The organism is Sediminibacillus sp. JSM 1682029 (genome assembly GCF_041366435.1).
GTDB classification, from domain to species: domain Bacteria; phylum Bacillota; class Bacilli; order Bacillales; family Amphibacillaceae; genus Sediminibacillus; species Sediminibacillus terrae.
This window is the reverse complement of the sequence record NZ_JBEWYY010000004.1, coordinates 173,014-230,684: the sequence shown is the minus strand read 5'-3', so window position 1 is coordinate 230,684 and position 57,671 is coordinate 173,014. Positions and strand designations below refer to the sequence as shown.

Annotated in this window: 48 protein-coding genes (2 of these 48 only partly in view); 12 read left to right on the top strand and 36 right to left on the bottom strand. The window is 45.0% G+C overall.

What is annotated here, in order from left to right; translation table 11 throughout:
• The 5 genes from ABVF09_RS09210 to ABVF09_RS09190 all read right to left on the bottom strand — a co-directional run.
• A protein-coding gene (locus ABVF09_RS09210; RefSeq protein WP_371069060.1) for an ABC transporter substrate-binding protein crosses the window boundary here: on the bottom strand, positions 1–350 show its beginning. It extends 1,033 nt beyond the left edge of the window; only the first 350 of its 1,383 coding nucleotides appear in the window; the start codon lies at positions 348–350; the stop codon falls past the left edge of the window.
• Between the two features lie 80 nt (positions 351–430).
• Positions 431–1,348: an N-acetylmuramic acid 6-phosphate etherase gene (murQ, locus tag ABVF09_RS09205; protein WP_026571216.1), complete on the bottom strand. Its 918-nt coding sequence runs from the start codon at positions 1,346–1,348 to the stop codon at positions 431–433.
• Between the two features lie 12 nt (positions 1,349–1,360).
• Complete coding sequence (locus ABVF09_RS09200) at positions 1,361–2,320, bottom strand: N-acetylglucosamine kinase (protein ID WP_371069059.1); 960 nt, start codon at positions 2,318–2,320, stop codon at positions 1,361–1,363.
• Positions 2,321–2,506: 186 nt separating this feature from the next.
• A complete protein-coding gene (locus ABVF09_RS09195) occupies positions 2,507–3,685 on the bottom strand; it encodes a thiolase family protein (RefSeq protein ID WP_371069058.1) in 1,179 nt (392 codons plus the stop codon).
• Positions 3,686–3,875: 190 nt separating this feature from the next.
• Positions 3,876–4,190, bottom strand: coding sequence for a YolC/YozM family protein (locus tag ABVF09_RS09190; protein WP_371069057.1), 315 nt, complete (start codon positions 4,188–4,190; stop codon positions 3,876–3,878).
• Positions 4,191–4,329: 139 nt separating this feature from the next.
• On the opposite strand from ABVF09_RS09190, the gene ABVF09_RS09185 reads away from it, so the two are divergent.
• Positions 4,330–4,842 carry a hypothetical protein gene (locus tag ABVF09_RS09185; RefSeq protein ID WP_371069056.1) on the top strand — a complete coding sequence of 171 codons (513 nt, stop codon included), beginning with the start codon at positions 4,330–4,332 and terminating at the stop codon, positions 4,840–4,842.
• A 228-nt stretch (positions 4,843–5,070) separates the two neighbouring features.
• Here ABVF09_RS09185 and ABVF09_RS09180 read toward each other — a convergent pair whose 3' ends face one another.
• The 15 genes from ABVF09_RS09180 to ABVF09_RS09110 all read right to left on the bottom strand — a co-directional run bounded on the left by ABVF09_RS09180 (position 5,071) and on the right by ABVF09_RS09110 (position 21,888).
• Positions 5,071–5,844, bottom strand: a complete 774-nt coding sequence (locus ABVF09_RS09180) for a hypothetical protein (protein ID WP_371069055.1) — start codon at positions 5,842–5,844, stop codon at positions 5,071–5,073.
• Between the two features lie 184 nt (positions 5,845–6,028).
• Entirely contained in the window at positions 6,029–6,523 is a 495-nt protein-coding gene (locus ABVF09_RS09175) for a hypothetical protein (protein WP_371069054.1), read from the bottom strand.
• Position 6,524: 1 nt separating this feature from the next.
• Entirely contained in the window at positions 6,525–7,154 is a 630-nt protein-coding gene (locus ABVF09_RS09170; RefSeq protein WP_371069053.1) for a hypothetical protein, read from the bottom strand.
• A gap of 45 nt (positions 7,155–7,199) precedes the next feature.
• Positions 7,200–7,643, bottom strand: coding sequence for a DUF5085 family protein (locus ABVF09_RS09165; protein WP_371069052.1), 444 nt, complete (start codon positions 7,641–7,643; stop codon positions 7,200–7,202).
• The gene (locus ABVF09_RS09160) at positions 7,640–8,098 is read right to left on the bottom strand and encodes a hypothetical protein (RefSeq protein ID WP_371069051.1); all 459 of its coding nucleotides are present in this window, start codon (positions 8,096–8,098) and stop codon (positions 7,640–7,642) included. The genes ABVF09_RS09165 and ABVF09_RS09160 overlap by 4 nt, the downstream gene beginning before the upstream one ends.
• A 24-nt stretch (positions 8,099–8,122) precedes the next feature.
• Positions 8,123–8,965 (bottom strand): hypothetical protein, encoded by an 843-nt coding sequence (locus tag ABVF09_RS09155; RefSeq protein WP_371069050.1) that lies wholly within the window; start codon positions 8,963–8,965, stop codon positions 8,123–8,125.
• Positions 8,966–8,990: 25 nt separating this feature from the next.
• On the bottom strand, positions 8,991–10,418 hold the full coding sequence (locus ABVF09_RS09150; RefSeq protein ID WP_371069049.1) for a T7SS effector LXG polymorphic toxin: 1,428 nt from the start codon (positions 10,416–10,418) through the stop codon (positions 8,991–8,993).
• A gap of 15 nt (positions 10,419–10,433) precedes the next feature.
• Positions 10,434–10,733: a TIGR04197 family type VII secretion effector gene (locus tag ABVF09_RS09145; protein ID WP_371069048.1), complete on the bottom strand. Its 300-nt coding sequence runs from the start codon at positions 10,731–10,733 to the stop codon at positions 10,434–10,436.
• A gap of 3 nt (positions 10,734–10,736) precedes the next feature.
• The gene (locus tag ABVF09_RS09140) at positions 10,737–11,156 is read right to left on the bottom strand and encodes a YwqH-like family protein (protein ID WP_371069047.1); all 420 of its coding nucleotides are present in this window, start codon (positions 11,154–11,156) and stop codon (positions 10,737–10,739) included.
• Between the two features lie 13 nt (positions 11,157–11,169).
• Entirely contained in the window at positions 11,170–15,621 is a 4,452-nt protein-coding gene (gene essC, locus ABVF09_RS09135; protein ID WP_371069046.1) for a type VII secretion protein EssC, read from the bottom strand.
• Positions 15,622–15,686: 65 nt separating this feature from the next.
• A complete protein-coding gene (essB, locus tag ABVF09_RS09130; protein WP_371069045.1) occupies positions 15,687–16,961 on the bottom strand; it encodes a type VII secretion protein EssB in 1,275 nt (424 codons plus the stop codon).
• Between the two features lie 29 nt (positions 16,962–16,990).
• Complete coding sequence (locus ABVF09_RS09125; protein WP_371069044.1) at positions 16,991–17,248, bottom strand: EsaB/YukD family protein; 258 nt, start codon at positions 17,246–17,248, stop codon at positions 16,991–16,993.
• 11 nt (positions 17,249–17,259) lie between these two features.
• Positions 17,260–17,766 (bottom strand): type VII secretion protein EssA, encoded by a 507-nt coding sequence (gene essA, locus ABVF09_RS09120; RefSeq protein WP_371069043.1) that lies wholly within the window; start codon positions 17,764–17,766, stop codon positions 17,260–17,262.
• On the bottom strand, positions 17,741–21,346 hold the full coding sequence (gene esaA / locus ABVF09_RS09115; protein ID WP_371069042.1) for a type VII secretion protein EsaA: 3,606 nt from the start codon (positions 21,344–21,346) through the stop codon (positions 17,741–17,743). The genes essA and esaA overlap by 26 nt, the downstream gene beginning before the upstream one ends.
• Positions 21,347–21,591: 245 nt before the next feature.
• Complete coding sequence (locus ABVF09_RS09110; protein ID WP_026571199.1) at positions 21,592–21,888, bottom strand: WXG100 family type VII secretion target; 297 nt, start codon at positions 21,886–21,888, stop codon at positions 21,592–21,594.
• A gap of 478 nt (positions 21,889–22,366) precedes the next feature.
• On the opposite strand from ABVF09_RS09110, the gene ABVF09_RS09105 reads away from it, so the two are divergent.
• The gene (locus ABVF09_RS09105) at positions 22,367–23,554 is read left to right on the top strand and encodes an MFS transporter (protein ID WP_153463032.1); all 1,188 of its coding nucleotides are present in this window, start codon (positions 22,367–22,369) and stop codon (positions 23,552–23,554) included.
• Between the two features lie 120 nt (positions 23,555–23,674).
• Here the strand turns inward: ABVF09_RS09105 and ABVF09_RS09100 are convergent, their stop codons facing one another.
• The 8 genes from ABVF09_RS09100 to ABVF09_RS09065 all read right to left on the bottom strand — a co-directional run bounded on the left by ABVF09_RS09100 (position 23,675) and on the right by ABVF09_RS09065 (position 31,070).
• On the bottom strand, positions 23,675–24,049 hold the full coding sequence (locus tag ABVF09_RS09100) for a hypothetical protein (protein WP_026571197.1): 375 nt from the start codon (positions 24,047–24,049) through the stop codon (positions 23,675–23,677).
• Positions 24,050–24,239: 190 nt separating this feature from the next.
• Positions 24,240–24,809, bottom strand: a complete 570-nt coding sequence (locus ABVF09_RS09095) for an isochorismatase family protein (protein ID WP_371069041.1) — start codon at positions 24,807–24,809, stop codon at positions 24,240–24,242.
• Entirely contained in the window at positions 24,806–25,987 is a 1,182-nt protein-coding gene (locus ABVF09_RS09090) for a hypothetical protein (protein WP_371069040.1), read from the bottom strand. The genes ABVF09_RS09095 and ABVF09_RS09090 overlap by 4 nt, the downstream gene beginning before the upstream one ends.
• Positions 25,988–26,306: 319 nt before the next feature.
• A complete protein-coding gene (locus tag ABVF09_RS09085; protein WP_153463017.1) occupies positions 26,307–27,086 on the bottom strand; it encodes an SDR family NAD(P)-dependent oxidoreductase in 780 nt (259 codons plus the stop codon).
• A gap of 45 nt (positions 27,087–27,131) precedes the next feature.
• Positions 27,132–27,770 carry a YesL family protein gene (locus ABVF09_RS09080; protein WP_153463015.1) on the bottom strand — a complete coding sequence of 213 codons (639 nt, stop codon included), beginning with the start codon at positions 27,768–27,770 and terminating at the stop codon, positions 27,132–27,134.
• Between the two features lie 39 nt (positions 27,771–27,809).
• Positions 27,810–28,118 (bottom strand): cupin domain-containing protein, encoded by a 309-nt coding sequence (locus ABVF09_RS09075; RefSeq protein ID WP_153463012.1) that lies wholly within the window; start codon positions 28,116–28,118, stop codon positions 27,810–27,812.
• 106 nt (positions 28,119–28,224) lie between these two features.
• Positions 28,225–30,030 (bottom strand): cache domain-containing sensor histidine kinase, encoded by a 1,806-nt coding sequence (locus tag ABVF09_RS09070; protein ID WP_371069039.1) that lies wholly within the window; start codon positions 30,028–30,030, stop codon positions 28,225–28,227.
• Positions 30,030–31,070: a response regulator transcription factor gene (locus ABVF09_RS09065; protein WP_026772158.1), complete on the bottom strand. Its 1,041-nt coding sequence runs from the start codon at positions 31,068–31,070 to the stop codon at positions 30,030–30,032. Before ABVF09_RS09065 ends, ABVF09_RS09070 begins: the two co-directional genes overlap by 1 nt.
• A gap of 225 nt (positions 31,071–31,295) precedes the next feature.
• Between ABVF09_RS09065 and ABVF09_RS09060 the strand changes: the two genes are divergently transcribed.
• The 5 genes from ABVF09_RS09060 to ABVF09_RS09040 all read left to right on the top strand — a co-directional run bounded on the left by ABVF09_RS09060 (position 31,296) and on the right by ABVF09_RS09040 (position 39,814).
• Positions 31,296–32,204, top strand: coding sequence for an ABC transporter permease (locus ABVF09_RS09060; protein ID WP_371069038.1), 909 nt, complete (start codon positions 31,296–31,298; stop codon positions 32,202–32,204).
• A gap of 14 nt (positions 32,205–32,218) precedes the next feature.
• Positions 32,219–33,100, top strand: a complete 882-nt coding sequence (locus ABVF09_RS09055) for a carbohydrate ABC transporter permease (protein WP_371069037.1) — start codon at positions 32,219–32,221, stop codon at positions 33,098–33,100.
• Positions 33,101–33,246: 146 nt separating this feature from the next.
• Positions 33,247–34,800 carry an extracellular solute-binding protein gene (locus tag ABVF09_RS09050; protein ID WP_026571189.1) on the top strand — a complete coding sequence of 518 codons (1,554 nt, stop codon included), beginning with the start codon at positions 33,247–33,249 and terminating at the stop codon, positions 34,798–34,800.
• Between the two features lie 115 nt (positions 34,801–34,915).
• Positions 34,916–37,222: a DUF4962 domain-containing protein gene (locus tag ABVF09_RS09045; RefSeq protein ID WP_371069036.1), complete on the top strand. Its 2,307-nt coding sequence runs from the start codon at positions 34,916–34,918 to the stop codon at positions 37,220–37,222.
• A gap of 93 nt (positions 37,223–37,315) precedes the next feature.
• On the top strand, positions 37,316–39,814 hold the full coding sequence (locus ABVF09_RS09040) for a DNRLRE domain-containing protein (protein WP_371069035.1): 2,499 nt from the start codon (positions 37,316–37,318) through the stop codon (positions 39,812–39,814).
• A 77-nt stretch (positions 39,815–39,891) separates the two neighbouring features.
• On the opposite strand, the gene ABVF09_RS09035 is transcribed toward ABVF09_RS09040, so the two are convergent.
• A complete protein-coding gene (locus ABVF09_RS09035) occupies positions 39,892–41,577 on the bottom strand; it encodes a glycoside hydrolase family 13 protein (RefSeq protein ID WP_371069034.1) in 1,686 nt (561 codons plus the stop codon).
• 83 nt (positions 41,578–41,660) lie between these two features.
• On the bottom strand, positions 41,661–42,671 hold the full coding sequence (locus tag ABVF09_RS09030; protein ID WP_026571186.1) for a LacI family DNA-binding transcriptional regulator: 1,011 nt from the start codon (positions 42,669–42,671) through the stop codon (positions 41,661–41,663).
• A 307-nt stretch (positions 42,672–42,978) separates the two neighbouring features.
• Here ABVF09_RS09030 and zwf point away from each other — a divergent pair, with 307 nt between their 5' ends.
• The gene (gene zwf / locus ABVF09_RS09025) at positions 42,979–44,454 is read left to right on the top strand and encodes a glucose-6-phosphate dehydrogenase (RefSeq protein WP_153463001.1); all 1,476 of its coding nucleotides are present in this window, start codon (positions 42,979–42,981) and stop codon (positions 44,452–44,454) included.
• Positions 44,455–44,824: 370 nt separating this feature from the next.
• On the opposite strand, the gene gndA is transcribed toward zwf, so the two are convergent.
• The gene (gene gndA / locus ABVF09_RS09020; protein ID WP_026571184.1) at positions 44,825–46,243 is read right to left on the bottom strand and encodes an NADP-dependent phosphogluconate dehydrogenase; all 1,419 of its coding nucleotides are present in this window, start codon (positions 46,241–46,243) and stop codon (positions 44,825–44,827) included.
• A 406-nt stretch (positions 46,244–46,649) separates the two neighbouring features.
• Here gndA and ABVF09_RS09015 point away from each other — a divergent pair, with 406 nt between their 5' ends.
• Positions 46,650–48,197 carry an alkaline phosphatase gene (locus tag ABVF09_RS09015; RefSeq protein ID WP_026772152.1) on the top strand — a complete coding sequence of 516 codons (1,548 nt, stop codon included), beginning with the start codon at positions 46,650–46,652 and terminating at the stop codon, positions 48,195–48,197.
• Positions 48,198–48,213: 16 nt separating this feature from the next.
• On the top strand, positions 48,214–48,858 hold the full coding sequence (locus ABVF09_RS09010; RefSeq protein WP_371069033.1) for a class D sortase: 645 nt from the start codon (positions 48,214–48,216) through the stop codon (positions 48,856–48,858).
• A 534-nt stretch (positions 48,859–49,392) separates the two neighbouring features.
• On the opposite strand, the gene ABVF09_RS09005 is transcribed toward ABVF09_RS09010, so the two are convergent.
• The 5 genes from ABVF09_RS09005 to ABVF09_RS08985 form a co-directional block, all read right to left on the bottom strand.
• Positions 49,393–50,394, bottom strand: a complete 1,002-nt coding sequence (locus ABVF09_RS09005; protein WP_026772150.1) for a LacI family DNA-binding transcriptional regulator — start codon at positions 50,392–50,394, stop codon at positions 49,393–49,395.
• Positions 50,395–50,479: 85 nt separating this feature from the next.
• Positions 50,480–51,241, bottom strand: coding sequence for an alpha/beta hydrolase (locus ABVF09_RS09000; protein WP_026571180.1), 762 nt, complete (start codon positions 51,239–51,241; stop codon positions 50,480–50,482).
• 23 nt (positions 51,242–51,264) lie between these two features.
• Complete coding sequence (locus tag ABVF09_RS08995) at positions 51,265–52,086, bottom strand: carbohydrate ABC transporter permease (protein ID WP_026571179.1); 822 nt, start codon at positions 52,084–52,086, stop codon at positions 51,265–51,267.
• A gap of 18 nt (positions 52,087–52,104) precedes the next feature.
• The gene (locus ABVF09_RS08990; RefSeq protein ID WP_026571178.1) at positions 52,105–52,983 is read right to left on the bottom strand and encodes a carbohydrate ABC transporter permease; all 879 of its coding nucleotides are present in this window, start codon (positions 52,981–52,983) and stop codon (positions 52,105–52,107) included.
• 86 nt (positions 52,984–53,069) lie between these two features.
• Positions 53,070–54,302: a sugar ABC transporter substrate-binding protein gene (locus ABVF09_RS08985; protein WP_026772148.1), complete on the bottom strand. Its 1,233-nt coding sequence runs from the start codon at positions 54,300–54,302 to the stop codon at positions 53,070–53,072.
• Positions 54,303–54,597: 295 nt separating this feature from the next.
• Here ABVF09_RS08985 and bglX point away from each other — a divergent pair, with 295 nt between their 5' ends.
• Both bglX and ABVF09_RS08975 read left to right on the top strand, forming a co-directional pair.
• Entirely contained in the window at positions 54,598–56,763 is a 2,166-nt protein-coding gene (bglX, locus tag ABVF09_RS08980) for a beta-glucosidase BglX (protein WP_371069032.1), read from the top strand.
• Between the two features lie 18 nt (positions 56,764–56,781).
• Positions 56,782–57,671: the 5' end (the start) of a GH36-type glycosyl hydrolase domain-containing protein gene (locus ABVF09_RS08975; RefSeq protein ID WP_371069031.1), read on the top strand. 2,446 nt of this gene lie beyond the right edge of the window; only the first 890 of its 3,336 coding nucleotides appear in the window; its start codon is at positions 56,782–56,784; its stop codon lies beyond the right edge, outside the window.

The window sequence follows — 57,671 nt, the reverse complement described above, 5'->3', positions numbered from 1 at the left end:
GGTGGATCATCCGATACCCAGCGTGAACGCATCTCTTCGTTGATGTTCGGTCCGGCGTGCTCGGTAATCGTCACATCCGGATACTCTTCCTGGAAGTCCCCGATAACTTCTTTCCACCAGGAATCGCCGTATCCTCCGACAAAGTACTGAATCTCCAGTTCGCCGGAGATTTCTCCACTGCTATCGCCACTGTCATCTCCGCCATCGGAAGTGTCACCCGTATCCTCCGACTGGCCACCTTCTGCTTCATCCCCGCCGCTGGCTCCAGGTGCACAGCCTGCCAGCATCAATCCAAGAATCAGAATGGCAGCCCACAACAATCCAACAGGACCTTTCCTCCACTTTTTCAAACAAAATCCCCCTTTGTGAAAAATTGATTTATGAGAAACACATCCACAGCCTGTGGCCACAGACGTCGTTTCAACCCCTTTTACGCTTGCGTGTAATGCTCGTTGGCGTAATCAATCGCTTCTCTGACATACCCCTTGCTTTCTTTGATAGCCTGTTTGGCTTCCTCGTATGTAACCTCGGACTCCACCATCACAATGGCCGGCTTCACTTGTCTGTTTGCTGCTTCCAGCGCCTCTTCCGCCGCTTGATACGATATATCGGTCAGTTCCATTATGATCCGTTTTGCCCGTTCCATCAGTTTGTAGTTGCTGGCATGGACATCGACCATCAAATTTTCCTGCACCTTGCCAAGCTTGATCATGGCTGTGGTACTAATCATATTGAGGATCATTTTATGGGCGGTTCCTGCTTTCAGCCTCGTAGAACCTGTAAGCACTTCCGGCCCGACGATTACTTCGATACTGCAGTCTGCATGGCTGCTGATGACAGCCTGCTCATTGCAGGAAAGGGCGACCGTGTACGCGCCCACTTCCCTTGCATACTTCAAAGCCCCAATCGGGTATGGCGTTCGACCGCTTGCAGTGATGCCGATTACCACATCGTCAGCGGTAAGGTGCCGTGCCTGCAAGTCTTTCGCACCCTGCTGTTCATTATCCTCAGAGCCTTCCAGCGCTTTGCTGACAGCCTGGCTCCCTCCTGCCATCACGGTTTGAACCATTTCCGGCGGTGTCATGAAGGTCGGCGGACATTCAGAGGCATCGAGAAAACCAAGCCTCCCGCTCGTCCCTGCTCCGCAATAAAAAAGGCGTCCGCCTTTTGAAAATGCTTGATAAATATGCTCGATAGCCACCTCGATATCCGGCAGGACATGTTCGACTGCTTCAGCAACCTTTTTATCTTCCTGATTGATGGTTTGCAGGATTTCGATTGTCGACATTTGATCCAGCTTCATGCTGTTTTTATTTCGCTGTTCAGTTACTAGGCTTGCCAACTCCATTTATTCGTCCCCCTACTGTTTAGATGGGTGTGCCAGCTCTTCGGCGACAAGCGCCGCACCGAAAGCCGGACTTTGATATGCTTCCTGATAGATTCCCAGATTCCGCTGCCTCAGTCCGTTGATAAAGGTTTCCTTTACTAGTTTAGAATACGAAAAAATGGATCCAGCAGCGGTCACTACCGTTTGTTCAGTAAACTCCGGGTTTTTCCGGAACAGGCTTTCAACGTGTGCAAGCAGCTCTTCCGACGCCTGGCGTAGTATGTTTTCAGCCGCCTCGTCATGGTGTTCAGACGCCTCGATGACTTGTCTTGCCAAACTTGCAATTTCCCGTTTTTCTGGTCGCTCGCCATATATGTATGCGATAAGATCTTCTGCTTTTTCCAGCTGAAGTTGTTTTAGAATCAAGCTGGTCAGCATCGTAGCCTTGTCTCTGCCATCATATGCCCGTGTCATATAATTTAGAGCCTTCATCCCGATAAAATAACCGCTGCCTTCATCTCCGAGTATATGGCCCCAGCCTCCACTCTTCGTCAGCCTTCCGGAGCTCGTCAAAGCAAGGGCATTTGACCCTGTGCCCGATATGACGAGAATTCCCTCATCCGTCCCCGGCTGAAGTGCTCCCCGCAGGGCTATATAGGAATCCGAACAGACATTTAATTCGCAATATTCGGAAATCTCAAGTGAATCCAACGTATCGGATATTAATTTCTGCATCCTTTGTTCCTCGGAATTTCTCCCGACACCTGCAAGACCGCAGCAAACAGCCGCAACTTCTTCTCTGTTCACATTTACCGCTTCGAGTCCACCTCTGATAAGCTCACCGATCCTGGCAGCAGCCGTTTCAAATCCCACCACATGTGGGTTCGTACCCGGTCCTTGAAATCTCGCAATCTCTTGTTGCTTGCTCCCTGCTTTTTTTACCAAGCAGGTAGTTTTTGTTCCTCCACCATCTATTCCAATAACAAAAGGCATGGGAATCCTCCATGATTAAGTTGCTTTCATTATATAAGCGCTGAATTTTTTTGTCAATATTTTATTTAAATAGTGTTATGATATTTCAAAACGGGACTTCCGACCGGAAATAAATGCTTTTGAAGCATGCCAAATAAAAGGACACAAGCCCTTTTTCCTAAGCTTTTGTCCAATGAACATAGTCTGTTAGAACCTCTCGACGATCATGGCGGCTGCAGGACCTCCGCCGGCACATAAAGTTGCACAGCCTCTCTCTAGCTGACGGTGTTCCATGACGGTCAATAGTGACACGAGCAATCGCACGCCGGTACAGCCTACTGGGTGCCCAAGTGAAATGCCGGAACCATGCGCATTTACCTTGTCGAGATCCAGTTTAAGCTCACGATTGACTGCCAAAAATTGAGCGGCAAAGGCTTCGTTGATTTCCCAATAATCGATGGCTTCATGATGGAGACCGGCAAACTTCAATGCTTTTTCCACGGCAGGAACGACACCGATTCCCATTACTTCAGGACTTACAGCCGCTGAGGCGGAAGCTGTGATTTTTGCCAAAGGCTGCAAACCAAGCTGCTCTGCTTTTGATTTACTCATCACAATGACGGCCGCCGCACCGTCGTTCAAGCTGGAAGCATTGCCGGCTGTCACGGTTCCGTCAGACTTGAAGGCAGGCGTCAGCTTTGCAAGCTGCTCCAAACTGGTTTCCGGATTCGGATGTTCATCTTCTGCCACTTGCACAGTACCCTGTTTTGTTTTTATTTCCAACGGGATGATTTCATCGGTGAAACGTCCTGCAGATGCAGCCTGGCAGGCTCGCTCGTGGCTTTGCAGTGCAAATGCGTCTTGCTCTTCCCGACTGATATCGTACTCCTGTGCTAAATTTTCCGCTGTAATTCCCATATGATAGCCGTTAAACGCGTCAATCAGCGCATCATGCAGCAACCCGTCGACAATCTTGCCGCCACCTAATTTGTATCCACTTCGCGCTCCTTGGATTAAATGCGGAACATTGGTCATGCTTTCGTACCCGACGACCGCTCCGACTTCCATTTTCCCTAGCATAATGTTTTGCGCCATCATCTCGACCGCCCGTAATGAAGACGGACATTGCTGATTGATTGTCAACGCCACGGTTTCATCGCTACAACCTGCCGCAAGGGCAATTTGCCTGGCCGTATTTCCCTTACAGCCTGCTTGATAGACTTGTCCTCCAATTACTTCTTCGATCAGTCCGGCTTCCATCCCCCCAGCAGAGATTGCCCCCTTCAGTGCAGCCGTTCCCAGTTCCACTGCCGAATAATCCTTCAACATACCGCAAAAGTCACCGATCGGCGTCCGTTTCGCACTGACGATTACCGCTTCCTCCATACCACCACATCCTTTTATTAGTATTAGTGAAATGCCGTTTCAGCTTACTGTTATTCCATTATAAGTAATCGCTTACATTTTTGGCAATAGGATGGAGGAGAGATTTTGTTGAAGTACTTCTTACTAAAAACAAACAAAACACCTGCTTCTTCCAGCAGGCGCAATATTTTTATATCAATTCGATTGTTTTTCAACCTTGAAGGTGGGCTTTCTCCTCGCTTTTATAAACAATGTGAGGAGCATATTTACCAGCCAAATCATTTTCTTCAAGCCTTTTTTCCATCTCTTGTCTGAATTCTTCTTTGTCTTCTTGATCAGCAATTTTGAAATAGATTTGGGAATCTTCTGGAAGTACCATATAAGCAAGAACGTCATATCGATTCCAAGCTGCATCCAATACATCGTCCAATCGTTCTTCCTCGCTTTTTGGTGAATTGTCGACATTTAATGATATCAGCAGGAAGAAAAGAGAAACAGATATTACAGCGAAAAATACTTTTTTCACTTTAACCCTCCTTGTTAAGAATATTAACCCAAAATATAATCTCTGATTCAATACCAAAGAATGAAAATAAATTCATATTATTCACATTTATTCTTTTTTATGTTATAAATTAAATATATTTAGAAAAAGAGGAATTTTTTTGAATTTAAAACTATTACTGTCGTCGCTTATTGTTGGTTTGGGAGTGTACTTAGTTGTTATTCCGAATAGCGTTTCTGCAGATGTTCAAAAAGATAACGTACCCCTCCAAGGACTAAAATTTTATGATGAAAACAATGAACGTATCTATCCTTATTCACTGGAAGAATTAAAAGCTTTTCAGGAGATCCACAATATAGTACAGGATTGGAAAATAGACACCTTCACTTCAGCAAGCTTTATAAATACCGTTTTAATAGCTAATGGACGACCATATTATAATCCGGGCAGTGTTATTTTAAAGACCTATAATAGTGCCAATCCTATGTCAATTGAAGCTTATGAGACAGACAATAGTCTTGCAGGAAGTGTATATGTGCCAAGCGGTTGGGAAGGTTCAACTAATGTTCCTTTTACGCATTTGGATCGAGGACATTCCTATTACTTTCAAATTAGAAATGAGGCTGCAACAACTGCTCATATCGCGGGTGGTGAGGTATGGTATGACAATTAAATAGAAGCGGTTTCAAAAGAGGTTGCTTTGAAGCAATCTCTTTCTTTATATAAAAACTATGCATATACCTAATCTTAAAATAACAACATAGCAGCTAGTGACTGAGGGCTTTGCCTTCTAGATTCAAAAGGTCCCCTTGAAACCGCGAAATCTTTCTCAGATAGTTTTCCAAGCATAATGTTCCTCATCCTTACTTTTGGGAGAGTTTCCAGAGGCGATCTCATACTCTCATGCACCTTTCCTCCCCAACGGTTTGAGATTACCTTTTTCATTAAAATTAAAGCTTTCAAAACGATATTTACAGTAGAGGATGACCAGCTGCTCTGGCAGGACGAAAAGCATGGCATAAAATAACAGGATAAACAGCACCATCATAAAGGCAGTTTCTAGATCATATATACCAATCGATCTAATTAAAAATTGCAGAATGAAAACCACACCCAAACTACCTGTTATTATGATAGGCAGATATGTCTTAATGCCCCTTTCATACTTCGAACGCAGCTTATCTTTACTGGAACCTCTTCTATACGCCCCCTTTTTTAAAAGGATTAAAAAGCGTACACAAGTCAATATAAAAACAATCAAACCAAACAATAGAGTTACGGCCGTAAATTGTAGGAGAGACTGTTCAGTAATTCCTCTTTCTGATCCTATAAAAAATAAGGCACAAATATAAAAAGATACCCCCAATATGTTTTGGGACACTAAAATTGATAAAAGATATTGGAACTTTTCCCCTTTTTTAAAAACAGCAGGTATGGCATATACTACCGATAAAATAATCAATAATACTGTTATCACCAAATGGGTAACAAACACTTGATCTTTATAAGGAAATATTGTCTCGTCTGCAGCAACTACATACGTTAAAACGAACGATAAACTTTGTAAAAAAACAGATAACAACAATATAGCCGCAAAAGAGGTAGGACTCTGTCTCCCAGATTCCAAGGGTCCCCTCAACACTGCAAAATCTTCTTCTTTTAACTCTTTCAGCATACAATCATCCCTAACTTTGTATGATTCGAACCTTCCGTTGGGAACTTAAAGTAGATTAGAAACCCATATGCAAAAATGCTAATATTAACAGATTCATCCATAATAAATACAAAAAGAAAAACGAAATGCACCTGCTATTATATATTTCGCAGGTGCATCTTGGACTCTCTATTGTTTAATACTTTCACCCAACCGTTTTATTAACTTTCATATATCGGCCAATCACCTCATTGAACTCATTACCGCGCTTATTCAATAACGACAAGTTAATTGCTATAGAACGTTTATTTGGCCGATAGACCCTTAAGAAGTAAGATGTCACTTTTAAATGTGCATTTAGTGTGATATTGGAAGCACGCTGTGTATATTTCTCTTTTTTTACTTCTAAGATTTCCTCCCAAGAAACAAATTCTTCCCAGAATAGGAAAGTTTGAATCCTAAGCCCATCATCATTTACTTCTACTATAGGTCTAGGATCAATGGTTCTAATAAGACATATCACAGCAAAAAGAAAGCTTAATCCTACTATTATCCAACTTACTGTTACACCAGTTCCCGTCATATATGAAGTATCATTTAAGACCTTAGAGAATAAGATAAAAATCAGAAATGAGAATAATATCGCCAGGAATCCGTTTTTCCAACGATCGGCATAAAATCGATAAGTCTCGTTCTTCATTTTATCCACCAATTTCCATATTGAAGTTATCCACCTGCATGTCAACGTTATCCATATTTAACGTCTCAAAAATTGCTTCTTGTTCGGGTGTGATATCAAGCATAAACGGCATAGCGTGGTTTGACTCCAGGGTTCCAAATTGCCCTTCAGGCAGACTGACATCTGTACTTTCCCATATGTACTCTTGGCTATCCCCGTTTCCGAATTTAAAATCAAATGAAATATTTTTAATTGGGTCCTTCAACCGGTTGATTGCCAGAAATACGATAGAATTGTTTCCGTCCGGATTCATTAGGATATCGAATGGATACAAACTAAAGTCATCTGGAATGCCCATGTTCGGTTCAGCTTTGATTGCTTCGTTTAACGCACTATAAACCTCATTATCTTCTATTGTAATACCGGCCTCTTCATCTTGTTTTTGTAACTGTAATTTCAATTCTGCCACCTCGTCAGTAGATTGACTTTCCTCCTCTGTAACAGGTTCTTCTGATTCTTTTTGTTCGGTATTTGCTTCTGAAGTTTCACTACCCTTGTTCGTTTCCCCGTCTGCCGCATTTTCAGCATTATTACATCCTGTCATCACCAATACAAACAGGGTCACCATAAACAACATAATTAATTTCTTCATAAACTCACACTCCACTACATTTTTGTAATTTTACTCTGATTGTTTTTATATCCCGATACTCATCTCTACATAATTACGTCCTTTAAAGCTATTCTTAAATTCTACGAAAACTGGAGTTTTTTGAGTAAACCCACGTTGTTGCAGATATTGCACCAACTCCCAATACTTTTCTTGCGAAGCAGCATCAAAGTCTTCCAGAATCCTTGACATTATCATAGGTTTAACTGAAAAATAACTTCGGAAAAACATTTGTTCATCCGTATCGTTTTTAAACTTATCTTCATCAATCGTTAAAAAGATTTCCGCAGTCATAACCTCTTCCGTGGGATTACTTAGAATGGAAAAAAACATATTTCCATTGGTATGCAATCCTTGTCTCTCCAAAATTGAATCAAAGTCTTTCATCGCTATATCAATCTCTTCAGGTACAAAATTGTAATATTTTGATACGACATTTCGGTAAGCGATTTGATGATTTTCCGTAATCATACATTTCCGCTCCAATCTTCCACGGGGACAAACAAATCTATGATGATATCCCCGTATACTTCCAGAAGCACACAATAAAAAGTATCTGTAATACCAATGTTTTTCTCTGCCGCATAGTCTTTAACTTTTTGATGAGCCGCATAAAAGTCAACCTCCTGATCAGCATGACGAAGAGTCAGGGCTTCTTCTATTTGAAAGGTTTCCTGAAAAGAAAAATCGGTACTGTCGTCCTCTAACTTAACAGCTTCATTTATTGGCAAGTAATATGTAAATTTGCCGAATTTCTCTTCGTTTTTTTCTGGACAAAACGAGAAAAATATCGGGCCGTTTTTATATATTCCTTCGGCTAGTATAAGCTCTTCCATCAGAAAAATACCCTCTTGCCAGTTCGATTTTAAATCTCTCATTTCATAAGTTAATAGATTATTATAATAAAGTGTTCGTGTTTCAATCATTCATTATCTCATCCTTTCCACAAGTTAGTTTTTCTCCCAATCTTCCATCTCTTCATAGAGCTCCTTGTAACTGATATCTTCATCCACGTTTTCGTCGACTATATTTCCATCTTGGTCATGGATTGGTTTTAATTGACCGTTTTGTTCATAATTAAAGCTGTCAAAACGATATTTGCAGTAGAGAATAACTAGTTGTTCCGGCAGGACAAATAACATCGTGTAAAATAATCCAATCATGATAGTTGCCATAATGATGGTATCAAAACCAACCATATCAAAATTTCTCATTATATATTGCAAAATAAAAACTAACCCCGTACTGCCAATAATCACAATGGGTAAATAAGACTTTGTTTCCAGCTTACTTCGTTGGATATCCCTTGTACTTCCTTTACGAAATTCACCTTTTTTTAGCAAAAAATAAAAACGAATATAAGTTGAAAAGAAAATTAAAACTCCTACTCCTAACGTTAGAAAAGTTAATCTTACAAGTGAGTTGGTATTTGTTGTAATATCTGCTCCTAATGCCAGAAAAGCCATTATCAAAAATGAAATACCAAAAAGATTTTGAGAAGCTATAATGCTTAAAAAGTATTGGATTTTTTGAGAATTCATATAAACAGCCGGAATCATGTAAATAACTGATAAAAAAGCTATAATACAAGATATCCCAAAATGAAACTGGAATATAATATCTTTATTTGGATATACCGAATATCCCCCTACAAAATGTTCTAAAAATAACATCAGTGCTTGAAGGATTACGGCTAATACTAATACACCACCTAATCCTCCTGGACTTTGTCTTCCTGATTCTAAAGGACCTCTTAACACTAAAAAATCACTTTCCGAAAATTTATTCATCATTTTATCTCACCCTCTTTATAAATGATTAATGAAACCATCCTTTTATAACATCCATAGCTGATTTCGAATCCTTTCCTTTCCCCCATTTTTTGTTTAATAGCCAGTTAGCACCAATTCCAGCTATAGCTCCCACTGCAGTTCCTACTCCAGGAATAGGTATTGCAGCAGTACCTGCCGCAGTAAATGCAGTTTGTATTGCCCCACCTACTGCTGTATCTACTGTAGTATCTACAGTAGCTCGTTTCACAGCTTCATTACCAGTTAAACCATCTTTTTTCGCGTCATTATAATTACTATAATAATTTAAACCTGTACCAAATACACCTAGAGATTTTGATACACCTTTTATTCCTCCATATCCCTTTTTAAAAGGGTCAGTGAAACTATTAGCAGCTCCTTCTAAAGCTGCTTTTCCTGTAGTTTTAAGCACACCTACTGGTTTTACTTTATCATTCCAATATTTCATTTCCGGGTGCATCTTTAAGACATTGTTTCCTGTATTCGACCATCCAGTTTGACCTGCCTGCTTGCTTGCATATTTCAAAGTAGTTTGATTATGAAACGCCCTTTTATAGTCGGCGTCACCCCAATTACTTCGGTCTTTAGGAAGTCGATAATTAAAATCACTTGTTGCCTTCCCATCAGGCTTTACCCCTAATTCATATAAGGCTCTTTTATTAGCATTAATTCTGTATGAATTTTTCCCTCTTCGCATATCGGGATGCTCAGAAGTACTTAGTACCCCTTGCTTTCCAGCTCTATACATTTTGTGACTTGAGTTAAAAGTTCTGCTTTCTTTTGCAGTACTAACTGCTAGAGTTATTGCCGACATATTACTAGTAATAATATTCTCATCATTAAATCTATCTGTGCCTGTCTTTTTACTAGCTTCATTCAACATAGTTTTAATTTCTGAAATGATGGTTTTAACATCGGAGTCTCCACTTCCTGTATTTACAAAACCAGCGAAACTTTTGCTAAGTTTATTTAGCAATTGATTTACTTCGGTCTTTTCACTGGAAACCTTCGAAAGAGTTGGAGTAGTTACACTGGTTATATCCAGAACTCTGTTAATTGTACTGTTTACTTCTCTCGCTGTTTGCTTAATTTCTGCATAACCGTCAATTATATCTTCTTCTTTTTCCTGTAGATACTGACTGTGAAGAATTGTAGAAGAGCTTGTATCCACTTCTGAATGAAAAGCTTGAATATGGCTGTCTATATTATGTTGCAGGCTTGAAAACAATTCCTGAAATGCACTCAATGTTTTTGTGTGAAGCTCTGTAAAAAAATCCTTGGCCGAATTTGCTGTCTTTCCTTTAAATGAATCCATTTGAATTATAAGATTTATATTCGCTTTAATAATATTTAATTTGTCCACCAATTGTTCAGTCTCTGCGTATAAGTCATCAGAAAATGAAATGACTTCAGATATATCTACTTTTTGAACCATAAAATCCTCCTCTCCTTACCGAATTTGCTGTGGGCCCATGTTATTCATTGGTCTTGCTAGTTCTTCGTCTTTCTCTCTCATTTTCTCTCCTGTTTCTTCAAGGGTATTTATATCCGAAATCAGTAACGTCTTATACTCTTCAAGAAGTTCGATTGCTTTAATAGTATTTTCCAAATCGTCAATAAACGGCTTTATGTTCGTTTTATCAAACGATCTATTCGTTTTCATCCCACTTTCCAGTCCCGAAACAGAGCTCTGCAGCTTTTTGATATTGGACCGGAACACATCCATATTAATGCCGACTTCTTCTGCCATTGCTTAATCCTCCTTCGCCCGGCTGATTTGGTAATCAAGAGAATTCAGGGTGGATTGAAGATTGCTTAAACCACTGGTATAGGCCATTCTTGTATTCTCTAGACGTCGGATTTCATCTTCAATCCCTTCTCTAGCGTCGATGGTTTTATCCACATAATCCTTCACACTGTCTTTATAAGCATCATAATGGCTTTCGAATTTAGATTGGTTTTTTCCTTTCCAGCTGTTCTTGTCGATCGATAAGCTGTCGATCTGCTGCTTACTCGTTTCCAGAGAAGAGATGCATCCTTGTAAATTGGAAGACGCCGATCGAAGCCTGGTGATTTTGTCAGCGAGAATGCTTATTTGCTCTCGTGAATTGCTTATTCCTTGAACAACAGTGGCTCTTTGTCTGCGCAACCTGTAAAGCTCTGCACTGCTCAAACTTCATTCCTCCTTATTCGGGAATTTTTATTTTCATATGCTGATGGTCCATCGCGATATAACACTCATAGGGGTTTGGATATTTTTCCTGTCTGATAAACGGCTGCTTGAAAATATCTTGATCGCCCAGCCGCATGCTGACTAACCCTATCGTTGCATTGTTCCTTACATACTTAGGCAACTGTTCAAAACTAATGCCGATATAGCTGTAATCCGAACCGATAATAAAGTTGATGCCGACTTTTTCTCCCTGTTCCAGCAAGACAGTCATCTCTTCTACCGTTATCCCGCTTCGTTCACAAAAATCCTGCAGGTCGACAATTTGGACAATCCAATTTACGTAGTCGCCCTGTTGCTGGGAGCGCATGTTAATTTCACTAATTAAATCGACTTTAACGGAGAGGATTCCTTGTTCTTCCGAAATATAGGCATTCACTTCTTTGCCGATTTCCGCAAGCAGTTTTTCGTTGTTATCGATAATCATGGTTTGATAGGCTTCCCTTAATGAAGCGATATTTTTAGCAATGGCCCAGTTGATTCTATCCATGCCTTCTTTTCTATCGCTTACTGCAAGTAAATGATGATATTTTTCCAGATTAAAAGAAACAGGCTGTACTTCCTCAAATTCCAACCCTAAAGGCAATTGATTCCTTTCGATAAGCTCTTTTGTCTTTTTATTGTTTTTAAATTTCTCGAAATCGATAACTCCTTCAGGCATCATCGGTATCTCCTCCGGCCGGTCGCCTTGCCAGTGTTCATCCATTTCCTTCGCCGTCTGCTGGATGGCGTCGATTACCTCGAGGGTTTCTTCTCCTTCTGCAGGCAGCATGGTCTGGAACAGGGCAGGGTCTTCCAGTTTGATGAGACCTCTTCCGGGAATTTCTTCTATTTCGATGTCGGTTTTGCCGACGATCGATCTAGCCTCTGTCGGTTCAATCAAGTACAGTGGTATCTGCGTTTTGATATTGGAAAGGAGCGGCATTTTCATGGCGCTTTGCCTTCCTGCACTGATGACGAGATGGATGCCGATACTTGCGCCTTCGCGGGCGATTTGTGTGACCAGTTTTTCAAATTCATCGGAAAAATCTGCTTCTCTTACCGAATCGAAGTTATCGATTACGATGACGATGTTTGGGACGTTGTCGCCGCTGGCCTTTTCGTACATTTCCATGTTGGCGACGCCGTATTGGCTCAGTTTTTGTTTTCGTTCCTTCATGGACGCTGTAAGCAGGCGGATCAGTTTTCCTACTTTCTCTTCCTCATCGACAAGGATGGTGTCGGCGACATGCGGAAGCTGTTTCAGCGGAAGCAGGCCGTTTGTGCCGAAGTCCAGCAGGTATACGTGCAACTGCTCCGGGTTATGCTGCCGCACCAGATCCATGACGACGGTTTGCAAAAAGGTTGATTTCCCATAACCAGGACTGGAGAAAACGGCGGCATGGCCATTCTTGCCCAAGTTCAAGGTCAAAGGAGACTGGGACTGCAGCTCCGGCTGGTCCAGCAAGCCGATGGTAGCCTGCAAAGCCGGCTTCGGCTTCTGCCATTCTTCTTCGTAATTCACCGGGTGCAGGTCCGCTGCTTTGATCCTTTCCGGAAGCGGCGGCAGCCACGGTCTTGGCAGCTGTTCTATCTGCTGGGCTTCCGTATAGTCAGCGATATAATCGATGACGGCTTCCAGCTCGGTCGGTGTCTTCTCGATATCTTGTTTGTTGTCCAGCCCACTTAAATCTTCAGTCAGAATGTCGTATTGACCAAGCTCGTTGATTGCATAAATAGTCGTATCCACAAACTCATGGTCCTGTTTATCCGGCACATAATCGGCACCACTCCAGGCGCTTTGGAACAATTCATAAATTTCGTTGTTCCCCACTTGCAAGTAAGCGCGCCCGGGCAGCGTGATTTCCGCTGCGTCTGGTGTTTTCAGGATTTCGTTCGAATCTCCGTCGTTCTGCACCTTGAGTGCGAGCTTGAATTTGGAGTTGGACCAGATTTGATCGTCGACCACGCCGCTCGGTTTTTGCGTGGCGAGTATTAAATGAATCCCGAGCGAACGCCCGATCCGTGCCGTGGATACCAGTTCCTTCATAAAGTCGGGCTGTTCGGATTTCAATTCGGCAAATTCATCGGATATCAGGAATAAATGCGGCATTGGCTCGCTTGCCTCTCCCTGTTTGAATAGCTTTTGATATTGATTGATATGGTTGACATTGTGCTCTCCGAACAAACGCTGCCGTTTCTGCAATTCCGCTTTTATGGAAGCCAGCGCCCGCATCGACTGGGCCCGGTCCAGGTTGGTGATCGTTCCGACCAGATGCGGCAGATTCCGGAATAAATTCGCCATGCCGCCGCCTTTATAGTCGATCAGCAAAAAAGCGACTTCATGCGGGTGGAAATTGACACCCAGCGACAGAATGTACGATTGAATGATTTCCGACTTACCGGAACCGGTTGTACCAGCGACAAGTCCATGGGGACCGTGCGCTTTTTCATGAAGGTTCAGCTGGACGATGTCCTCTTTTCCGCGCAGTCCTAACGGTACGGCCAAACTCTTATATGTCTCGTTTTTTACCCAGCGCTCGGCAATCGCCAATTCGTTCACTTTATCTACTCCATACATTTCCAGGAAGGTCACGCTTTCCGGGATGGAGTTCTTCAGGTTTTGCAAATGGTTGATCGGTGCCAGGGCGCGTGATACTTCCTCTTTATCAAATCCTTGTGGAAAATGGTCTGGAGAAAAGTGTTTGTTGACGAGCTCGCCTTCTTCCAGCACAATCGTTCCGTTGTTGGCATCCCGTATATCGATGACCGTTTTGACATGCTCCGGCAAGGCGTGCATCACATCTTGCACGAATACGAGCGAAACACCTAACTCACTCGGGTCTTCATTGAAGAATTCCATGATGGTATGATCAAGGATCATTTTTTCGTCCGTGATCAGGATGGCATAATGCGGAGAAAAATAGATTTTCTCCCTGTTGTTGTTCCCTTTTTCATCCAGTGTCTGCTTGCGCTCCTTCAGCACCTGATAAAGGGAGTGAAGCACCTGGTCACGCGAGCGCTCATGGTAGACAAAGCCTCGTACGTTGACATCGCGGACACTTGCATGGGGAAGCCAGCGCATCCAGTCCCACTTTCCTTTTTCTTCTTCCGGAAAAATGGTGACAAACTGCAAATCATGGTAGCTGTGGAACAAGGATAGCTGCATGACCATCAGCTGAAGCTGTTCCAGGACAAGCGGCCGCTGTCCGATATAACCGACCGGCCCCTTCATCAGCGATGCCGGCACAGGGACATCTTTCAACGTTTGATATTGGGACAGCAAATGCCGGGCTTCATCGACCAGCTCATCCTTTTCCTGGGTGAATTCTTCTTCATTGAACTCAATCGAAAAGCTAGTGTCGACTTCGCCGAGCCCGGTCCGGTAATTCAGGAAGTCATGATGGTAAACCGTCTTTTCGTAAATGCGGGCCTGGACGCCGACTGCCATGTCGCGGATTTCTTCCACGCTTGGATAATGGTAGGTCAAAGCATGGCGCTGCTCCTCTGTTGCCGAGTACAGCTCCTTCGTTTTCCGCTGCAAGTAGGCTTTGTAGCTTGCTTCCCTTTCCTTCATGTCGGCATTGTACTTTTTCACATTCTTGATGTAGGACGAGATGGAGAAAATAATGGTGACGACCGTTACCGAAAGCATGACCATAATGTAAATTCCCCGTGGTTGAACCAGGGAAATCAGCACCAGTGCAACCACCATGACAAGCGGAGGCACGATCGTACGCGCCAGCTGTTCGCTCGGCTTGGAAGGTTTGTTGGATGGCTTGGCGATGGTACGCTTTTCCTCTGGCTCCCGATAAATGATCCGGGGAGACCGATGGTAGTCCGGATACTCTTCTGTGTAAGGAGTGGCCACATGGACCAGCTCTACCAATTTACTTGTGAAACGCTGCCTGGAGGCAGTGATATAAATTTCATTTTCACCAACGGAAAACAAAAAGCCGTCAATAAATAGCTGATCCCCCGGCAGGACAACCGCATGTTCGCTTCCGCCGGCAAAATTGTGATAAACATTCCCAGCGGAAACTTCCAAAGCAAATGCGCCATTTTCGGGTAATCTTTTTAGCACAAAATCGGCTTCCGATTGACGCAGCGTGATGTCATCATAAGCATGGGTGCCGACTGTCACGGTATCCTTGCCCGCTATGTCGAATGCTTGCATATCATCTGTATCGAGAAGAAAAGCATCGAGCTGCTCGTCAGCAACTTGTATGGACACATGCTCTTCTACCTTGTTTCCTTCGATGGTGCATCGCTTTCCATCCCATTGACCTGACAGAGATCGTTCCATCTCTGGAAACGCAAGCGCATCAGACCAATCCGGCCCGATTGTCACCTGCTTTGCTGCCGATTCGTATAAATGGCATTTATGTAATTGTTGCCGATAAGTAACCATAAGTAGTTTTTCCGCCATCTGTTTCTCCCTCTCTAACCCTTTTGCAATTGGAACACATGAAGTCATTCATCGTTGTTTTCTGTTTATTCTTGAGCATCGTTTTCCTGTTGTTCCTCTTGCTCGCTTTGCGTATCGTTCGCTGGTTGTTCTTCTGATCCGGCATCCGCATTGTCCTGTATAGCATCGCCGGCTTCATCCGCATCCAAATTGTACTCTTCACGATAGCGATTCAGCTCATCCTGCAATTCGTTGACCAGTTCATCCCGTTCGGTTCCGGATAAATCGGGGTTGTTTTTCGCCTGCTCGATCTTTTTGATCAAGCCGTACATGATCAGCTGCGGGTCATCGATATATTTTGCCGTTTCAAGCGCCTGATCGAAATCCCCCCGTCCGTTATAAATCCAGTAAAGCAGGTAATTTTCGTCACTTTTCAAACTGACATTCTTGAGGATTACTTCTTTTTCCGACTCAGACAAATTCTCGACATTGATGTAAGCATTGGCCAGAATATACTTTGTCTGCTGCGGCAGCTTTTCCGGATCAGCATCTTCCAGCGTCGAAATCACTCCGCTGTTGGAAGAGGCAAGGTATTCACCATGGGCAGTGAGCAGGTCATCCTGAAAAGGCACTTTCATCAACCCATAATAGACCACCGGGACAGCCAGCAGTACAGCAGCGACAATCATCCCGATGGAAAGCTGCTTAAAGAGCTTGAAGCGCTTTGTCGGAACCACAGACATCGTCTTATCCGTTTTACGCTGCTCCTCCTCATAACTTTCCAACAAAAAAGCATGAAGCTGCTCCAAAGTGTCTATCTCGCTCACTTTCCGCTGAAACTCGGTCTCTTTGACATCCTTCAAAGAACCGTTATACAGCTGGTCAAAATCATATTTTTTGGAAAACAAGGCGATGATAAAACACTTATACTGCTTTAAAAACGAACTTTCTTCCATTTCGTACGGCGGTACCAGTCCGCGGATTCCACGGTAGACGACGACAGGCATGAGATTGTCATCGAATACCACATTGTCCGGATGCAGGAAAAAAGTGATTCTAGTAGTTAAATAACGTTCCAGTTTCCCCACATTGCATAGAAGCCTTAACTTTTCGTTCCGCTGGAGCTTCAGAATTTGCTTCCACTGCTTTCTTCTGCTGTTCACCTGGAAATCAAATTGGAACGCATCCGCTTCTTCCTCGATTGTCAACGGACAAAAGTATTCGGAAGGCTGCAGCATCAAATCAAGCTGCCGGATATCTTTTACATTTGTTTGGGATTTCGGCAGTTTTAAATGCCAGCTGTTCTTTTCTATCCCAACGGGAAGCGAAAGTTGTTCAAATTGTAATGTCTTTTCCTTCATATCGAATGACTCCTTTTATCTAGTAACCGTTATAAAACAAGGAGAATATCTCCGTCCGTGACAGGATAATCACTTACCATATCATCATCTGCAATCAGAAGATCCTTGGTCACCACCTTGATGCTGCTGCGTCTGTTTTCCTCATAGGCTAAATTCAACGTTTCCATCACATATTGAAGCAATTGTTTTACAGACAACTGAGAGGGGATACGAAGATCGTAGATCCCGCCCCCGTTTATTCGTTTGCTGAAATCCATCGTCACATTGATATGGGTGTCCTTTGCCATGCGTCAATCTCCTAACCAAGTGTTTTCTGCATCATGATGTAAAGTCCGCCGGATAACAACAGGCCAGTTCCGGTCAAAGCCATTAACACGGTGTTTCCAAGACCGCTGTCACTTTCCTCTGAGGTTGCTTCCGGGTCCTCGGCAGTTGTCGTGGCAGAGGCTGTCAGGCTATAGTTTTCTTTAAACAAGGAGTCCCTTGTCGCGTGCAGTTGCGTGCCTGGCTCCTTTTTCATTGCAAAAAGCTCTTCCTGCAATTCTTCCATTGATTGATTGTTTTCTGTCTCCTTTTTTTCGATGACAGTTGCGGTTTCGTCCGCGAATAAGTCAGGAAAAACTTTATCCAATTCCGTTTCATGATTGGAAGGACTGTTATTTTGTTCCTCTTTGATCCGGTCAATTTTCATTTCGAGCGAGCCATTCTTCTCCGCCACCACAGCCGGTGCTGCGATACTAAACAGCACCAGCAATGAAACGGCAAGTAAAAGCGAATGTTTAGCCAGCTTTTTCGTCACTTTCATCGTCTATGTCTCCTTCATTGTCTGCACGATGCAGGACAAATAAATTTGCCAAAGCTCCCACTACAACCGCTGCGATTGTAATAAGCAGAGCGGATTGATAGTTTGCTGTGCCATCCCAGATTTTCATAAGCAGCGCTTCAATGTAGTGGAGCGGGGAATAGGTTTTCAAATAATCGATGCCTGCCACCCCGGAACCAAAGGCATTTTTACCAAAGAGGTACATACTGAGTACCATAAGAAGCAGGAACATCCCCACCATTTTCAGCTGTCTCAATAGGTAAGTAGCTATCAGCAGCATGCCAGTGATCATTAGAATGATCATACCTGTCAAAAGCAGCAGCGCTTTATCCGTGATTCCCATTGAATAACCAGAAACCACTCCGATAACTATTCCCTCCAACACTCCGATTCCGCCGGTAACAAGTGTGATTGGCGCATTCAAGCCTGCCAATGTTTTTTCTGTTTCAAATGCGTCTTCCGACCGGCGTTTCTGGTTGATTGTCGAGATGACATAAGCTGTGAACAACACGACGATAAAGCAAATCAACACTAGGTAATACGGTGTAAAGGTATTTTCCGTCGTTGCAGATCCTATCGATCTTGTTGTACCTTGGTTGCTTGTTTGTACCGGATTGGACAGAAACTCGTATAACTCCTCATTCTGTCTGTCTCCTACTCTGCTGTTCGCCAGCACTCCCTGGAAATTCTCGGCGAATTCCTGATCAGCCAGCAGCTTGTTCGTCATATCTACTGACAACGTTTCTGCCTGGCTCACCAAATCCGTACCGCTTTCCTGAATCGTATCCGCCTGCTCATCGATTTGATCGAATGTGTCATACACCGTCTCGGCAGAATTCAGGTTGCCCTGCGCCTGCTCGGAAAGGCTTTGACTAGCACTCAATAGCGGCTGAAAGTCCTGATCCAGCGCCATTATCGCAGTTTGCTCTTCTTCTTGATTGGTTTGCAGCTGGTTGTTGGATTCCAATAGCTGCAAGCTGTTTTCCCGCCATGCTTCGACGTCGGACAGTGTTGCTTCAAGGTTCTTGTTGAGCCTCTTAGCTTCTTCAGCAGTCTGATTGATACGTTCGACCAGTTTGTCAGCGTTCTGTTTGGCCTGTTGAACTTGGGTCTGATAGGCGGTTATTCTGCTATGCAGGTTATCCCAAGGCTGCCGGATTTCTGTTGTGACATCGTCCACGATTTTTCCGACGATATAGTCTTTAAGCAGCGTTTTGATATCTTTTTCATTGAATAGATAATAGAGCGACTTGTCTTTTGCTTTTCCAGCCAAATCAGTCAGTGAATTGTCGGCCAAGTCATTCCTTAAGTCGTCAGCATCCATGTCCAACCCAAAGTATGTCTCATAGGTGGCATATAATCGCTGATAAGGCACGACCGAACTGTTGACGGCATTGATTAGGTTTTGTGTAGCACTGTCAGCTTCTTCGAGCGGTGTCATTACTTTATGAGAAATACGATTGTCCGTGATGGTCACTTTTTCAACAGGTGGTTCTTCTTCCGTAGGATCTTCCCCTGGAGTTGTACCTCCATCGGTTCCACCGTCATCAGGAGGTGTAGCGGTATCGTCACCGTCTGGATTCGTTTCGCCTGTGCCGCCGCTTCCAGATCCATCGGTATTTCCGTCATCCGTTCCTCCAGAACCGTCTGTTCCATCGCCTGATCCTCCGGTTCCGTTTTCCCCTGATGTTGCATCGTTAGTAGATATTGTCTCATCCGCTTGTTCCGTTTGCTCTCCGGTTGATTCTGTTGTCGTGTCAGTATTCTCTGTACTTGTATTTGCAACCAGGCGGGGCTCTGGAATCTCTATCATTGCTGTTTCCGATGTGTCGCTTTGTTCCTTTTTCTTATTTTGAAAGTGTAGCTTCCAACTCCAAGGAATAGGTTGAAAAATATCAATCTGACTATTTAGATCTTCCAAACTGAGAGTAACATTTACCGAGAGATTTCCTTCAGTGGGCTCAAAAGCAATTTGCTCGCCATGTTGATACTCATAGGTGAAGTCTTTGTTCGCTACTACTAATCGATCTACGGAGTATTTGTCCTTGACTTTGTCAGGAATATTCAATTCGAATGTAGCAAGCTCCTCTTCGTCTAAGCTTTCAACATTCTCGATTCCGACTGTATCCGTCATCGTCAAGCCGGAATAGTGAAGATTTTCTTTCAATGCTTTCACTTTGTGGGACAAAATATCCTCCGTGTTGTTTTTCGGAGCTGTATAATCGATTTCTTGGTTGTACTTGTTGGTTACCGCAATGACATTTTCAATATCTCTAACGGTAGTCGCTGGCAGTCCTTCTCCGCCAAAGTCCTCTTCATCGAGTGAAGGCAGCTGTGCTATTTGTTCGCTTATGTAATCTCTTGCCTTCTCATCCGGATTTTCGAAAAGTTTATTGATATTCAACTCCTCATCTTTTCTGAATGCAGAAGCAAGAATACCATCCAGTTGTGTTTTGACCTTACCGGTAAAACCATTTTCATTTTCCGGATTCAGCCGTTCTTCTATCTCTTGCTGTGTCTCTTCCACTTTCGCCAGTGATTTCTGCAAATGCTTTTGCAAGGCAGCAGCGCCCAGTTTGATATTGTTTGTCGGCGCTTGTGGAACGCTCTGCCGGCTGAGCATAAACGTGGTGACCGGCGGTTCTTCTGTCTGGCTGTTATCCTGCTGTACAAACTGGTTATTGATGTTGATATTGGCTTGCTTTAAATTATCTAACTGCTGCTCGACGTCATATTGATTCAACGATTCGTCAAATTGATTGATAGATTGAGAGAAATCGAGCGTTTGCGAGCCGTTGTTTTCAGCAAGCTGGAAGACTTCCTGCATTCCTGTTTGATAGTTTTCATCCAGTTCGGCGTTTTCTGCCAGCTGGGTTTCAAAGTCTTTCACGATTTCCTGGAACCCTGTGAAGCTTTCCTTGGAAATTCGGGTATTATCCTGGATAGCGCCGAATTGATCCGTATAATTTGCCAAAGGATCCTGAATCTGATTATTGAACGTCCGGGTATATACTGCCTGCTTGGAAATGATATCGCCGATGTTGTCCTGGGCGTCCTGTAAATTACCGACGATGCTGGCAAAGTAAACGTCGATTATCTGGCGGTTGAAATTGTTCAATATGTTGCTTGCTGTCTTTTCTGCTTCTGTTTTTATCTGTTCGTTTTCCGAGGCATTGATTTTATAGTTGAGTACAACTTGTTCGGGGTTTTCCGACTCGATTGATAGAGCTTTTTCGGAAAAGTCATCCGGGATGACAATCATCATGTCGTATGTATTCCGTTCCAGTCCGCTTTCGGCAACACCTCGGCTGACAACGAACCAGTCATGGTCTTCCCGGTTGTTCATACTTTCTACAAACGCATCACCAAAAGCCAATTCTTCGCCATTCAATGAAGCACCGTTGTCTTCATTGACCAAAGCGATGGCCATTTTTTGAGCTTTATCTGTTTCATTCTTTTCCGATTCAGCGGTCTGCCGGTTCAACGCCAGGTAAGATAAGCTAGAACCAAGGATAAGAATCAATAATAAAAATAACAACCAGCGTTTATCGAGTTTTTTCATATGGGACATCTCCTACTAAACCATTTGTGATGTGCGTTCAAAAAGTCATCGAGTCAGTGGAGTTTAAGGATCACTCCGATTTTCTGGAGGTTTCAACATAGAAGTGTAATTCGCGGTACAGCCGGTGACCGGCCAAACGTACGTGGCTCTTTGAACAATTTACAATTTTCTTAGAATAATAGAAACCGACAAGATTTGAGCTGCACAACATCAGCCGTGCAGCCCATCTCAGAGAGGTCAGGATTTTATCTAAGCCCGAAGTTTTGTGACAAAGCCTCATCTTGTTGCGCCACAGCCTCAGCCGTTTTCGTCAACTGCATTTCAATATCCTGCATTAATTGGGAAAAGTCCTGAACTTTAGGCTTCAGTTCTCTGAACTGGTCATCGAAGCGTTCAAACGCGCGACCTTCCCATTCTCCACGAAGTTCTTCCTGAAGATTCGTCAAATCTCTCAAGATTTGCTCGATTTGCTGCGAGCTTTGACCATATCTTTTTGCTCTTGCCTGTAGTTGATCTGGCGTCATACGAATTTGTCCTGCCATACATCTCATCTCCCTTTACAAATAGTTTGAATTGAAGGCTTTTAAGTAAAATATTGTTAGTGTCTGCTCCTTCTTACTTAAGGCTAATGAACCAATATTTTACTGTCAACTGACTATCTGTCATTTTTTGAAAATTGATATTTTGGTACTAAATTTTCCATGGAATTAGTTTCCAAATAAAATTTTTTAGGTATTTATACCCTTGTAAAAACCGGGTAATATTGCCCACGTTTCAAGGATTTAGTTAAATAGTCTAACCTCTCGAATTGAAGAATTTAGATATCGAATAGTTCATTAGCCCAGATTCTACATTCCCAGTAATTCTCACCGGCGATGTCTGGTAAAAAATGATAAAAAATGGATATCGCCTTAAATGAAGGGGAATATATACTTTAGTCGTTAAGCAAGCATATATATTCCCATATCGCCAAACTCGTGTATAATTATATTTCGAGTTTCGAAAGAAAGGGAGAGCTGCATGACAGAACAAACAATTACCGATAACGCTTCAAAAGATAAAATTTGGACAAAGGATTTTGCCCTGATTTGCTTGGCAAACTTTTTTATTTTCCTTGGATTTCAAATGACGTTGCCCACCATACCACTGTTTGTCCAGCAATTAGGTGGCAGTGATCAATTAATCGGAATCATTACGGGTATTTTCACTTTTTCCGCTCTATTACTGCGTCCATATGCCGGGCATGCCTTAGAATCAAGAGGAAGGCAATTCGTCTATATGATCGGCCTTGCCATTTTTGTCATCTCTGTCGGTTCTTATGCAATTATCGCAAGTATCGCTTTTTTATTTGTCATGCGTGTCATACAGGGAATTGGTTGGGGGTTTTCCACGACGGCTACGGGGACCATTGCCACCGACCTGATTCCGCCGAAACGAAGAGGCGAAGGAATGGGCTATTTTGGATTGTCCGGCAACCTGGCACTTGCTTTCGGTCCGGCTCTCGGTTTGACCTTGGCAGGCAAGATTTCCTTCACGCAGCTGTTTTTGATTTGTTCCGCCCTCGGGGTAGTTGCTCTCGTCCTGTCATCCCAGATCCGATATAAAAAAGTGGAACAATCCAGCCATAAGACGGTTACCGTGAAGTTTGACATTTTCGAAAAAAGCGCTATCCAGCCTTCCGTGCTGTTGTTCTTTATTACAGTGACTTTTGGAGGAATTGCTTCTTTTCTTCCTCTATATACAGCTGAAGAAGGTATCGCAGGTATCGAGATGTACTTTCTTGTCTACGCGCTGTTTTTAATGGTTTCACGGACTTTTGCCGGCAGACTATATGACAAGAAAGGACACCTGCTGGTCTTTCTTCCGGGAACGTTGATGATTCTCAGTGCCATGATACTGCTGGTCTGGCTGCCGAATTCACTGGTCTTGTATATCGCTGCTGCCTTGTACGGACTTGGCTTCGGCAGCGTGCAGCCAGCATTGCAGGCATGGTCGGTCGATAAAGCTCCAGCCAACCGTAAAGGCATGGCCAATGCCACTTTTTTCTCATTCTTCGATTTAGGAGTCGGTGTAGGAGCGATGGCATTCGGGCAAATCGCCAGTGCTTTCGGGTATAGTTTCATTTACCTGACAGCGGGCGCATCCGTCTTCGTGTCCATGCTCCTGTACATTATCTTGCTGGTAAACAGTAGTAGAAAAACCGCCTGACCCCAAAAACCTCCGCGCCTGTTCGGGCTGCGGAGGTTTTTTTGGTGCCAGGCGGTCGAGTAGGCGTAGAGGAGGGGGGTCAGTCCCCGGTTTGGGGGACTGTCCCCAACACGCCTTCTTCTATGAAAGGTTGGTCAGGATTTCTTTGATTTGATTGGCTGTTTGTTCCGGCACTTTATTTATGTTGATCGGTCCTTTTGCTGTTCCGATAGTGATCCCTGCAAGTCCATTGTCCCTTTTCACATCACAGGAAGTTATCTCTTCATTTGCCACCTTTACATCATTCGATTGATCAGAAGCCGCCATATGATAAAAACATGTTTTTTTACTCGTCACAAATAACAATTGGGTCGGTTTGTCGCTTGGAGCTGCCACTCCAAGCAGCTGCTCATCTTCTTCCAGATTATTCGCCGAAAAAGTTTTAATGTACCTCTTCATGATCCCTTTCCGGCCAAAGCCTGCATTTTCAATCGTATTCTTAATGCTATCAAACATATTCTTCCCCTGCCTTTCTTTACCGATTATACCTTACGGAAACTTGGGCAACAAAAAAGAGCCCCTGGCTTTTTTGGTTTATCCGAAGACTCTCTGCTAGTATCTTTCCCTTCCATTTGTTTTCCACTAGAAAACGAAAGTAGATTTGATTATACAGGCGTGTTCCTTATTCCACCCAACACGCAAAAGTTCAATCTTCTACTTCTCTATATTTATCATGCTCTGGTCGAAATAAATCTTCCTCCGCATTTCGAACCATGGAAAAATGATCGACATTGTAATGTCCATGCAGTGTCCTGTTATGATGATGGATGATCTTGTGTGCCGGCAATACCTGGGAATCGCTTGTCGTATGACCATCCCCGACCAGCGTTACATCAAACTGATTGATGGTAGCGGTTCTGACAGCTGTATCAATGCAATGTTCTGTTTTGCACCCCATCACAACTAAATGTTCTACCTCATTTTCGAGTAAATATTGTTTTAATGGCGTTCTGTAAAAGGAGTTGGTTGCCTCCTTATCGAAAATGACAGCTTCAGGCGGAACATTGATATCTTCATGTATTTGAAACCCTGCGCCCTTCCCTAATGCGACTTCTAAATCTCTCACAAATACAAGTAATGCCCGATTGCTCTTAGCCTTTTCAATTACCAAATTGATGTTGGCAATGATTTTATCCTTTTCCACAACCCCTTCTTCCACCTTGCTTCCGTCCATTAAATCCTGTTGCGCATCAATTACCAAAAGAGCCTGTTTCACTTGATCTCCCCCTGTTTATTTATTGTTGACGACGGCTTAAATACATAGCGTATCGGCGTAATCTGTTCCTCTTTTCCCGGAACATATAAGGAAACGGACGGGCCGGCGATATCCCCTTCAAAACCAGAAGGAAAGCTGCGCTCCCCATTTTCATCCAGGTACACAATCCCTTCATGATTGCCTCCCCAGTTTCGGATGCCTTTATAAAGCACGCCAAAATGATTTTCTTCCCAATTTTTTATGTCTGCTTCCAAATCGATATTATCCAACATATTGATGACGATGGAAAAATCATTGGCAGGATTGTAGGTTTCAGTCCCTTCTCCCTCCCAATCCTGTTTATGGACGGTCACCCTATTGCCTGCAGGTTCGTCTGAATAGATCAAATACCCGGATTGCAATAAGTGGTCATCATCGTATCCATAAAGATACATATAGATACTGGTAATCGTTCCATCTCTGTCAAACTCAATTTCTACATCATTCGTCATCAGATTCGGTTCCATGTCCATCTTTTCTTTTACATCTTCCATAATCCCGTCCAACTTGGCAGTGAAAAAATCATCGTTGTCCAATCTGATTTTCGTATCGGTCTTCAGCTCATTTATTTTCCAGGCCAATGCTCCGTTGAAGTTGACTGCATTCTTTCCGACATTATATGCCCCGAGTCCCGTAATAAGTAGCAGAAGAACAGGTGCCGCCATCCAAACAGCGAAAGGGAGAGACTTGGATTTTTTCAATTTACCCAGTGAAAGAGTACTGCTTTTTAGTATTGGGAAAAATGTTTTATCGTTGAAGTATAAAAAATACCACTGTTTGTTTTCTTTCAACCTGATCAAATCATCCAGTGAAAGAGTGTGCCGCCCTCCTTCAGCAGGGGAGTGAATCTCCAGTTTGGAATCGCGGATTTCCAAGTGATTGTCCGGATTATATAAATACACTTTTTTCATTTGCTTTCGGTATAGACTGACCTGATAGATTAAGAGAAGTAACAGTCCTGCACCGATAACCATAAACAAGGGGACATTTGTCTTCAGCTGACCTATTTTTGTAATCGTTAACAAAACCTTCCACAGCAATGCGTATAGAAGTAACAGGATCCAGCTATGCAGTCTTCCGAAAAACAAATCCCGCAGAAGCATTCTTCTATAAATCTTTTTGGATAATGGATTCCTCATGCTTGTCACTCTTTCTAATCAGTAGGTAACTTCATGTTAACATTATTTTCCTGACAGTTGGGGGAACTTCAAAAAATTGTTTTCCTGGAACCTCTTTCGATTCGTCCTTTATATGTTAAAAAAGCACCATGCCAAAGGGCACGATGCTTTTGCTTCCTTTTCCTATTACTGCCAGGATCATTGAAATTAAGTTTCCGAAATTCCAATCCCCCGCATTACAGATCACCGACTTGCCGGTTTTAGAACTTGCGGGGACAGTCCCCCGCCACTCTACCAAGACGCAGTGCTACCATGTTGGGGGACTGTCCCCGTTAACTTCTCAGCGCATGTACATGCCGCCGTTTATTTCGATGGTTTCGCCTGTGAGGAAACCTGCAAGGTCGGAGACGAGATAGAGCACAGCTCCTGCTACATCTTCTGGTTCGCCCCCGCGCTGCAAAGGAATCGATTTAACCGTGTTGGTCCGTCCTTCTGCTGTGGAAAACGTATTGTGAAACGGTGTATTGCCAATAAAACCTGGTGACACGGCATTGACCGTTATATGGGAAGGAGCCAGCTCTTTGGCCAACGCTTTTGAATACGTCAGGACAGCGGCCTTTGATGCAGCATAAGCAGATGCCCCCGGGCCGCCTCCATTATGGGCGGCAACCGACGTCATGTTGACGACCTTTCCGCCTATTCCCCCCTCCTTTTTTGCCGCCTTCAGCAACGGCAGGACAGCTTTTGTGACGAGAAAAGTGCTGGTCACATTAACGTCGATCACCTTGTGCCACAGTTCCTCGCTCATCTCCTCGATTGTCGCCCGTTGTACCATGTGGCCTGCATTGTTCACCAAAATATCAAGCTCTTCGTTAAAAAAAGCTGCTGTTTCAGCAGCCAACTTGTCTATGTCACCACTTTTCAATACATCCGCCTGGACTGGCCGGCTTTTACAGTCGAATCCTTCAATCAGCCGGACTACTTCCTCAGCACCCTCTCTGTTTTTCCCATAATGGACAACCACATCGGCACCTGCTTCGGCCATTCCGAGGGCGATACTTCTCCCGATTCCGGTCCCGCCCCCTGTCACGAGCGCCTTTTTCCCTTGTAAATCAATCATTCTCCCACTCCTTTTCCAAAACGTTTGTTATAGATATAGCCAGCTTCAAGCATCCTCCAACCGCAGATAGCCGCTTCGCTCCATCCTTCTGAAAGCAAAAGAGGCGATTTTGGTACAGGCCGCAGCAAGGAAGCTGATTCCGCAAATCAAAAACAACAGCGGAACATAAGCCAACACCAGCCCGCAAACTATTATCAAAACGGTTAAAGCCAAGGAAACAATCGGAATCAAGATGGCAATCGTTGCCGAAAAACGGACGCTGTTTAAAACCGGCAACCGGTAACGAACAGCTATCGGCAGGATAAGCAAGGATGACAACAGGTAGATGAACAACAGACTGACAAGAAAACAGGCTGCGACAAACACAGGTACATTCGGATAGCTAAACAACAGCCGGATGTCGTAATAAAGAAACAAACCGAGAGCCAGCCAGACATAACCATACAGTTGGCATTTCAAAAAACTAGCTTTATAGACAGACCAAAAGACACCGCCTGAGTTTATTTCCGTTTCCGGATGGCGAAGGCGTGCCTCCATGACAGCGAATGTAGCATACAATGCCGGAAATAAACCGAAAACAATCCCGCCCGCCAACAGGCCGGCCATGGCTCGCAGCTGAACTGCCACGAGGAAATAAACTTGTTCGCAGAATTGATTGAACCTGCCCATCATCCCCTCTTCCATACGGACTGCCCCCTTCCTCGACTTTCGTCTTTAAGCCCTTTACTTCAATAAATCCTCGCGGAGCGGTGTGAATGTATCAAGCAAAATCCCTTTTTCAAGCGCCAGTGCCCCATGGACCTGATTGCCCGGGATCACCAATGTTTCTCCAGCGTGCACAAGATGTTTTTCACCCTCGATCGTGAATTCGAAACTACCCTCCATGCAGTAGGTCAATTGTTCATGCGGGTGACTATGTTCCGAACCCTCCGCCCCTTTTTCAAAGTGGACCTCCATCATCATCAATGATTTACCGGGTGTGAAAACTTTGCGTTTCACGCCTGGTTCTGCCTGCTCCCACTCTCCTGGCATATGATCGTGCCCCTTTCTGGAATTGATATTCTTTATGATAACAAAAAAAGAAAACGTTTTCACTTTTGATTTTTTTAGATGGAATAAGGTTTTTTTTAGCCAGTCTTCAACCAACCTTGATCCGTCTGTCCTTACGAGGTATTTCCATGGAAACTTTGGTGCCCTCACCTTGCTGCGATTGAATAGTCAGACCGCATTGTTCGCCGAATAACAATTGAATCCGGCGATGGACGTTGCTGACCCCGATTCCCATCTTGTTGCTGACATCCTCGTACTTTTCCCGCCGGAGAACTTTCCTGATATCACGCAATCGAGCAGGAGTGATTCCGGCACCGTTATCGATGACTTCCACACGAAGCCGCTTCTCTTCAGCGGTTGCCCGGATTGTAATTTCCCCCTGGTAGCGGTTTTTGCGCAAACCATGGTGGATGGCGTTTTCGACCAGCGGCTGCAAAGACAGCTTGACCACCTCTTCATCGAAAAGATCTTCCTCTATCTCGAACGTTATCGGTAGATGCTTTTGAAATCGGTGCTCTTCCACAATCATGAAATTTTTCACATGGTTCATTTCGTCCTCCAAGGTGACGATTTCCAAATTCCGAACCGAGTAGCGGAACATTTGCGATAAGGAGATGGCCATTTCCGAAATTTCTTCCGCATCATTCAATATCGCATAAGAGTTCATCGTTTCCAGTGTGTTATGGAGAAAATGAGGATTGATTTGTGACTGGAGGGCCTGAAGTTCGATTTTTTGCTTTTCGTATAACACTTTGTGATTCTGCAATTCCGCGGCATATAAATCATCGACGAGCGTCGACAAGCGGTCGATCATTTTGTTGTAACTGGTGACCACACTGCTTATTTCATCGGTTCCTCGAAGCGGCTTTATCGGTTCCCATTCACCGATCTCCATTTTTTTCATACCTTTTTGAATCTTCCTTAATGGCTTTACAATACTGTTCGCGAATCCAATCGAGACGACCAGCGCTACCATCAGAGACAAAACCAGGACGAATACCACCTGCTTTTTCATCCCGGCAACCGGTTCATAAATCACCTCTTTCGGTGTCATCGCAACCAGCGTCCAATTAGTCTGGTCGGAGTGGTCTGCATAGAAAATCATTTCCGTGCCGTCCCATTCCCCCGTAAATGTTTTCTTGTCGGTGGTGGTTAACTGATCTTCCAATTGTTTGCCAATAGGATTGCCGAGCCATTTTTGATCTGGATGGTAGACAACGCGATGATTATCATCGAAAATCCAAAGGGATGTCCCATTTTCAAACTGGGCGATGTTCCACAGTTCTTCCAATGCCGTTCCGTTCAATTCCACCCCCAGTATCCCTTTCGGTACAAACGAAGACAAGCCGCGCACCCTGCGGACAATACTGACGACATATTCCTGATTGTACAGACTTCGATCGGCAAGCAGCCGAATCCGTCCGTTTTCCGGCGTCGTTTTTAGCAAGCTACGATAGATCGCTTTGGAGGGAAACGGTTCTTCTTCCATGGAGGATTTATTTTTGGAAAGGACATATTGTCCGTTTTCACCCAGCAGATAGATCAGATTCAAGTGTTGATATTTCAAATTGAGATTATGCATCTGGCTTTTAATCTCTTTCGAATAGTAATATTGCTCCAGCCTCTGGCTCTCATCGATTTCCAGAAAGCCTTTCACGGTGCGATCCGTCAGCAACGGCAAGGTTGCCAATTCCAAATCCCGAATGAACAAATCGGTTTGATAACTGGCATTTTCCACAATATACTCCAGGTAACCTTCTGACTGTTTTTTGATTTCCAGGGTGGTCTGTCGGTAAAACAACCAAGTGACCAGACTGACGGAGACCAGGATGACGACGACGAAATAAACAAGCAGCCGCTGTTGAATGTTCAAACGGTATATCCAGCCCTTCATCAATCTACCCCCATCTTCCTCCGAAAGCCTGAAGGCGTCTGTCCTGTGTACTTTTTGAACGTCTTCGTAAAATGCGGGTGATCGTTCAATCCAATCAGAAAAGGAATGTCGATCACTTTTATGTCTTTTTTCAACAAGAGCTCCTTGGCTTTTTCCATGCGCAGGCTGCTTCGGTATTTCACAAATGTCTGTCCGGTTTCCCTTTTAAACAGCTGGCTGAAGTAGGAAGCATTTAAGCCAAGCTTGCCCGCGACTTCTTCCAGGCTGATTTCTTCATCTAGATGGTCGAGGATATAGTTTTTGGCCATCTCAATCGGATCGACCTCGTTTCCTTTACGCTTTTGCTCAAGCAGTTGAATTATTTCTATGCATTTATTCCTAAAGAGCTTGTCTGCTTCCCCCTTGCCCGTTGCGGCAATTTCCCAGTGGAAAGCGTTCATCAATTGACTGCCCTTGGACGCAATCCGATGAAAAAGCACTTCCATCACATGGCTCAAAATGTTGCAGTAATATTCTGAGGAAAGCTGCTTCACTTCCATCTGTCCGGACCAATCCTGAAACACTTTTTCCGCTTCCAGGCGATCAAGAGACCAGATGGATTCTCCCAGCCCAGCCAGCAATTCATCGATTTCATCTGCCCCGATAAAGTCATGCTGTTTGGTTTTCAATCCTTGCAGACACCGCTCGACGGTTTGGGAAAGTTTTTCCTTGGTAATCGGCTTCAACAAGTATTCTTTAACCCCGCAGAGTATCGCTTTCTGAGCGAAGGTGAAGCTGTCGTATCCGGATACGATGACCCACTGCGCCTCCCCCTGCAACTCTTTGTACCCGGATATCAGTTCCAAACCGTTCATTTCCCCGCCTTCAATATCGGTGAAAATAATGTCATACCTTCCCTCTTGCAAATAAGGAATTGCATCTTCTGCATAGGCAGCCTCGGAGATGCTGTCCAGATTAAATCCTTTCACTCGAATCGTTTGCAGCAACTTTATCAGTCCACGCCTTGTCAACGGTTCATCTTCGATTATCAGGACACGCAATTCATTCCCCTCCCATTTTTAAAGCGCTTACATTTATGCTTATTATAAACTAATGGACGATGAATAGGTATGAAAAATCCGGATTTCAAACGAATTTGTTAGTAAATCTATGAGACGTAATCGGCCGATATCCAAAAAAAACACAAATTGTACAAAATCGACTCCATGGATGAAAGCCCTTTCAATAATTATGCTTATGGAAATATCTAAAAAGGAGGCAGCCAAATGACTTCACGGAAACTGGCACTCGTCTGGAAACATAAAGCACTTTATTTCATTGCATTGCCAGGCATCGCATACTTCATCATCTTTAAGTATATCCCGATTATGGGATCGGTGATCGCCTTTCAGGATTACAACATTTTTCAAGGCATTACAGGAAGTGCTTGGGTGGGATTGGAACAATTCGAAAGAATGTTTCAGTATCCGGAATTTTTACGGATTCTCAAAAATACCTTGCTGATCAATTTATATGATATTGTTTTCGGTTTTTCTGCTCCGATTATTCTTGCCTTGATGTTGAATGAGGTCAGAAAATTGCTGGCAAAAAGAATCATCCAAACGATTGTCTACATGCCCCATTTCCTGTCCTGGGTGATCATCAGCGGTATTTTTATCGGAATCTTGTCACCATCTACCGGGATGGTCAACCATTTTTTGAATCTCTTTGGCATTGATTCGATTTACTTCCTGGGTGAGGACAGTTTTATCCGCACAATTATTGTCGGCTCCGGAATGTGGCGGGAAACCGGTTGGAGTACGATTATCTATTTAGCTGCCCTGGCAGGCATCAACCCACAATTGTATGAAGCCGCAGATATCGATGGCGCCAATCGATGGCAGCAAATCTGGAAGATTACCATCCCGACCTTGATGCCGACGATCATGATGCTGTTCCTGCTGCAAATCGGCAATTTCTTGGATTTCGGCTTTGAGCGGGTCGATGTTTTCCTGAATCCTTTCAACCGTGTCAACGGGGAGATATTCGATACGTATATCTATGAAGCCGGCTTACTGCAAAACCAATACAGCTATACAACCGCCATCGGGATTTTTAAATCAGTAGTAGGATTGATTCTGCTGGTCGGGGCCAACTTTGTCAGCCGTAAAACCACCGGCAACAGTCTATATTAGAAAGGAATGATCATATGGCTATCAAAGAGAGTCGTGCTCGCAAAGCTTTCCTGAGAACCAACATGGTTGTATTGATTCTTGTGTCCCTTATCATGATTCTTCCGTTTATTCACGTTTTGGCTCAATCATTCAGCAGTTCCGGAGCGATCGATCAGGGAAAGGTCAGTTTCCTCCCGGTCGAATTCACCTTCGATAATTACAGCTTTGTTTTCCAAGACGGAAGTATTTGGCGGTCATTCGGCGTCACGATATTCATCACGGTGTTCGGCACCTTGTTCAATTTGATTGCGACAGCATCGCTTGCCTATCCCCTATCGAGAAAAGAATTGCTCGGCCGCAAATTCCTTCTGTTCATGGTATTGTTTACGATGATTTTTTCGGCGCCGCTGATTCCGACCTTTTTAGTGGTCCAAAACCTCGGTTTGCTGAACACGGTATGGGCGTTGATTTTTCCGACAGCCATCAGTGCCTTCAACCTATTCGTGATGCGCTCCTTTTTTATGCAGATTCCGCAGGAGCTAATCGAGTCGAGCCGGATGGATGGACTGGGCGAACTGCGTATCCTGTTTCAAATCATACTGCCGCTCTCCAAGCCGGCAATGGCCACACTCGGGATTTTTTACGCTGTTTTTCATTGGAACACCTATTTCAATGCATTGATGTTCATCGAAGATCGAAGCTTGTATCCACTCCAGATCAAATTAAGGGAAATGATCGTCGATGAGAATTTCACCTCAGACCCTACCTCAGACTTTTACACAACGATGCTTTCAAGTTCTCCCGAAGGAATCAAAATGGCCACCATTATTGTAGCCACGGTTCCGATTTTGCTGATTTATCCGTTTTTGCAGCGCCATTTCATCAAAGGGTTCATGCTGGGCAGTTTGAAGGATTGAAATGGAGACTGCTTCACTCGCTGGATTTTTACTGCCGTATAAAAAATTGACAACTGCATCTAAAAACAGACGAAAGCGCCATTGCAGGCAATGTGTTAAAGTCTTTTGTAAGCACTTACATTTTATTTATCAAAGGGGAGGAACAAATGAAAAAGCGAACGGTTTTGCTGGGAGTCATGCTCGTCATTCTTATTGCAGTGATGGCAGGTTGCAAGGATTCAGAATCTAAGGCTTCAAATGAGCAGGGAGGAAACGAAGACGAAGGTTCCGGCTTTTCGATTGCCATGCGTACCCTGGCTACGCCGTATGTGGAAAGCCATCCGGACATCAATGATGATAAATACGTCAAAGAACTGGAAAAGCTGACGGGCACCGATATCAATATCCGCCTCGTACCGCACAATGAATATGTGGAACGGATGACCTTGATGCTCGCCTCCAATGATATCCCAGATGTCATGCAGGCCGGGGGCGGTGTGCTGGGTCCCGAATTAGCCGGCGGGGTCGAAGCAGGTGCCTTCATGCCGTTGGATGATTTGTTGAAAGAACACGGCCAGCACCTTCTCGAAGCCATCCCTCAAGAGGCATGGGATCGGGTGACCTATGACGGAAAAATTTATGCAATACCGGAATACCTATCCAATCCTTCACGACGCGGAACCGCCATCCGCATGGATCTCCTGGAAAAAACGGGGTTGGATGTACCGAAGACGACCGATGAGTTTCTCGAAGTCATGCGTGCTTTTAAAGAGCTCGGAGTAAAAAATCCCTATCAGGGCCGGGAAGACTTCAAATATTCGGACACATTTTTTGGAGCATTCGATGCCTTTCCATATCAATGGGAGCTATACAACGATCAAGTTGTGCCAAAGTTCATGGCCGGGGACAAAATCAAGGATGCACTGGAATACTACCGCACCATGTATGAAGAAGGACTGATCCATCCCGAATTTTTGACTATCCAACAACCAGAATACCGCAGTAACATTATTGCCGGAAATACTGGGATGTGGTCAATGAACGCTGAAGAAGTCAATGCATGGGAACAGGAAATCCAAAACAATGTGCCAGAGGCCGAAGTCGCGATCATTCCATCACCAGTCGGTCCAGACGGAAAAGGCGGACACTACTTATACGGCCAGGTAACCCGCTCCTTCCTGATCAGCAGTGAAACGGATGCGAATGTGGAAGACATCATCAAATTCTTCGACTGGCAGGTCACGGAAGAAGCGGAAAGGTTTTTCACTTATGGAATTGAAGGCGACACGTATGAGCTTAGCGAAGACGGGACAGTCGATTATGAAATGAAAGACGATACGAATTTCCTCAATGAACAGCATTATCGCAACCGTTGGCTGTGGATGATCCGTGACGCCACTTACACAAAGGGAATCCTCGAACTGACCGATGAAGGACAGGAGTTGATGTCGGTGTTCGATGACATCCTGAGCAATGAAGGACGGGACAGTATCTTGTACGATCCGCCATTGGAAGCGATGGAAAGCAACCCGGATATCCGTCCAGGCAGCGACACCCCTTCTGATGTTTGGATGACCGGAGCAGCAAAAATCATCCTCGGCCAGGAACCGCTCGACTATCATGACACCATCGTCGAAGAATGGTTGAACAAGGGCGGCAGTCAGGCAATCGAAGAAGCGACCAAACGTTATAACGAGGACGACGGCGTGTTGTCCCGATAAGCTGTCATTCATGCTATCCCTTCCCGTTTTCCATATCCGTTCGGTCCCCCATGACCTATAGGTCGCCGGCGGATTTGGAAAAGCGGGAACCAATTTGATTCGAGGAGGTCTTTTTGTGAAAGAAACGTTGTTCAAATTATACCAGCCGGAAAGCGGCACATTGAACATCCCTTATCAGCCAGACGAACAGACCGGGATCATCGAAAATCCCCCGCGGTTCACCTGGATGCCGGCAAAGCTTGAAGATGACTTCTATGTGTTGCAGCTATCCACCGATGCTGCTTTTCCGCAGGAGGACACCTTAACCTATCAGCCGATACCGCACAATTTGTTCACCCCGGACCGTCCCTTGCAGTCCGGCACCTATTTTTGGCGTTATGCACTCTTGGATCAGGAGGAAAACCGGGTCAGCGACTGGAGCAAAGTCCGCCGTTTTATTATATCGGAAAATCTTCCGGAAACCCCTCTCCCTGACCGAAGCAGCCGATATGCAGAGGTGAACACCGCCAGGCCCCGGCTCTGGTTGACAGAACAGGCTTTGTCCGATTTCCGGTCAAATCTGTCTGCCGATCCGGATTATTGCCATTGGAAAAATTTTTACCGCCATTCTGTAGAACCTTACCTGAGCATGCCACTTATCCAGGAACCGGCGCCATATCCAAATCACCAGCGTACCGCGAAGCTTTGGCGGAAAATGTATATGGACTGCCAGCAGGTATTGCATGCGATCCGCCATTTAAGCGTTGCGGGCGTGATTCTGAAGGATGACAGTATCCTGTCAAAAGCGAAAGAATGGCTGCTCCATACAGCTAGCTGGAATCCGGACGGGCCGACGTCCAGGGACTACAACGATGAAGCCGCCTTTCGTATCGTCGGTGCACTTAGCTGGGGTTACGACTGGCTGCTTCCATACCTTTCCGAGAATGAGGCCGACTTTGTAAAAAAACAGCTGTTCATCAGAACTGAGCAAGTCGCCTTTCACGTCATCGAACGATCCAAAATCCATCAGGTCCCATATGACAGTCATGCTGTCCGTGCCTTGTCATCTGTTCTTGTTCCCGCCGGAATTGCCTTGTTTGATGATGTTCCCGAGGCAAGAGAGTGGCTTGATTACACCATCGAGTATTACAGCGGCCTTTACACCCCCTGGGGCGGGGCGGATGGCGGATGGGCTGAAGGCCCCCATTACTGGCTGACCGGTATGGCCTATGTCATCGAAGCAATGAACCTGTTGAAAAACTTCAACGGCTATGACCTGTATCGACGGCCATTTTTTCAAAATACCGGTGATTTCCCTTTGTATGTCTACCCACCCGATACAAACCGAGCCAGCTTCGGGGACCATGCCAATCTTGGCGACCTCCCGGGATTGAAGGTGGGCTTCAACATCCGGCAATTTGCGGGTGTTACCGGGAATCCTTATTACCAATGGTATTACGAGCAGACTAAAAAGTATGATACCGACCCTTATGACAAGTTTTACAACAAAGGGTGGTGGGATTTTCATTTTGATGAAATGATGTACCTGCACGATTATCCGGAAATCGAAGCAAAAGCTCCATCCGATATCTCTCCTGTAAAATGGTTTAAAGATGTCGGATGGGCTGCTATGCACAACCGGATGGATGATCCGGAAGAACATATTATGTACCTGACAAAAAGCAGTCCTTACGGTTCGATCAGTCACAGTCACGGCGATCAAAACGCTTTTGTCTTGCACGCCTTTGGGGACCCCTTGGCAATTCACAGCGGTTATTATGTCGCTTTTAACAGCACGATGCATACCAACTGGCGCAGGCAGACGATTTCCAAAAATGCCATTCTGATCGACGGGAAGGGTCAGTATGCAGGGAAGGATAAGTTCCTGGCCAAGGATGCCTGCGGACAAATCGAAACCGTCGAACAGAAAAAAAATTATGCTTATATACGGGGGGATGCTACCGCTGCCTATCAGTATGACGTTCCTTACCTGACACGTTATACGCGGGAAACATATTTTGTCGATGACAGTTACTTCATCCTTGTGGATACAGTCAACCTCGAACAGGATGCGGAACTCGACTGGCTGCTCCATACCCTTCAAGAGATGGAGCTTTCCCATCAATCGTTCGTGGTGAAAGGAAAAAGTGCAGCGTTGGAGGGAAGATTTATCCATTGCTCAAGCGGTGAATTGACATTGAACCAATACAATGACTTCCCTGGGGTCGACTTGGATGAATTGGAAGGAAACCCGGTCCATTGGCGGCTGCACGCCAAAACCCGCCCGGCATCCGAGCACAGGATTGTCACGCTGCTTCATCCGATGAAGAAAATGGAACCGGCCTATGTCTCTTACTTCATCGATGACCAGGGGTTTAGTCAACAATTTTATTTCACAAAAGACGGGAAGACATTCCGGTTGGAGCTGCCGAAGGAATTTTAATCCCCGATTTATCAGGAATCAGCGAGAGTCTTTTCATCCAGAAGGGCTCTCGTTGTTTTTCAAAGGAGAAAACAAAACGAAAGGCGGAGAAGTATGAAAAGTAGAATCGTGTGGTTCAGCCTTATCTGTTTGTCACTTTGGTCTTGTTTGTCTGTATTGCCAGGCAATAGTCTCCATGCTGCAGCAACAGTTACCCACTATCCTGTCATCGATGTCTCTGCAAGTGTCCATGATGGAAATATTCCGGAAAACACACTGGATGACAATCTGTCGACAAGATGGTCGGCTCAAGGAAACGGCCAATGGATTCAGTATGATTTAGGAAGCATCCAGGAGTTGGGCTATCTTGGACTGGCTTTCTATAACGGCGATATCCGTTCCACCACCGTGGATATTGAATTGTCCGATGACGGTATGACGTGGACCAAGGTCGTTGAACAGCAGGAAAGCAGCGGTACATCCATAAACCTGGAAGCCTTTGACTTTCCAGATCAAGAAGCGAGGTATGTAAGAATTATCGGTCATGGCAATTCGCGGAACGATTGGAATAGCATAACAGCTGCCCATATCTATCCTCCCAACCCTGACGGCCCTATCGTGGAAGAATTAGAAGCCATTGATCCCGGCCCGGTACCTGACGCCGATCCATTCACCAAAGCCGGTCTTTATTTGCCTGACCAAACACCATATGTCCCATCCTCCCCACATCCGGTGACCGGAAAGACGCTCAATGTCACAGACTTTGGGGCTGATTTACGGGATAACAGCCATGATGATGCCCTTGCCATCAATGCAGCCATACAAGCTGCTGACTCCGGCGATGAAGTGTACTTCCCTGATGGAACGTACAACTTGATGGGCACCATGGAAAATGACTTCACCTCCCACATCTACTTAAAGGATGAAGTAAATCTTCGGGGCGAATCAGAAACAGGTGTAGTGTTGGTATCAAATTTTGATATGAAAGAAGTGCCTAACAGTAAAGTAATGACAGCCTATGGAAAACACGATTTGGCGATTTCCAATCTAACCATCACTTCCACTTTTGATGGTGATTATTCAGATAATCCAAGTGAAAACAATCCCGAGCACGGAGGTCCTGCTTATGGTATTTTTATAGCCGATTCTGCCGGACAGCCTTCCCATCACATTACCGTAAGCAACATCACCATCGAAAAATTTCAACGGATGGGTGTGAGGATAGAAAAAAGCAACCGGAACACCGTCGAACAGGCGACCTTTAAAAATGCGACGGACGTCGGCGGCGGTGGTGCCGGCTATGGAGTCGGAATCCAGGGGATACAGGGTATCAACAGACTGGGACACGCCAATGACACGTATTTTAATATAGTTAGAAACAGCCATTTCGAGGGCCCCTATCTCCGCCATGGAACGCTGATCCAAAACTATGCCCACAACAACTTGGTCGAGCACAACACCTATCGGGATGTCATCCATGATGCAGTCGACTTGCATGGCCAGCGGGAATATTTAAATGAAGTACGCCATAACCGTTTAGTCGATATTCCGCGCGGCGGTATCGGAGTCGGCAATACTGGCGGAACGCCGCCAAATTCCCATTCTGCTTCGGGAGCAGGAAACTATATCCATCACAATACTCTATCAAATACGCGGGACGGCATAATCGTCATGATGGGATCGCCGGAAACAGTGATCGAGAACAACAAAATCATGCATACATCGACCCCGGCCGATGCGAAAGGAATCTATTTACTGAACGCTCCAGGTACAATCGTCAAAAACAATAAAATAATGAACAATTACGCCGAGGGGTTCTGGGGTATCTTTATCGCAGAAGATGACGGGGATATACGCAACGGCGGCAAGGGTGCCGGAATACCGGAAAATATATTAGTAGAAAAAAACATACTAATCGGCAATAGCAACGGAATTCGGGTGGAAGCAGGGAAAGAGATTACCATAAAAGATAATGTCATCCGGCGGACTGTTGGTGAGGATTATGTCAATTTGATAGAAAGTGAACCAGTCATCCAGTCCCTGACCCCCTCCCATGATGCGTTGATAGACATTGAAAAGCCTGATGCAAATTACGGAATCATCGACCAGGAGTTGATTGACACAGAAGCTCCGGACCGCAACTTTTATAAGTACTTCAACATCAAACAAAACCCGGATAAAAGTAAAGGAAGAATGGCGCTCTACCGATTTGACTTGGATGACTTAGAAGAAATGGAGTCGGCTGAGTTCCAACTGACAGGGAAGACCGGAAGCAATACCACTTCCGTCACACTAAGTATCTATGGAATTCTGAACAATGATTGGCAGGAGGATTCTGTCACCTGGAGCAACGCCCCCAATGTTGCTGAAGACAGAGTCGAGGTAACCGGAATTGGTGATTCAGCATTTTTCCTGGGAACCATTACTGTCGACCAAGCTGAAACCACCCTTCATGAAATAGATGTTACGGAATTTGTTGAGGAGTATGGTTCGGAAGCAATCAGTTTTCTTGTCGCAGATACGCAAGGGCAGAATGGAAACGTCAACATCTACTCAAAAGAAGAAACCAATGCAGCCCGCAGACCAGCCTTGACCATCACCACCAAACCATAAACACATGGAAGGGGAGTCCCCCACCGCTCTACCACGACGCAGCGCTATCATGTCGGGGGACTGACCCCATCATTAAGTCAGGTTAATTTATAAACAAATGTTTCATACGGTTGTAAGGCTACTTCGGACAGGTTCTCCTGACCGGTCCGTTTCCGGTTGTTCGTAATCAACAATTGCTGATGTTTTCCGTCTGTTATATTCCCGAAGCTGCGCTTTTGTGCATTGCTGCTGAAATTGCAGACGATCAGCAATGTTTCTTCCTTCATCGATCTGGTATAGGCAAAGATTTCTTCATCTTCCTCCAATAATAGCTGGTAATCCCCATGGACAATCGTTTCTTCTTGCTTCCGGAGTTCAATCAGCTTTTGATAAAAGTAGAAGATGGACTCCGGGTCTGCTAACGCCTTCTCGACATTGATTTCTTTATAATTCGGATTAACACTTAGCCATGGCTCCCCTGTCGTAAATCCGGCATGTTCACTTCCGTTCCACTGGACCGGTGTCCTGGCATTGTCCCTCCCTCTAGCATAGATTGCTTCCAGCAGTTTTGCCGAATCAACCCCTTCATCTTTCATCCGTTCTTCATACCAGTTCAGCGTTTCGATATCCCGGCATTCTTCTATCGAAGGAAACGGTACGTTTGTCATCCCGATTTCTTCGCCCTGATAAATGTACGGTGTCCCCTTCATCATATGCAGGCAAACAGCCAGCATTTTTGCCGATTGCTCGCGATATTGCCCATCATCCCCGAACCGGGATACCGCCCGTGGTTGGTCATGGTTATTCCAATACAGGCTGTTCCATCCCTTTTTCTCCAGTCCTTTTTGCCACTTGGACATGATTTCCTTCAGTTCTGTCATCTTCCATGGGAGGTTGTCCCATTTTCCGTTCGGTCCATCCCCTAGTCCGACATGTTCAAAATGGAAAACCATCTGCAGCTCATTCCGATCTTCAGCAGTGAACTTCTTCGCTTCTTCTACTGTAACACCAGGCATTTCGCCTACTGTCAAGATGTCATACTTGGATAAAACTTTCTGATTCATTTCCTGTAAAAACTCGTGGATTCTCGGTCCCTGTACGAAGAATCTGCCACCATCAGCAAAACGCTGACCCGGTTCCGCTTCTCCATCCGGGAAGCGTTGATCTTTGGATAGAAAGTTGATGACATCCATCCGGAACCCATCGACCCCTTTGTCGAGCCACCAGCGCATCATCTGATACACTTCTTCCCTGACGTCAGGATTTTCCCAATTCAAGTCCGGCTGTTTTTTACTAAAAAGATGTAAGTAGTATTCATCCGTTTTTTCATCGTACTGCCAGGCCGACCCGCTGAAAGCCGACACCCAGTTGTTTGGTTCTCTGCCATCTTTTCCAGGCTTCCAAATATAATAATCCCGTTTCGGGTTATCTTTGGATGAACGGGACTCGACAAACCAGGCATGTTCATCGGAAGTATGATTGACAACCAAGTCCATGACCAGCTTCAAACCGCGCTGGTGCATTTCCTCCAACAATTCATCAAAGTCACCCATCGAACCAAATTCTTTCATAATTTCACGATAATTCCGGATGTCATAGCCATTGTCATCGTTCGGCGAATCATAAACCGGCGATAGCCAGATTACGTCCACACCTAGTTTTTTCAAGTAATCAAGCTTCTCGGTGATCCCTTTGATATCACCAATGCCATCGCCATTACTGTCATGGAAGCTTCTTGGGTAAATCTGATAAATAACACTCTCTTTCCACCATTGTTCACTCATCTTTTCTCTCCTCCTCGGATTACGTAAACGTTTACTCTATTTCGTGTACAAGATGGCTTGCTGGTTTACGCAAGCCATTCTCCTTAGACCAACTGCTTCACTGATTGTCGCTCAATGATACGATGCGGCATGATGATGCTTTTTCCGGGTGTCCCGGTTTCCATTCCTTCGAACAGTAATTCTGCTGCCTTTTTCCCCATTTCCCATAGTGGTTGTTCCACCGTTGTCAGTGGCGGGATGGCCATTTCCGAAATTTTTAAGTTGTCATAACCGATTATCGACAGTTCAGTCGGAACTCGGATATTCATTTGGTAAGCTGTTGAAAGTGCCCCTACCGCGATTTCATCACTTGCAGCAAATACGGCAGTGACACCCGTCGCCGCTTCGATAAGTCTTTCGAACAACGATCTGCCGTCCTCGTAGGAAAATCCTTCCGCCGCATAAACAGGCGAATCCTCCCCTTTCAATCCATAGTCACGCAAAGCTTCCTTGAAACCATCTATCCGGGGTTTTCCCGCTACGCTATCTTCGGGATTGCCACTTAACATGGCAATGCGTCGATGGCCTTGTTGGATGAGATATGCAGTAGCAGTGTAGGCAGCATCCTTATCGTCCACCTTTACATATGGAAGCTGATACTTCTTTGATTTTGTCGATACCAGTACAGATGGAACATTCATTGCGACAATCGCTTCATAGTACGCCTCTGTCAATACAGAACTGCCGAAGATGATTCCTTCGACCCGTTTTTCGGATAACAGCTGAAGATAATCCAGCGTTTTTTTCCCGCTGGACGAAGTATTGCAGAAGATTACACTATGCCCAAGCCGATGCGCCACCTCTTCTACCCCATAGAGCAATTCGGATGTCAACATGCCGGACACGTCAGGAAACAACACTCCGATTGTTTGCGTTTTGTTATTGATCAATCCCCTTGCAACAGCATTTGGCCGATAGTCCAGCTCTTTTACAGCCTCCATCACCAATTTTTCTGTTTTAGCAGAATAACCGACAGAAGTATGATTTAAAATCCGCGACACCGTGGCAATCGATACATTGGCATGTTTGGCTACATCTTTGATGGTTGGTTTCATAGTATTCTCCCTTTATCAAACAAAGAGTAAACGCTTTCTTTTTCTTATGTTTGTAAGTTTACTTAATCGCTGTCAGGGTGTCAACGAAACTGTCGGGAATTATCTGAAAAAAGAAAGCGAATTCGTAAACGTTTACCTGAAATTATGCGCCAAATCGGGGTTCAATAATTTTGTCATTCGTAGTTAACATGGTATGGTAGAAAGAAACGTCTCCTTATTACTTTTCATAGTGAAAAGGCGTTTTTAATCATTCATCTATCACATACTAAATAGTAACTATAAATGATAAAGTGAGGTCAAGAACGTTATGAGCGAGGACAATCCAAAATCCATACTTGTTATATTTGGAGCAACTGGAGATTTGGCGAACCGTAAGTTGTTCCCTTCCATTTACCGACTATATAAAAACGGCAAGCTGTCAGAAGACTTTGCTGTCGTCGGTGTCGCACGCCGGCCGCATACCAACGAATCGTTCCGGGAAAATGTCGAACAGTCTGTTAAAGCTTCAAGACCGGATAACGAAGAGATCAACGATAGGTTCTTTTCTCATTTTTACTACCAGCCATTCGATGTGACCGACCTGGCTTCCTATCAGGAATTAAAAAATCTCCTGGAACGTCTTGATGAAAAACATCATACCGAAGAAAACAGGATATTCTACTTGGCCATGGCTCCTAACTTCTTTGGAACCATTGCAGAAAATTTAAAGAATGAAGGACTGACGGATACCAAAGGGTGGTCACGCCTCGTTATCGAGAAGCCTTTTGGCCATGATTATCCTTCGGCTAAACAACTGAATGAACAAATCCGCCAAGCTTTTGATGAAGAGCAAATATACCGGATCGATCATTATCTCGGCAAAGAAATGGTGCAAAATATCGAAGTGATCCGCTTTGCCAACGCCATTTTTGAGCCTTTATGGAACAATCAATACATCGACAATATTCAAATCACTTCAAGTGAAACGCTTGGAGTCGGCGAACGAGGACGCTACTACGATAAATCCGGGGCATTGCGGGACATGGTCCAAAACCACATGCTGCAAATGCTTGCCCTTCTGGCAATGGAGCCCCCGATCAAACTCACTCCGGATGAAATACGTAGTGAAAAAATCAAAGTACTGCGGGCATTAAGGACGATGACGCCCGAGACTGTCGATGATTACTTTGTACGCGGACAGTATGGTGCGGGCCTTACCAATGGAGAACAAGTAGAAGGTTACCGGGATGAAACGGCAATTGACTCCGAATCCAACACAGAAACCTTTGTCGCCGGAAAACTGTTAATCGATAACTTCCGCTGGGCCGGGGTACCATTCTACATACGTACCGGAAAAAGAATGGCTGCCAAGGCAACAGAGATTGTCGTCCAATTCAAAGAACTGCCGATGAACTTGTACTTTAATAAAGGAAAAGACATACAGCCGAACCTTCTGGTCATCCATATCCATCCGGATGAAGGGGTCACCCTCCATTTGAACGCAGAAAAACGCGGAGTCGGTACGACCTCCACTCCAGTCAAATTGAACTACTATAGCCATAACGGCGATAAAATCAACACACCGGAGGCATATGAAGTCCTGTTATACGATTGCATGCTCGGGGATTCCACCAACTTCACGCATTGGGACGAAGTTGCTCTGTCCTGGAAGTTCGTCGATGTCATTTCCCAAGCCTGGACTGCCAAGAAAGCAGATTTCCCTAACTATGAGTCTGGGTCCATGGGGCCGAAAGCTGCAAATGAGCTACTGGAAAACGATGGATTCCATTGGTGGTCCATATAAGAATTTGCTAATGAAAGAACCGAAAACCTGTTTCAGTTGAACTGGTTTTCGGTTCTTTTTTGCATGTAAAATCCCTGACCGATTAAATCGGTCAGGGATTCTTTTTGCTTATATTCAATCGACCTTTTCAACGAACACCAACGCCGAACTTCCCGTTGAGGGAGCTGGAGGGAGCTGCTCTGCACGTCGCTGATCGGGTCGCCTCCGCTTTTCTTTGTCCGGCTACGGCTCCCTAGCGACTAGTAACCTTCCCTCACCTCCGTACGATAAGTCATGCTTGAAAAGGAAATACACCTTTTCGGCTTTCCTTTATCTCCTACGGTTCAGTCCAGCTTTTACGTCGCTGATCGGGTCGCCTCCGCTTTTCTTCCTACTTCATCCATTCGGTATGGAAAATGCCTTCTTTGTCCAGACGCTGATAAGTATGGGCGCCGAAGTAATCGCGTTGGGCCTGCAGCAGGTTGGCTGGCAGTTTTTCCGTGCGATAACTGTCGTAATAAGCCAATGCGCTGGAGAAAGCCGGTACTGGGATTCCCCGTTTGATGGCGATAGCCAGTACTTCACGCAGAGATTCTTGGTAGTTTTCTACAATATCTTTGAAATATGGATCAAGCAGCAGGTTGGTCAAACCTGGCTCGCGGTCATAAGCCTCTTTGATTTTTTGCAAGAATTGCGCGCGGATGATGCAGCCTCCGCGGAAAATCATGGCGATATCGCCGTAGCGAAGATTCCAGTCATATTCCTCAGAAGCGGAACGCATTTGGGCGAACCCTTGGGCATACGAGCAAATTTTACTCATATACAGCGCTTTACGTACTGCTTCCACCAATTCTTTCTTGTCACCGTCGAAGGATGCTTTGGCCATTTCCGGTCCACTGAGCACTTTGCTCGCTTTGACGCGTTCTTCCTTCATCGCCGAAATAAAACGGGAGAAAACACTTTCCGTAATGATCGGAAGCGGCACGCCCAGGTCAAGCGCACTTTGGCTCGTCCATTTTCCGGTTCCCTTTTGACCTGCAGTGTCAAGAATCATATCTACAAGTGGTTTTCCGGTTTCTTCGTCCATTTTCGTGAAGATATCTGCGGTGATTTCGATCAAATAGCTGTCCAGCTCCCCTTTGTTCCAATCCGCAAACACTTCATGCAATTCCTCGGCACTCAATCCTAATACATGCTTCAAAATGAAGTATGCTTCAGAAATCAATTGCATGTCCCCATATTCAATTCCATTATGGACCATTTTCACATAGTGTCCGGCTCCGTCCGGGCCAATATACGTAGTACAAGGCTCTCCATCCACTTTCGCTGCAATTGCTTCTAAAATTGGCTGCACCTTGTCAAATGCCTCTTTCTGCCCGCCAGGCATGATGGATGGCCCCTTCAAAGCACCTTCTTCCCCACCGGATACACCGGTACCGATGAAATGAAGACCCGATTCAGCCAACTCTTTATTTCTGCGAATGGTATCTTTAAAGAATGTATTTCCGCCGTCAATCAAAATATCCCCATCATCTAAATGAGGTTTCAGCGACTCGATGGTTGCGTCGGTGGCTGCACCAGCTTTCACCATCAGTAATATTTTTCTTGGCTTTTCCAATGAAGCGACAAACTCCTCGATTGTTTCAGAACCAACAAAGTTCTTTCCTTTCGCTTCATTGTTTAAAAAGTCTGCTGTTTTCTCATAAGAACGATTGAAAACAGAAACGGAGTAACCTCTGCTCTCTATATTCAATGCAAGGTTTTTACCCATCACCGCTAAACCAATGACACCTATTTGTTGCTTTGCCATACGAATTCGACCCTTTCTTCCTGCATTTTTTACTTTGTTTCCCTAGTTTGGCTGCCTTGAACGCTGCCTATGTAGCTTGGCATTGTTTCTTAATACCTCTACTATACGGAATTCAAAAATCGCTTGCAAACAATCCCTTTTCCGCTTTTAGCCACCTTGCCAGATGAAACACTACTTTCTAAGTATACCATGGTTCCATCGTCGGAGTGAATTGCAAAGAATCGTGTCGAAAAAGCTCCGGAAGTCGAACTTCCCTTTCCGGGGACAGTCCCTCTTTCCCACACAACCTGAAATAGTCCCTTTCTGACGTTTGGCAAATTTGTTTCTTTTTCCCCAGTTTGCCGCAGGTTAAACCGGGAATTCACTCAGTAAGCATTGCCATTTTTCTTTTTAGGAGGGACTGAATGTGAAAAAGCGTAATTGGACAAAAAAATGGGTGGTTGCTTCAGCTTTGGCGGCCCTTGCTTTTGGAACGACCACGACTTCTACATACCATGCAAGCGCTGAAGTAAACGAACAGCCGGAAGTGAAAAATGTCATTTTTATGATTGGTGACGGAATGGGGCCTGCTTACCAGACTGCATACCGCTACTTCAAGGATGACCCGGAGACACAGCAAATGGAGAATACATTTTTTGATTCTTATTTGACCGGGATGCAGACCACCTATTCTGCCGATGCATATTTTGACGGCGGTGAAGAAGACGAAAAAGAAAACATTCCGGATTCAGCTGCCACAGCAACAGCAATGTCTTCCGGCGTGAAAACGTACAATGGAGCGATTGCAGTCGATTTGGAAAAACATGAAACCAAAACCGTCCTGGAAGCCGCCAAGCAACACGGAAAAGCCACCGGTCTGGTTGCTACTTCCCAAATAAACCATGCCACTCCTGCGGCATTCGGCACCCATGATGAATCGCGTAATAATTATGATCAAATTGCGGATGATTATTTCGACAATCTCGTAAACGGAGAACACGCAGTGGATGTTCTCCTTGGTGGCGGCACAGACTTCTTCATTCGTGATGATCGCGATTTGACCAAAGAATTCAAAAAGGATGGCTACAGCTACATCGATACCAGAAAAAAGCTGCTTCAAAATAAGGATGAACAGGTACTCGGATTATTTGCTCCCGTGGGGCTCGACAAAGCGATTGATCGCACAGAGGATCAGCCGTCCCTGGCGGAAATGACGATGTCTGCATTGGATCGTCTTAAAAATGATGAAGACGGATTTTTCCTGATGGTTGAAGGAAGCCAGATTGACTGGGCCGGACATGACAATGATATTGTTGCTGCCATGAGTGAGATGGAAGACTTTGAACAAGCTTTCTCCAAAGCGATAGATTTTGCCGAGCAGGACGGAGAAACGCTGGTGGTGGCAACTGCCGACCATTCAACTGGCGGGCTATCCGTCGGACGTGACGGGGAATATCAGTGGCATCCCGAAGTGTTACAAGCGGCGGAGAAAACCCCTGACTATATGGCCGAACAGATTGCGGGTGGTGCAGAAATCGAAGCCACATTGGCAGAAAACATCCAGCTTGATTTGACAGATGATGAAATCGAAGCTGTCCGGGCAGCTTACGAGGAAGCGAAGGACCAGGAAGAGGAAGATCTCATCCTGGCTGTCGATGCTGCAATCGAAAACATTTTTGACATTCGTTCCGGTACAGGATGGACGACCGAAGGACATACTGGGGTGGACGTCCCGGTATATGCGTTCGGACCAGGAGCTGAACACTTTTCCGGTCACATTGATAATACAGATAACGCAGAAAACATTTTCCGTTTAATGGGGATAGGAGATAAGGAGACAGGTGACCAGCTAGCAGATACGGCATCCAGTCATCCAATCGGTATCCTGTTTGGTTCTGTTGTCAGTATGTTAGGAGCACTGCTGTTTATCAGAAGGAAGAAACCGCACGGATCAGCTGAGTCACAGGAGAGCTAAGGTGGGTGGACCCCTCATGAAATATTTTTTCGGAATAGCGCTGTTTGCCATCGGTTTGGCGATAACCGGATGGCATGGGTATAAATGGTGGGAAGAATCAACAGTGGTGACGGTTGATCGAACGGCAGCCAGATCCGTCTCCCAACATTGGAATGATTCAAACATCCAGAAATCGCTGCAGCGTTACACGACATCTGAAGACCGGACCAGGGTAAGCTCCACACAAATCTTCAGGAAAGGAGAAAAAGTCGGGGAACTGACCATCCCCAAGCTGGAAAAGATTTATCCGGTTTTTTGGGGAACGGACAAACAAACCCTTAAAAACGGTGTCGGTATGTACGCCTCTGAGACTATGAAACAACCCGGCCAACTTGGCCATACCGGCTTAGCCGGTCACCGGGATACTGTTTTTACGGGGTTGGACGACATGCAGCCGGGTGATAGAATATATCTTGATTTTCAGGATATATTCTATGAATACCAAATACGCAAAACCTGGATCACCGACGCTGATGACCGCTCTGTCCTCATCGAGAAACAAACACCGACACTGACCTTGACGACCTGCTATCCATTTGACTTTATCGGATCCGCACCAAACCGATATATCATCCAGGCGGAATTGATAGGAAAACATGTTAAAGAAGAGTCAACGACATAGAAAGTATTTTCTGATTCCAGTCCGACAATAGCCTTTTTTATAGTTGGTTCCATAGGCCATTTCAGAAAAATAAAGGACTCCGGGCTGATTTTTCATCTTCGTCACTGTTCTAGATACAAATAAGCTGAGGGGGCTGAAGCCGTGCCCGGGGAACGTGCAGTATCTTGCCATAGTGATGCAAAGCACGCTCAAACAATAGGATAAAAAGAAGTTCTTCTACGGAACACACAAATAAAACCGAACGGAACCGTTCGGTTTTTGCATTGGCGGCCACGCTTTTGTCCCGGCCCGTTCCTTTTTATTAAAGTAAGTTCATAAGAGTCGCTTTTTATCATCGCTGGCTACTTGCGATTCAGTCCATGCTTCCTTTTTAAATGCCCGAACAGGTTTCAACAGATCATTTCCTTTCCACTGGAAAGATGCCAAATATATTAAGGTCTGCAGCAGACAAACTGATTAGGTGAGACACTACAGAGTGAGCCCACAAGCAGACCGCCGAGCGAAATCGCGTTAACTGCCGCACCATACGAATACTTACCTTGAATGGGAATGATCTTTCACAGAACTTCGCTCAATTAATTCCGTGGACAAATTGTAATGATCTTCCACCTTCTCACCGGCAAGCACTTGAAAAATCAAGTGAACCGCCAACGCGCCCGCCTCATATTTCGGCTGTCGGATGGTAGTGAGCGGCGGCGAAACATGCTCGGAAAGCTGGATATCGTCAAAACCGATCACCGAAATATCATCCGGAACACTGATTCCTTTTTCAGCAAAAGCCTGCAGTCCGCCGATAGCCATTTCATCGTTGGCAAAAAAGACAGCATCCGGCAGGTTCTGCTGGGCAATCAGCATTTTGGTGGAAAAATAGCCGCTATCTCTTGTGAAGTCCCCGGAAATTTTTAAACGGGAGGAAAAAGGCACATTCCGCTTTTCCAATGCCTCGCGATAGCCGGAAAGTCTTCGCTCGTTATCATGCGAATTATTCGGCCCGCTGATATAGGCAATTTCTTTCATCCCACGATCAAGCAGATAATTGGTCGCCATACGTGCTCCCTCCGTATTATCAACCTCAACTTGAATCACATGGTCATGCTGAAGATTGCGGTCCAGTACCACAATCGGAAAATCAGGCCGTGCGGAATCCAGAATCACTTCATCGGTAATATTGTGTGCCAGTACAACCACACCGTCCGCTCGTTTTTCTTTCAAAAATTTCACCGCTGTCGACTGCTGACCACCGATAGAACTGCAAGCGATCAAATCGTAACCATTTGCCGCGGTCACTTCCTGAACCCCTTTAATCAATTCCGAATAATAAGGTCCGGACAAATCACTCAAGATCAGCACAATCGTTTTCGTTTTGGTTCTTTTCAAATCCGAAGCAAACCCATTTTTCTGATAGTTCAATGAACGGGCAGCTTCCTCGACTTTTTTTCTGGTGGCGGCACTTATCTTCGCACTGTTGTTCAATGCATAGGAAGCCGTCGAAATCGCCACACCTGCAAGTTTTGCCACATCTTTTATCGTCGCCATAAACTATAGCCTCCATACCAGTATCTATATTCTAGTTTAACAAATGGAAGCCCTTTATTTATCCCCCACTGCGAAAGAATTGGAATTATTTTACCGGAAGCCAGCGCAACACCCGCTGAATCACTTGATCCCAATACTGCCACTCATGGTCGCCCGGTCCGAAATCTGTCGTCAATGCAAACGACGTCTCTTTGCAGGCATGCAAAAAACGCCGATTATGCTCATATAAAAAATCTTCCGTGCCGCAGGCCTGATAAAGCGCCGGCTTCTCTTTCACGCTTTTGTCCAGCCGTCTAAGCTGATACAACAAATCATCGACCGTTCCGGATATATCTTCATCGCCAAAAACCAGGGATAGATACCTCGATTTGTCGGAATTCTCCTGACGCACATTTTGCAAATGATACACCATATCGGTCACGCCGGACAAGCTTGCTGCAGCTGCAAACCGTTCAGGATGGTTGAGCGCCCACTTCAATGCGCCGAATCCACCCATCGACTGGCCGGCTACAAAATTATCCTCCCTTTTCGCGGACAGCGGAAACAGGGATCGGGCAGTTTTCGGCAGTTCTTCTGTCAAGAACGTCCAGTAGCTGCCTCCGTACTTCATATCGGCATAATAGCTATTATCCACCGCCGGCATCACCACAGCCAGTTTCTTTTCTTCTGCATAGCGTTCCAGCGACGTGCACCTTGTCCAAGCTGTATGGTTATCGCTAAAACCATGCAATAAATACAGGGTGGGGTGCCCTGTGCCATCAGGACGGCGTTCTTGCGGCAGGATGACCTTCATTTCCATATTTTTGGATAACACTTCCGAACCAAAGTTACATTCAATCAGAGCCATACAATCGCTCCCCTCGCATCTTTTTACTTAATTCCGGATACATTGAAGCCTTCCACGATATATTTCTGGAAAATCATGAATATCACGACGATCGGGACAACCATAAACGCTGAACCAGCCATTTGCAATCCATAATTCGTCACATTTTCGTCCTGCAACAACGCCAACCCGACAGACAAAGTGTACAGCGACTCATCATTTGCCACGATCAACGGCCATAAGAAGCTGTTCCAGGAAGCGATAAAGGTAAGAATGACCTGTACTGCCAATATCGGTTTGGCAAGCGGGATAATCAACTTGAAGAAAATATAAAACTCACCGGCACCGTCCAGCCGGGCCGCTTCTATCAAATCATCCGGGATCGTCACCATAAACTGACGGATCAAAAATATATTAAAGGCAGCAATCAAACCTGGCAGAATGATTCCCGCCATCGTATTGGTCAGCCCCATTTCATTTAAAATAAGATAGGTCGGAATCATGGTGACCTGGCCGGGAATCATCATCGTGACGAGGACAATCATGAACCATCCTTCTTTGAACCGGAAATCGAATTTCCCGAATCCATAGCCGGCCATTGTATTCAATAACAAACCAAGCATTGCGAAAAGCACGATGATCAAGGTATTGATCAAGTAAACGCCAAAGTTCAGATTTTGGAATAACTCAATATAATGTTCGAAGGTCGGGTTTTCCGGAAACAATGTCGGCGGTATGCTCAGTACCTCTCTGTCGTTTTTAAAAGAACTGAGAATCATCCAGATAAACGGCAGGGAGACGAGCAGACCACCTGCGAACAGGATAAAAAGCACAACTGCTCTCTCAAATTTATTTTTCAATTCCATAGCGGCACCTCACTAGGTTTAGTCTGTTTTCCTCAGTTTAAATTGAACGAGTGTAGCTACAATGACAATAGCGAACAGCACGAAGGACGCTGCAGCTCCATAACCGAACTGACTATACTGGAAGCCTTCCTGATAAATGAATAAAGCCATCGAATTCGTTCCGTTCAACGGCCCCCCGTTTGTCATGACGAAAGGTTCTTCGAAAAATTGCAGCCAGCCAATCAAGGTGGTCACGGTGACAAAAAAGGTGGCAAATCCCATGGATGGCAAAGTAATTTTGAAAAACTTCTGAATTCTGTTCGCCCCATCGATGTCTGCTGCTTCATAGTACATTTTCGGTATTGATTGCAATGCTGCCAGGAATATCAGCATGCTTACCCCGTTACTTTTCCAAACCGCCAGCAGAATCAAGGACAGTCTGGCAACAACAGGTTCCTCCAGCCAAGGTACGGAATCGACATTGATCAAGGACAACAGATAATTGAACAAACCATATTCTTGATTGTACAGAAAACTCCAAACCACCGCGATTGCTACGATATTGGTGATGGATGGAACATAATAGACAACCCGGAATGTGGAGGATACCCAGTTATTAAAGAAATTCAGCAAAACGGCAATCAACAGGGAACTGCCGACCGCCAACGGCACACCGATAATCACATAAAAAAAGGTATTCCCCATGGCTTGGAGAAATTTCTCATCTTGAAACAATTGGACAAAGTTATCAAAACCGACAAAATTTATTTGCGACCAGTTCGCCAGGCCGCTCAAGTTCATATCCGTGAAACTGATACCAAGCGAGACTAGAATCGGTGCAAAAGAAAATACAAACAGTAATAAGACAGCGGGTCCAATAAAAAGAAACGGCGTAATATTGAACTTACTTTTGTTCATCCTGGTCCTCCCTTCAACCATTCACAAGGAAGCAAGGTGCAAGCATTGATGATGCGCACACCTTGCATACAATATGTTCCGACAGTTTATTTTGATAGAATGCTTGACACTTGATTGCGGTACTCTTCCAACGCTTTATCGATATCGGCGTCATTCCGGTTGATTTGTTCCAGTGTATCGATCAGTTCCTGTGCCATTGTTTCGAACTCAGGAATTACCGGGACCGCTTGGGTCGATTCTAGCTGCTTGCCGAACGTGCTGATTTTATCATCATCAGCAAGTTCAGGATCCTCCCACGCTTCCATATTTGCGGGCAATTCTGTAACCGTGTCATACCAGGAAACCTGTGTTTCCGGATCCGCCATCCAGTTGATGAAATCAAGCGCCTCGTCCACTTTTTCTGTATTGTTAAATACAGTCCAGTGCGCCCCGCCGATCATTGATTTGTTATTCTCTGCTTCCGGCATGACATGAACGTCCCACTGTCCTTCCAGCTCTGGAATTTGTTCATTGATGGAATTGATTTCCCAAGGCCCACTGAAAAACATCGGTTTCGAGCCATCACTGAACGCCTGGTAAAGCTGTTTCCCTTCAGTCAGCTGAGCCATTCCTTCTTCAAAGAACGTATGATGCAATTCGACCCCTTCTTTAAATCCCGGTTTTTCAAAGTTGGCCGCCCCTTCCCCTTCTTCATATTGCCAGCCATTCTCCCATGCCAGCATGAACGGGAAGTTTTGGTCCACCTGAGGAATCTCGATCCCATATTGATCGTCTCCGCGTGCAGCCAATTGCGTTGCCGCGTCTTTTACGTCTTCCCATGTTTCGGGTCCTTCCGGATATCCGACTTCCTCTAACAGATCTGTTCGGTAATACAAAACACGCGTATCTACATACCATGGAATTCCGATAGTTTGGCCATCGTATTTTGTCGTTTCTACAGCACTTTCATAAAAATTATCCGGATTGAAGTTTGGATATTCATCGATGTAGTCCGTCAAATCCAAAAATGTACCCGCCTCGGCAAACTCAGCCACCCAAGTAGTACCGATTTGCAGAACATCCGGGCCTTTTCCAGATGCCACAGCGGTCAGCAGTTTATCATGTGCATTGTCCCAAGGTATTGCTTGTACTTCCACTTTGACTCCACTTTCATCTTCATATTCTTTTACAAAGTCCTCTAACTCTGGCGTCATGGTCCACACCGTTATTGTATCTTTATCAGACGATCCACCTGATGACCCATTGGAAGAACAGGCTCCCAACACCAATACGGCTGCAAGCATCACGACGAGCAAAGATCCAAGTTTCTTTTGTTTCATTGCCTCTCCACTCCTTTTTTCTTTGTTAATTGAAACGTTTCGATAACCGTATTATAAATCTAATTGAAATCGGTTTCAACTATTATTTTTCATTTTTGATAAATTTCTTGAAAAATCCTCATAAAACAACATATTTAATAATAGTATGGTTTGTTTTTATAATAAATTATTTTGTGTTTTTCTATTGAAACGTTTCTATAAATAGCATATAGTAGTCAGTGAAATCGATTCCAATTTATACATTGGAATAGAACGTACTAGCACAATATCACGTATTGACACAGGAGGTAACCATATGTCAGAACAATCACTCGATCGGCTATTAAAAGAAATGACGATTGATGAGAAGATCGCTCAACTCATGCAGTTGGCCGCACCTTTTTTCAAAGGGAGTTCCGCTAAAGGGGAAATCACCGGTCCAATGGAAGAAATGGGAATCGACGAATCCGTCGTCAAGAATGGCGGTTCTGTTCTAGGCGCTTCGGGCGCTAAAGAAATCAAAGCAATCCAGAAGCAGCACTTGCAGGAAAACCGCCTCGGTATACCGTTGTTGTTTATGTCTGATATCATTCACGGCTATAAAACCATTTTCCCAGTGCCATTGGCAATCGGATGCTCATGGGATTTACAGCTAGCGGAAAAAAGCGCAGAAATCGCAGCCAAAGAAGCAGCTGTCTCAGGTGTCCACGTTACCTTTGCTCCAATGGTCGATTTGGTTCGCGATCCCAGGTGGGGACGGGTAATGGAATCAACCGGAGAAGATCCTTATCTGAATAGCGAATTCGCAAAAGCCCAAGTCCGGGGTTTTCAAGGAAAAGATCTCACCTACGATATAAACCGGGTCGCCGCCTGCGTAAAACACTTCGCTGCTTACGGGGCACCGGAAGGCGGGCGTGACTACAATACGGTGAACATGTCGGAACGGGAACTGCGGGAAACCTATTTGCCAGCTTACAAAGCAGCACTGGACGCAGGCAGCGAGATGGTGATGACGGCTTTCAACACCGTCGACGGCATTCCTGCTACCGGCAATCAAAAATTAATGCGGGACCTTTTGCGCGATGAATGGAATTTCGATGGGGTTCTGATTTCCGACTGGGGAGCAGTCAAGGAGATGATACCGCACGGAGTTGCTGAAGATGGCAAGGAAGCAGCCTTAAAAGCTATTAAAGCCGGTTTGGATATCGAAATGATGACCACCTGCTATGTGGATCATCTTCGCGACTTAATAGAAGCTGGTACGGTCGATGAAGCGTTGCTTGACGAAGCAGTCCTGCGTATCCTGCAGTTGAAGAAGAAGCTCGGTTTGTTTGAAAATCCTTACCGCGGGGCAGATGAAGCGAAAGAAAAAAGCCTCATCATGTCGGATGAACACCGGCAAGCTGCCCGGGAACTTGCCGCCAAATCAGCTGTACTGCTGAAAAACGACCATGTCCTTCCACTACAAAAACAGCAGCAAATCGCTTTGATCGGCCCGATGGCCGAAAGCGGGGATATTCTTGGCCAATGGTCTTGGAGGGGTTCCCGGGAAGAAGCCGTTTCCTTAAGCGAAGGGATAAAGACGAAAATCGGCACAGACAACTTGCGAACGGCCCAGGGATGTGACATCGAATCGGCATCAGAGGCACAGCTGGCAGAAGCCATTGAAACCGCCAAGACGGCTGATATCGTTGTACTGGCATTGGGAGAGCGCTCGGAGATGAGTGGAGAAGCTGGATCACGTTCCAATATTCAACTGCCTCAGGCCCAACTCGATCTGATCAAGGCTGTTAAACAGCTGAACAAGCCGACGGTCGCTGTCCTGTTCAATGGACGTCCGCTGGACTTACACGGAGTTGCAGACCAGGCCGACGCAGTGCTCGAAGCATGGCAGCCAGGTACAGAGGGCGGGAATGCCATCGCAGACCTGCTGTATGGCGACATCAATCCATCAGGAAAGTTGACGATGTCATTCCCACATTCCGTGGGGCAAGTACCAGTGTATTATAATCATTTCAATACCGGGCGCCCGAAAGATGCCCCTGATGCCCAAGAACGCTATGTATCCCAATATCTAGACAGTCCGAATGACCCAATGTATCCATTCGGCTTCGGCTTGAGCTATACGACCTTCACCTATGACGATTTGGCTCTTAACGCAGAATCACTGACAGCAGGACAGGAGTTGACCGTCGCTGTGACTGTCACAAACTCCGGCCAGACACCAGGAGAAGAAATCGTGCAATTATACACACAGGATCACGTCGGCGAAGTAGTAAGGCCTTTAAAAGAGTTGAAAGGATTCCAGCGAATCAAACTGGAACCCGGAGAAAGCCGGGAGGTACAATTCTTGCTGACAGAAGAACAGCTTCGCTACCATCATGCCGATCTGGAATTCAAGAGTGATTCTGGTAAATTCACGGTTTATGTAGGAACGAACAGCAAGGAATGCCTTGCGGAATCATTCCATTTATCACGTTAATGCAGGAGGAGAAATTTCATGCCTAACACACCTCACCACTTCCAAGCAGGAGAAGTCAGCTTCTCCTTTATGGAAAGCGGAGATATTTTTCAAGTAACACATAACCAGACCCTGATCAATCAGTGGCTGGCCAATCCGATAGACGGAGCGTTGAACAATGTATATTTGCGGGTTCATCAACCAGATGGCACCGTCGTTTCCGTTCCCATGATCGGTGTGCAATCCAACAGCAAAATCGAGGTTGGCGAAAAAGAAATCGTCTGGAGCGGGACTTTTCAGGATATCGACTATCAAGTCCGCTTTCTTCCCGGTGAAAACAACTGTTGGTTTTGGGACATCACTCTTGACGGAAAGGGTAAAAAGGCAGACATCATTTATGGTCAGGACCTCGGACTTGCCGACAAAGGCGCAGTCCGGGCAAACGAAGCCTATATGTCCCAATACATGGATCATAAAGTGTTTAATGATGAGCAGAAAGGTTATGTCGTATGTACCAGACAAAACCAACCGCAAAGCGACGGATTTCCTTATCTGCAGCAAGGCTGTCTGCAAGGGGCCTCCGGCTTTTCCACGGACGGTTTCCAGTTCTTCGGTCTTTCTTATAAGACAACCAATCAACCGGAGGCATTGACGAAGCCGGAGCTGCAAAACGACATTTATCAATACGAATTCGCCTATACCGCGTTGCAATCCAAGCAAGTAACGCTGCACGGCAGCCACCGCTTCGTTTTTTACGGCCTTTTCAAACCGGATCATCCGGAGGCGGTGACTGCATTAGATTACCAGGAAGAAATCGAACAAGCATGGAAAGCGACAGAAAAACAAAAAGGGTTGGAACGGAAGGCTGTCGACCGGGTTGTTCGATCGACTTCATTGGGTGAACCACTGCAAACACTGGAAATGACAGA

Excerpts from the sequence above, each read along its gene's own strand:
- gndA (WP_026571184.1), bottom strand. The coding sequence starts at position 46,243 with ATGGCAAAGCAACAAATAGGTGTCATTGGTTTAGCGGTGATGGGTAAA.
- ABVF09_RS09155 (WP_371069050.1), bottom strand. The coding sequence starts at position 8,965 with ATGATGAATAAATTTTCGGAAAGTGATTTTTTAGTGTTAAGAGGTCCT.
- ABVF09_RS09195 (WP_371069058.1), bottom strand. The coding sequence starts at position 3,685 with ATGGAGGAAGCGGTAATCGTCAGTGCGAAACGGACGCCGATCGGTGAC.
- ABVF09_RS09110 (WP_026571199.1), bottom strand. The coding sequence starts at position 21,888 with ATGGCAGGACAAATTCGTATGACGCCAGATCAACTACAGGCAAGAGCA.
- ABVF09_RS09180 (WP_371069055.1), bottom strand. The coding sequence starts at position 5,844 with ATGCTGAAAGAGTTAAAAGAAGAAGATTTTGCAGTGTTGAGGGGACCC.
- ABVF09_RS09090 (WP_371069040.1), bottom strand. The coding sequence starts at position 25,987 with ATGAGGAATCCATTATCCAAAAAGATTTATAGAAGAATGCTTCTGCGG.
- ABVF09_RS09050 (WP_026571189.1), top strand. The coding sequence starts at position 33,247 with ATGAAAAAGCGAACGGTTTTGCTGGGAGTCATGCTCGTCATTCTTATT.
- bglX (WP_371069032.1), top strand. The coding sequence starts at position 54,598 with ATGTCAGAACAATCACTCGATCGGCTATTAAAAGAAATGACGATTGAT.
- ABVF09_RS09200 (WP_371069059.1), bottom strand. The coding sequence starts at position 2,320 with ATGCCTTTTGTTATTGGAATAGATGGTGGAGGAACAAAAACTACCTGC.
- ABVF09_RS09085 (WP_153463017.1), bottom strand. The coding sequence starts at position 27,086 with ATGATTGATTTACAAGGGAAAAAGGCGCTCGTGACAGGGGGCGGGACC.
- esaA (WP_371069042.1), bottom strand. The coding sequence starts at position 21,346 with ATGAAAAAACTCGATAAACGCTGGTTGTTATTTTTATTATTGATTCTT.
- ABVF09_RS09175 (WP_371069054.1), bottom strand. The coding sequence starts at position 6,523 with ATGAAGAACGAGACTTATCGATTTTATGCCGATCGTTGGAAAAACGGA.
- ABVF09_RS08985 (WP_026772148.1), bottom strand. The coding sequence starts at position 54,302 with ATGAAACAAAAGAAACTTGGATCTTTGCTCGTCGTGATGCTTGCAGCC.
- ABVF09_RS09075 (WP_153463012.1), bottom strand. The coding sequence starts at position 28,118 with ATGCCAGGAGAGTGGGAGCAGGCAGAACCAGGCGTGAAACGCAAAGTT.
- ABVF09_RS09055 (WP_371069037.1), top strand. The coding sequence starts at position 32,219 with ATGGCTATCAAAGAGAGTCGTGCTCGCAAAGCTTTCCTGAGAACCAAC.
- ABVF09_RS09035 (WP_371069034.1), bottom strand. The coding sequence starts at position 41,577 with ATGAGTGAACAATGGTGGAAAGAGAGTGTTATTTATCAGATTTACCCA.
- ABVF09_RS09145 (WP_371069048.1), bottom strand. The coding sequence starts at position 10,733 with ATGGCAGAAGAAGTCGGCATTAATATGGATGTGTTCCGGTCCAATATC.
- essB (WP_371069045.1), bottom strand. The coding sequence starts at position 16,961 with ATGAAGGAAAAGACATTACAATTTGAACAACTTTCGCTTCCCGTTGGG.
- ABVF09_RS09030 (WP_026571186.1), bottom strand. The coding sequence starts at position 42,671 with ATGAAACCAACCATCAAAGATGTAGCCAAACATGCCAATGTATCGATT.
- ABVF09_RS08995 (WP_026571179.1), bottom strand. The coding sequence starts at position 52,086 with ATGGAATTGAAAAATAAATTTGAGAGAGCAGTTGTGCTTTTTATCCTG.
- ABVF09_RS09060 (WP_371069038.1), top strand. The coding sequence starts at position 31,296 with ATGACTTCACGGAAACTGGCACTCGTCTGGAAACATAAAGCACTTTAT.
- ABVF09_RS09150 (WP_371069049.1), bottom strand. The coding sequence starts at position 10,418 with ATGGTTCAAAAAGTAGATATATCTGAAGTCATTTCATTTTCTGATGAC.
- ABVF09_RS09100 (WP_026571197.1), bottom strand. The coding sequence starts at position 24,049 with ATGTTTGATAGCATTAAGAATACGATTGAAAATGCAGGCTTTGGCCGG.
- ABVF09_RS08990 (WP_026571178.1), bottom strand. The coding sequence starts at position 52,983 with ATGAACAAAAGTAAGTTCAATATTACGCCGTTTCTTTTTATTGGACCC.
- ABVF09_RS09000 (WP_026571180.1), bottom strand. The coding sequence starts at position 51,241 with ATGGCTCTGATTGAATGTAACTTTGGTTCGGAAGTGTTATCCAAAAAT.
- murQ (WP_026571216.1), bottom strand. The coding sequence starts at position 1,348 with ATGGAGTTGGCAAGCCTAGTAACTGAACAGCGAAATAAAAACAGCATG.
- ABVF09_RS09160 (WP_371069051.1), bottom strand. The coding sequence starts at position 8,098 with ATGATTGAAACACGAACACTTTATTATAATAATCTATTAACTTATGAA.
- ABVF09_RS09070 (WP_371069039.1), bottom strand. The coding sequence starts at position 30,030 with ATGAAGGGCTGGATATACCGTTTGAACATTCAACAGCGGCTGCTTGTT.
- ABVF09_RS09125 (WP_371069044.1), bottom strand. The coding sequence starts at position 17,248 with ATGGCAAAGGACACCCATATCAATGTGACGATGGATTTCAGCAAACGA.
- ABVF09_RS09105 (WP_153463032.1), top strand. The coding sequence starts at position 22,367 with ATGACAGAACAAACAATTACCGATAACGCTTCAAAAGATAAAATTTGG.
- ABVF09_RS09170 (WP_371069053.1), bottom strand. The coding sequence starts at position 7,154 with ATGAAGAAATTAATTATGTTGTTTATGGTGACCCTGTTTGTATTGGTG.
- ABVF09_RS09080 (WP_153463015.1), bottom strand. The coding sequence starts at position 27,770 with ATGGAAGAGGGGATGATGGGCAGGTTCAATCAATTCTGCGAACAAGTT.
- ABVF09_RS09005 (WP_026772150.1), bottom strand. The coding sequence starts at position 50,394 with ATGGCGACGATAAAAGATGTGGCAAAACTTGCAGGTGTGGCGATTTCG.
- ABVF09_RS09010 (WP_371069033.1), top strand. The coding sequence starts at position 48,214 with ATGAAATATTTTTTCGGAATAGCGCTGTTTGCCATCGGTTTGGCGATA.
- essA (WP_371069043.1), bottom strand. The coding sequence starts at position 17,766 with ATGAAAGTGACGAAAAAGCTGGCTAAACATTCGCTTTTACTTGCCGTT.
- zwf (WP_153463001.1), top strand. The coding sequence starts at position 42,979 with ATGAGCGAGGACAATCCAAAATCCATACTTGTTATATTTGGAGCAACT.
- ABVF09_RS09165 (WP_371069052.1), bottom strand. The coding sequence starts at position 7,643 with ATGATTACGGAAAATCATCAAATCGCTTACCGAAATGTCGTATCAAAA.
- essC (WP_371069046.1), bottom strand. The coding sequence starts at position 15,621 with ATGGCGGAAAAACTACTTATGGTTACTTATCGGCAACAATTACATAAA.
- ABVF09_RS09040 (WP_371069035.1), top strand. The coding sequence starts at position 37,316 with ATGAAAAGTAGAATCGTGTGGTTCAGCCTTATCTGTTTGTCACTTTGG.